Annotated in this window: 36 protein-coding genes and 3 pseudogenes (1 of these 39 running past the window's edge); 22 read left to right on the plus strand and 17 right to left on the minus strand. The window is 44.5% G+C overall.

Annotated elements, in window-relative coordinates:
• From AACQ38_RS13845 to AACQ38_RS13855, 3 genes and pseudogenes are all read left to right on the plus strand, one after another.
• Nucleotides 1-163 (plus strand): annotated as a pseudogene (locus tag AACQ38_RS13845) (ISKra4 family transposase); the annotation flags it as partial.
• A 651-nt stretch (nucleotides 164-814) separates the two neighbouring features.
• The gene (locus tag AACQ38_RS13850; RefSeq protein ID WP_011146570.1) at nucleotides 815-1,471 is read left to right on the plus strand and encodes an SGNH/GDSL hydrolase family protein; all 657 of its coding nucleotides are present in this window, start codon (nucleotides 815-817) and stop codon (nucleotides 1,469-1,471) included.
• A gap of 10 nt (nucleotides 1,472-1,481) precedes the next feature.
• Nucleotides 1,482-2,525 carry an acyltransferase gene (locus tag AACQ38_RS13855; protein ID WP_165578382.1) on the plus strand — a complete coding sequence of 348 codons (1,044 nt, stop codon included), beginning with the start codon at nucleotides 1,482-1,484 and terminating at the stop codon, nucleotides 2,523-2,525.
• Between the two features lie 316 nt (nucleotides 2,526-2,841).
• Here AACQ38_RS13855 and AACQ38_RS13860 read toward each other — a convergent pair whose 3' ends face one another.
• The 11 genes from AACQ38_RS13860 to AACQ38_RS13910 form a co-directional block, all read right to left on the minus strand.
• Entirely contained in the window at nucleotides 2,842-3,849 is a 1,008-nt protein-coding gene (locus AACQ38_RS13860) for a Txp40, insecticidal toxin (previously name A24tox) (protein WP_165578383.1), read from the minus strand.
• 535 nt (nucleotides 3,850-4,384) lie between these two features.
• Nucleotides 4,385-5,551: a cupin domain-containing protein gene (locus AACQ38_RS13865; RefSeq protein WP_165578384.1), complete on the minus strand. Its 1,167-nt coding sequence runs from the start codon at nucleotides 5,549-5,551 to the stop codon at nucleotides 4,385-4,387.
• A 192-nt stretch (nucleotides 5,552-5,743) separates the two neighbouring features.
• A complete protein-coding gene (locus AACQ38_RS13870; protein ID WP_445260627.1) occupies nucleotides 5,744-8,641 on the minus strand; it encodes a salicylate synthase in 2,898 nt (965 codons plus the stop codon).
• Nucleotides 8,642-8,676: 35 nt separating this feature from the next.
• Complete coding sequence (locus AACQ38_RS13875) at nucleotides 8,677-9,453, minus strand: thioesterase (protein ID WP_165578418.1); 777 nt, start codon at nucleotides 9,451-9,453, stop codon at nucleotides 8,677-8,679.
• Between the two features lie 26 nt (nucleotides 9,454-9,479).
• Nucleotides 9,480-10,577 (minus strand): Gfo/Idh/MocA family oxidoreductase, encoded by a 1,098-nt coding sequence (locus tag AACQ38_RS13880; RefSeq protein ID WP_011146564.1) that lies wholly within the window; start codon nucleotides 10,575-10,577, stop codon nucleotides 9,480-9,482.
• Nucleotides 10,574-22,300 carry a non-ribosomal peptide synthetase/type I polyketide synthase gene (locus AACQ38_RS13885; protein WP_165578386.1) on the minus strand — a complete coding sequence of 3,909 codons (11,727 nt, stop codon included), beginning with the start codon at nucleotides 22,298-22,300 and terminating at the stop codon, nucleotides 10,574-10,576. Before AACQ38_RS13885 ends, AACQ38_RS13880 begins: the two co-directional genes overlap by 4 nt.
• Entirely contained in the window at nucleotides 22,300-28,449 is a 6,150-nt protein-coding gene (locus AACQ38_RS13890; RefSeq protein ID WP_165578387.1) for a non-ribosomal peptide synthetase, read from the minus strand. Before AACQ38_RS13890 ends, AACQ38_RS13885 begins: the two co-directional genes overlap by 1 nt.
• A gap of 42 nt (nucleotides 28,450-28,491) precedes the next feature.
• Nucleotides 28,492-30,336, minus strand: a complete 1,845-nt coding sequence (locus AACQ38_RS13895; protein WP_242685593.1) for an ABC transporter ATP-binding protein — start codon at nucleotides 30,334-30,336, stop codon at nucleotides 28,492-28,494.
• On the minus strand, nucleotides 30,239-32,038 hold the full coding sequence (locus AACQ38_RS13900; protein WP_240002206.1) for an ABC transporter ATP-binding protein: 1,800 nt from the start codon (nucleotides 32,036-32,038) through the stop codon (nucleotides 30,239-30,241). The genes AACQ38_RS13895 and AACQ38_RS13900 overlap by 98 nt, the downstream gene beginning before the upstream one ends.
• A complete protein-coding gene (locus AACQ38_RS13905; protein ID WP_165578388.1) occupies nucleotides 32,031-33,275 on the minus strand; it encodes an MFS transporter in 1,245 nt (414 codons plus the stop codon). The genes AACQ38_RS13900 and AACQ38_RS13905 overlap by 8 nt, the downstream gene beginning before the upstream one ends.
• Nucleotides 33,272-35,278 carry a TonB-dependent receptor gene (locus AACQ38_RS13910; protein WP_011146558.1) on the minus strand — a complete coding sequence of 669 codons (2,007 nt, stop codon included), beginning with the start codon at nucleotides 35,276-35,278 and terminating at the stop codon, nucleotides 33,272-33,274. Before AACQ38_RS13910 ends, AACQ38_RS13905 begins: the two co-directional genes overlap by 4 nt.
• A gap of 296 nt (nucleotides 35,279-35,574) precedes the next feature.
• Here AACQ38_RS13910 and AACQ38_RS13915 point away from each other — a divergent pair, with 296 nt between their 5' ends.
• The gene (locus tag AACQ38_RS13915) at nucleotides 35,575-36,546 is read left to right on the plus strand and encodes a helix-turn-helix transcriptional regulator (RefSeq protein ID WP_011146557.1); all 972 of its coding nucleotides are present in this window, start codon (nucleotides 35,575-35,577) and stop codon (nucleotides 36,544-36,546) included.
• Nucleotides 36,547-36,777: 231 nt separating this feature from the next.
• Here AACQ38_RS13915 and AACQ38_RS13920 read toward each other — a convergent pair whose 3' ends face one another.
• Nucleotides 36,778-38,631 (minus strand): polyurethane esterase, encoded by a 1,854-nt coding sequence (locus AACQ38_RS13920; protein WP_011146556.1) that lies wholly within the window; start codon nucleotides 38,629-38,631, stop codon nucleotides 36,778-36,780.
• Nucleotides 38,632-39,325: 694 nt separating this feature from the next.
• Between AACQ38_RS13920 and AACQ38_RS13925 the strand changes: the two are divergent.
• Nucleotides 39,326-39,415: pseudogene (locus AACQ38_RS13925) on the plus strand (class A beta-lactamase); the annotation flags it as partial.
• 170 nt (nucleotides 39,416-39,585) lie between these two features.
• Here AACQ38_RS13925 and AACQ38_RS13935 read toward each other — a convergent pair.
• Nucleotides 39,586-39,726 carry a recombinase family protein gene (locus tag AACQ38_RS13935; protein ID WP_082302859.1) on the minus strand — a complete coding sequence of 47 codons (141 nt, stop codon included), beginning with the start codon at nucleotides 39,724-39,726 and terminating at the stop codon, nucleotides 39,586-39,588.
• A gap of 97 nt (nucleotides 39,727-39,823) precedes the next feature.
• Between AACQ38_RS13935 and AACQ38_RS13940 the strand changes: the two genes are divergently transcribed.
• Both AACQ38_RS13940 and AACQ38_RS13945 read left to right on the plus strand, forming a co-directional pair.
• Nucleotides 39,824-40,126, plus strand: coding sequence for a type II toxin-antitoxin system RelE/ParE family toxin (locus AACQ38_RS13940; protein ID WP_011146555.1), 303 nt, complete (start codon nucleotides 39,824-39,826; stop codon nucleotides 40,124-40,126).
• Complete coding sequence (locus AACQ38_RS13945) at nucleotides 40,123-40,401, plus strand: addiction module antidote protein (RefSeq protein ID WP_011146554.1); 279 nt, start codon at nucleotides 40,123-40,125, stop codon at nucleotides 40,399-40,401. Before AACQ38_RS13940 ends, AACQ38_RS13945 begins: the two co-directional genes overlap by 4 nt.
• 36 nt (nucleotides 40,402-40,437) lie before the next feature.
• On the opposite strand, the pseudogene AACQ38_RS13950 reads toward AACQ38_RS13945, so the two are convergent.
• The 3 genes and pseudogenes from AACQ38_RS13950 to AACQ38_RS13965 form a co-directional block, all read right to left on the minus strand.
• Nucleotides 40,438-40,614 (minus strand): annotated as a pseudogene (locus tag AACQ38_RS13950) (IS1595 family transposase); the annotation flags it as partial.
• Between the two features lie 224 nt (nucleotides 40,615-40,838).
• Nucleotides 40,839-41,129: a type II toxin-antitoxin system RelE/ParE family toxin gene (locus AACQ38_RS13960; RefSeq protein ID WP_011146553.1), complete on the minus strand. Its 291-nt coding sequence runs from the start codon at nucleotides 41,127-41,129 to the stop codon at nucleotides 40,839-40,841.
• Entirely contained in the window at nucleotides 41,117-41,389 is a 273-nt protein-coding gene (locus AACQ38_RS13965) for a CopG family ribbon-helix-helix protein (RefSeq protein WP_011146552.1), read from the minus strand. Before AACQ38_RS13965 ends, AACQ38_RS13960 begins: the two co-directional genes overlap by 13 nt.
• 646 nt (nucleotides 41,390-42,035) lie before the next feature.
• On the opposite strand from AACQ38_RS13965, the gene AACQ38_RS13970 reads away from it, so the two are divergent.
• The gene (locus AACQ38_RS13970) at nucleotides 42,036-42,857 is read left to right on the plus strand and encodes a phage tail protein (protein ID WP_165578389.1); all 822 of its coding nucleotides are present in this window, start codon (nucleotides 42,036-42,038) and stop codon (nucleotides 42,855-42,857) included.
• Between the two features lie 213 nt (nucleotides 42,858-43,070).
• The gene (locus AACQ38_RS13975; protein ID WP_165578390.1) at nucleotides 43,071-43,946 is read left to right on the plus strand and encodes a phage tail protein; all 876 of its coding nucleotides are present in this window, start codon (nucleotides 43,071-43,073) and stop codon (nucleotides 43,944-43,946) included.
• A 244-nt stretch (nucleotides 43,947-44,190) separates the two neighbouring features.
• Here AACQ38_RS13975 and AACQ38_RS13980 read toward each other — a convergent pair whose 3' ends face one another.
• Nucleotides 44,191-44,445: a toxin-antitoxin system HicB family antitoxin gene (locus AACQ38_RS13980; RefSeq protein ID WP_165578391.1), complete on the minus strand. Its 255-nt coding sequence runs from the start codon at nucleotides 44,443-44,445 to the stop codon at nucleotides 44,191-44,193.
• A 724-nt stretch (nucleotides 44,446-45,169) separates the two neighbouring features.
• Here AACQ38_RS13980 and tssB point away from each other — a divergent pair.
• The 13 genes in view from tssB to AACQ38_RS14045 are tightly spaced (at most 56 nt apart) and all read left to right on the plus strand, a layout consistent with a single transcriptional unit that may run on beyond the window.
• On the plus strand, nucleotides 45,170-45,712 hold the full coding sequence (tssB, locus tag AACQ38_RS13985) for a type VI secretion system contractile sheath small subunit (RefSeq protein ID WP_165578392.1): 543 nt from the start codon (nucleotides 45,170-45,172) through the stop codon (nucleotides 45,710-45,712).
• A gap of 7 nt (nucleotides 45,713-45,719) precedes the next feature.
• Nucleotides 45,720-47,201 (plus strand): type VI secretion system contractile sheath large subunit, encoded by a 1,482-nt coding sequence (gene tssC / locus AACQ38_RS13990; RefSeq protein WP_011146548.1) that lies wholly within the window; start codon nucleotides 45,720-45,722, stop codon nucleotides 47,199-47,201.
• A gap of 56 nt (nucleotides 47,202-47,257) precedes the next feature.
• Nucleotides 47,258-47,752, plus strand: a complete 495-nt coding sequence (locus AACQ38_RS13995; protein ID WP_011146547.1) for an Hcp family type VI secretion system effector — start codon at nucleotides 47,258-47,260, stop codon at nucleotides 47,750-47,752.
• Between the two features lie 54 nt (nucleotides 47,753-47,806).
• Complete coding sequence (tssE, locus tag AACQ38_RS14000; protein ID WP_228985122.1) at nucleotides 47,807-48,247, plus strand: type VI secretion system baseplate subunit TssE; 441 nt, start codon at nucleotides 47,807-47,809, stop codon at nucleotides 48,245-48,247.
• A gap of 4 nt (nucleotides 48,248-48,251) precedes the next feature.
• Entirely contained in the window at nucleotides 48,252-50,063 is a 1,812-nt protein-coding gene (gene tssF / locus AACQ38_RS14005; protein ID WP_109791567.1) for a type VI secretion system baseplate subunit TssF, read from the plus strand.
• Nucleotides 50,054-51,064: a type VI secretion system baseplate subunit TssG gene (tssG, locus tag AACQ38_RS14010; protein WP_165578393.1), complete on the plus strand. Its 1,011-nt coding sequence runs from the start codon at nucleotides 50,054-50,056 to the stop codon at nucleotides 51,062-51,064. The genes tssF and tssG overlap by 10 nt, the downstream gene beginning before the upstream one ends.
• A gap of 24 nt (nucleotides 51,065-51,088) precedes the next feature.
• The gene (locus AACQ38_RS14015) at nucleotides 51,089-53,095 is read left to right on the plus strand and encodes a type VI secretion system Vgr family protein (RefSeq protein WP_165578394.1); all 2,007 of its coding nucleotides are present in this window, start codon (nucleotides 51,089-51,091) and stop codon (nucleotides 53,093-53,095) included.
• A gap of 34 nt (nucleotides 53,096-53,129) precedes the next feature.
• A complete protein-coding gene (locus AACQ38_RS14020) occupies nucleotides 53,130-53,726 on the plus strand; it encodes a DUF6931 family protein (RefSeq protein WP_207631865.1) in 597 nt (198 codons plus the stop codon).
• Complete coding sequence (locus AACQ38_RS14025) at nucleotides 53,726-54,025, plus strand: PAAR domain-containing protein (protein WP_173362525.1); 300 nt, start codon at nucleotides 53,726-53,728, stop codon at nucleotides 54,023-54,025. The genes AACQ38_RS14020 and AACQ38_RS14025 overlap by 1 nt, the downstream gene beginning before the upstream one ends.
• A 13-nt stretch (nucleotides 54,026-54,038) precedes the next feature.
• On the plus strand, nucleotides 54,039-55,142 hold the full coding sequence (tssA, locus tag AACQ38_RS14030) for a type VI secretion system protein TssA (protein WP_165578395.1): 1,104 nt from the start codon (nucleotides 54,039-54,041) through the stop codon (nucleotides 55,140-55,142).
• Nucleotides 55,135-55,812 carry a type VI secretion lipoprotein TssJ gene (locus AACQ38_RS14035; protein WP_165578396.1) on the plus strand — a complete coding sequence of 226 codons (678 nt, stop codon included), beginning with the start codon at nucleotides 55,135-55,137 and terminating at the stop codon, nucleotides 55,810-55,812. The genes tssA and AACQ38_RS14035 overlap by 8 nt, the downstream gene beginning before the upstream one ends.
• Nucleotides 55,813-55,815: 3 nt before the next feature.
• Nucleotides 55,816-57,213, plus strand: coding sequence for a type VI secretion system baseplate subunit TssK (gene tssK / locus AACQ38_RS14040; RefSeq protein WP_011146538.1), 1,398 nt, complete (start codon nucleotides 55,816-55,818; stop codon nucleotides 57,211-57,213).
• A protein-coding gene (locus AACQ38_RS14045) for a DotU family type IV/VI secretion system protein (RefSeq protein WP_109791564.1) crosses the window boundary here: on the plus strand, nucleotides 57,210-57,671 show its 5' portion. Its footprint extends 162 nt past the window's final position; 462 of the gene's 624 nt are visible here — the first part of the coding sequence; its start codon is at nucleotides 57,210-57,212; its stop codon lies beyond the right edge, outside the window. The genes tssK and AACQ38_RS14045 overlap by 4 nt, the downstream gene beginning before the upstream one ends.

Here is a 57,671-nt window from a genome sequence, read left to right on the forward strand (position 1 = left end):
AAAACAGCAGATGCAGTGGAGCCAGCAAGGTGCGCATTACTTACTCCAGACCCGTACAGCCGTACTGAATGATGATTTGAAAACCCAATTTGAGTATTGGTATCCGGGCATAAAATTAGGTGACGAAGCGGAGCATTCTTGGGCAGAAAAGATGGCGGCATAAGTGCCCCACGGTTTTTTATGCTCTCCTAATATACTGCCGTTAGAGTGAGGGGAACCATCTCATTACCTTGGGGCATTTATGTGGTAAAGCAGCTAAAGAAGCCACTTTAACGTATAAGTATTCATGGGCCGATAATGGGTAATAGTCAGTAACTCAATATTATGTTTCAGATCCATTTTTCTCTTCAGCTAATTTATCAGCCACTTCTTTAGCAAACTAATTATCACTATCAGCATTTTTTAGTACTTGATAGATAACTTGATTATGATAACCAATCCATATTTCTGTCATGAATGTTGTACGATTAAAGGGTCGTAAAAGGGGTTGATATCGTACTATTTATATGAGACAACTTTATCCGAGATCCAACCGCAGTGACGAAATTCATTTTCACTGTCCGGTCAGCGATCTTCATACGGACATAATTTGCATGGGATCAGGATGATGACTCATCATACAGACCAAAAGTTGGAATTTCTGTCGCTGTCAGCAAGCGAATTGGAGCCTAATACAACCCGGCCGAGTTTATATTCCCAAATTTACTGTGTCCTGCAAATCGGTTATTTCAAAGTTAAACACGCTTTCCTCCGTTTCGCTTGTCTGATAGACAGCCAGTCGGTCTACATTTTATTTTTAGAAGGATAAAAGTAAATGTCTTATATTCAATCGCATTTGAAGGGAAGGTGTTGGTTTACCCTCGGTGACAGTATAACTGAAAGAGGGTGGTATCAACCAATAGTGACCGAAAATTTAGGTCTAAAAGAATGGAAAAACTACGGAATAGGAGGAACATGCCTAGCCCAAAAAGATGAAAATGACAATTCAGCCATTTGTTTAAGATATGAAAAAATGGAAAACAATCCAGATATTATTACAATATGGGGAGGGGTAAATGATTTTGGATTTAACTTTGGCTCCTATGGAGGGGTGGAAATAGGTGATTATAAAGACAACACCTCCTTGACATTTATTGGCGGTATGAAGTTATTGATGGCTGGAATTACAAAAAAATACCCATTAGCGAGAATAGGGTTTATTATAACAACACCAATATCAGTACAAAGAGGCATGAACAGTAAAAACGCCAAAGGGTACTACTTGTCTGACTATTGCAGCGTTTGTCGGGAAATTTGCGAAAAATATTCCATCCCATATCTGGATTTATTAAAACAATCTGGATTCAATGAAGGAAATATCGATATTATGACCAGCAATAGCTTGGGCACAGTGTCCGATGGTTTGCATCCATCAAAAATAGGTATGACCAGGATTGCCCCAAAAATTTCAAACTTCATTTTATCTATTTAAGAGACAAAAAATGAGAATATTAACCATAGATTTATTAAAGATCGTTTCTATATTTTTCGTTGTAATTTCTCACGTTACTTTATTTTTCTTGTTGCGCAATGATAATGACGTGGTTTTGTATTTTCTTAGGCAGGCCGGTCAGTTGGGGGTCTCGTTGTTTTTTATGTGCAGTGGCTATTTCTTACTAAACAACAAGCATGAAAATCAGGTGGATTACATCATTAATAAATCCAAAGGGATATTAACTGTATTGTTGTTTTGGCTTATTTTTTATTATCTGTATGACACATATTTCATCAGTAAATTTACAACAGTGCCTACTATTAACTTTTTAAATTATGTTAATGTTAGCGGAACTACATCAGATGCTACCCATTTATGGTTTATATTTGCAATTGTCTCTCTATATATATTAACACCACTAATGCGTAACACATTTAACGAAGCAAATGCAAAGGGGATTAAGAAAATACTCATCATAATGCTTATAATTTCTAATCTTACATTGCTGAATGCGCTAACAGATTACAAATTCTCTTTTTCCCTAATCCCATTCAATATTTTGCTTCCTTTCCAATCTGAGGGTTTGATTAGTTTCTTGATAGGCGGATATATAGGGTTAACGAAACCTAAAATAAAGGCTTTTTCCTGTAAGCATATAATACTTATGGTATTTTTTCTTATATCATTGATATCTTTATCAATCATTTCCTCCAAGATAGGGATAGCCTTCTTTTATGGGAAGTTTTATAATGTATTCCTCCAAGCTTCTTCGGTGTGCCTGTTTTTATTCTTGGTTAACTTGAATATCAGAGAAATACCATTCTTAATAGATGACATTAGCAAGAATATACTAGGTATATATCTTGTTCACAATATTTTTGTTATTGAAATACATAACGAATTCGTCCATAATTTCTTATTAACAAAATTTAATTACATAAATGTATATATTTACATAATAGCCTATTCTTTGCTGGCTTTTATCCTGTCATATATATTATGTGTTTTGCTGCGGAAATCAAAAATAACATCAAAAATTATAACCATCTAACGTTATTAATAGGGAGAGCCGGCTTCTTCCAGCTATACCCGTCATCTTTCAAGTTGCTTCTTTGTTGGCTGCACTCACTCACCCCGGTCACATAGTTATCTATGCTCCCGGGGATTCGCTCCCTTGCCGCCGCGATCCATCTTGAAATCCATAGGGTATATATTTTCTTGGTAGTAAAGTGTATTGGCTAAAGGAAGGCGTTTTACAATTATCACAGACCACAACAGTGGTTTGAAAGGTAAAACGCCTTATGAGACTCCCGTTGAGAAAATGAGAGCTTAAAAATGCTCTGTCAATCGAAGTCAGAGATCACTCATCATATATTTTTATAATGAGTTCCAACACTATGAACCGTCATTGTATTGTCAGTATCATTTTGAGTGAAGGTTACCCTGTCTTTTTGGCTTAGCCTCACACTATATAAATTATTCGGCAATTTTTCCAGGTTACTGCCGCTGGCTGTACCAATACTTTTTGCTGCTGTCTGTGGAGCGTTACCCTTTTGTACCTCTTTTATAAATGAACTATACTTTTGTTTTGCAGCCCCTTCCATATTAGAAAATCCATTCCTAGATTTGTTATTTTTAAGTTCTTTAAAACTCACTCTCCATTTAGGCGCTTCTGTTGGTCCAGCCAAATAACCTATTCTGCCATCAGGTAATCTCTGCGGTGGTCGAAAGAAAGGTTTAGGAAACTTTTTTCTCTCAATATAATTCTCTAATGATTTAGACTCTAATCCATTGTAAAAGTTTTTTGAAAAAATCCTCCTTCCCAGTGAAGTTACAGCAGATAAGGTAAGTAAGAAATCAATTAATTTAAAAAATCTTGCGGCATTTGATTGTTGATTTTCCTCCAGTGGAATTTCCTGTACAGAGAAAAAATATAGTGCTAATAATTTATCGTCATCTGAATAAGCACTCAATGGTTTATTTTCAAGCTCAGGAACATTCCAAATGTTTTGAGGATATTGACCTTCAAAATCCAGTTCATTCTTATAAAAACCATTTGCCATATCTTTAGAAATTTGATCACCATTTTCACCTAATAGTGCAGATGAAAGATTAGACATATATTCTTGATAAATTCTCTCAGCAGTCTCTTTATTCTTATAATAGTCATCAGGAAGTTTAGATACATTATGAATACCACTTACAGCCAAAGCGTAAGCTAATATTATTTTCTTAGCTCGATATTCAATTCCATATGATGCTGTATGACCCTCATCTGTTTGCTCAAAGTTTAGTATACGTACTATATCTCCTGCTATTTGCTTTTCAACGGGTGGATATCCACTTCTATCATCAGGTGTTAATTGTATAACCATTATATTTCTCCATTATGTTAATGTTTATTTGAGCTATGAAATTTCTGGCAGAAAACTCCGCAATTTGTCGCTACTAATATAAATTTCAACTTTAAATATAGAGTTTTCCCTGGCTTTTTAATCGTTAATTTCAATGTAAAATTAACTTACGCAATAATTATTAGCAAGCTTTTCTTTTGCCATTTCTCATTGATTTTTTTTCATTTAAATCATTAGGTTAATATTAGTTAAATAAATAATGAAATGAGTTAAATAAAAACAGAGGACACTAAAAACAAACTGAACCAATACGGACTTTAAGAATAGGATAATTTTATGTTAACAAAATATTTTTAATATAGTCATGGCAGGTTATGTAAATGTAAGATAATCATTGCGTATGGCAGGAAATAGGCAATTTTCGATCCTTGTTAATAAAAAACTCACCTAATAAATAATTTTCATTGAACGTTTTTTTACTAATAAAGCCCCGTGTAAACGAGGCTATTTTTGATATACAAGGTCATATAGATTCAATACACCACGGTGTAATATCTCAACTCCTACGGCGCGATATAACTAATTTATCCTTAGGACGGTCCACCCAATCGGAGGGATTATTGTTGAAGTTATCCGCAAGCAGATAAGACGGCGTTTTAGCTAACCAATCAGAAAGTGAAATATCTTGGTAGATACCGTTATCTAGCACAATCAGTACTTGAAGATCATCATTACCAATATTTTCGATATAGTGACCAAATCCCAGTGGCACATAACCAACGTCGGTCGGCCCATATTTTGCGGTTTGGGCGTGTCCGTGGGAACTAAACACGGTCATACGTCCTTTGCCTGAAATGTAGTATTGCCACTCGTTGGCATTAGGGTGCCAATGTAGTTCACGTATAGCGCCAGGTTTGATGGTCTCGATGAGGCCAGTGATCGTTGTAGAAATGGGGAATTCCTTCGATGATGCTCGATAAACACTCCCTGCGTCATTCTCGAAGAAGGGTTTGTTCTTCAAGAGTTCATAACGGTGGGTGAGTGGGGCATCGTTTAATCCGCCGTCATCGGCGGGTAGGGGAAGTTTTGGCGGGATAGCTCCACCGACGATGTAAGCTTCACCTTGTTTGATTTTAGAAAAAACAGATGCTGGCATGTTGACACTTTTCTCAAGCACCTCTTTCGGCATATGCGTTATCCAATCAGTGATGCTAAAAGTGCCAAATTCTGAGAAGTGTCCGTTATCAAAAGTCAGAATAAAATGCGCACCATCTTCAAGCGCCTGAATGGAATGACCATGACCTTTGGGAAAATACCATACATCACCGGGACCAAAATCAGCTACTTCACTTCTGCCCTCCGGATCAATAATGGTAATACGTGCATGCCCTTCAAGCATATATGCCCATTCAGCGGCAACAGCATGCCAATGGAGTTCACGCACGCCACCCGGTTCAAGCATCATGTCAACACCCGCAATCCCTTCAGATATCGGGAATTGTTCCACCGTAGCTTCCCGTGCCCATCCATTTTCTAATACCCGTTTTTTACTATCGGTGAATTTATATTTATACAAACTTTTAGCATTTGTGGACGGTTTACTATTACCCGCGGCAGCCGTATTGTGCTGTTCATCAGCAACAGCCGTTTTAATCATACCGCCCATGCTAGCGGCCGCCGCGCCAATTGCGGATGCCTTCAAGATATCACGACGAGAGAACATATTTATTGCCTCCAATTAAAATGGGTACCAGCAAGAATAGTTGCAAGCTGATATCTATTTGTTTGATTTTTTTAAGTTACTGGTTGTCACGGAAGGAAAAATTAGAGGTGACTGATTAAGCATAGTAGAAAATTAGTCGTCTAGGGAAAACCAGAGACAACTCTGGTTTTCCCGGAAAAGTTATTACTTCATTTACTCTTTTTTACCAGAGCAAGGGCGAACGTATTTCATAATGCAGTCAAGTTTTTCACAAGTTTCCTGCCACTCTCTTTCTGGTTTTGAATCTCTGACCAATCCTGCGCCAGCCTGGAGCCAACAGCGACCTTGATGCTGATAGAGAGAACGTAATACCAGCGCCGCATCCAGTTTACCTGAGCTATCTAATAACATGACACAACCACTATAAAGCCGGCGTGGTGCACCTTCATAACGTGAAATTGCCTGTAAAGAGGTTTTTTTCGGTATCCCCGAAGCGGTTACAGCCGGGAATAGGGCGATGAACGCATCCCAACGATTTTTGTCTGTTTGTAGTAATCCTTTTACCCGTGATGCCAAATGTTGTACTGAACCTCGTTCACGAATCGCCATAAACTCTGATACACAAAGTGTGTCAGCCTGACAAATCGGTGCCAGTTCCTCTAATGCCAATTTAGCCGAAACAGCATGTTCAGAGATCTCCTTCGGGTCAGAAAGCAAATCTGCTCTCAATCGTTGATCCTGATCTTTGTCATGTGTCAATGCTCTGGTTCCAGCCAATGGTTGCGTGCTAACCCAACCTGAACCATCCGCTTCAACTACGGTTTCCGGGCTAAAACCATAAACAGAGAAATCTTCATCACGTAAGAAGAAAGAGCGGGCAGGTGTGTTAGCTTGACGGCCTAACCAGTAGCTGTGTGGCATGTCAATATCCGAGCCCAGTTCAACTCGACGTGACAGGATCACTTTTTGATAGTGGCCCGAGGCAATGTCCTTAACCGCATTGGCGACGTTATCCTGATAACGTTTCGCCGCGTCTGATGTACTGATAATTTCCCTATCTTTTGTCCACGGGAAAACAGGTGTTCCTAATTGATCAACCTGGCTAATTTTTTCCCTCAATATGGTGAGTTGACTCTCTTCGAGTGTTCGTATCAGAACCTGTCCTGGAGTTATGCGTAATTCATGCTGTGGAATGGTGATTTTTATCAACGCTTCGTTCTGTTGTGCTAATGGCAACCCATATGTCATATGGGAGAATTCAAATAACGTTCTTCCATAGGCCCGCCAGTCCTGAATGGGGAGGGCATTAAGCGCCTGTTCAAGTTTTTGGCTCAATGTACTGATATCGTATGGATGGCGATTACCTTGTGAATCAATCAATTGTCCCGATGCATCCGCACTGATGGTCGCTGCACAGCCTATCCCCAGTGACCATTCACCTTTCACTTCATAGAGCATATAAGGTTGTGCTTCGTCTTCTGAAAGCAAATGTGTGATCAAATCTAACGGAGTGCTGGTAATAACAACTGTTTGTTCATGATATTGCTGCATTGGGCGGCCATGTTCTGCTTGTGCCATCTGTACCAAGCGGCGTTTATCAATTTTTCCCACGGTAGTAAGTGGCCAATATGGGACAAACAACCATTGGTCAGGAATTTTATGACGCTGAACCCCTTTCTGTTGTAGAAATGCCGCTATCTGCACCGGTTCTGGTTGATTGCCGTTGTTAGGTAAACAGGCGCAGGTTCGTTCACCCAGCAATTCATCAGGCACTGAAATGACAACGGCATCATCAATATCAGGGTGTTGCAGCAGCAAGGTCTCAACTTCTTGGGTTGAAATTTTCTCACCACTGCGGTTAATCTGCTCTTTAATTCTGCCCTCAACGATCAGGTTGCCATCTGAGGTCATACGAACCAGATCGCCAGTACGATAGAACCCATCGGTGGTGAAAGCTACGGTATTATGCTGCTCTGCACGGTAATATCCCGTAATAGTGTAAGGGCCACGTGTAATAAGCTCTCCTACCTCACCGGGTACTACAGGTTGTAAATTGGCATCAACAATTTTGATCTCATCTTCTTCTGATAACGGACGTCCTTGGGTATTAATGATGACCTCGTGGGGATCATCCAATCGGGTATAACAGAGTAATCCTTCCGCTGTACCAAACACCTGCTGCAAAGGCCCAAGGCGTGCTATTACTTGTCCCGCCAGTTCTGGTGTCAACCTGCCACCACCTACTTGCAAACAGCGCAGGGATGAAAGATCGCTTTGTTCCCAGTCGCGAGCCTGTTCCCAGAGCCGTGCCAGAGCCGGTACTAATGCTAAATGGGTCACTTTGTGTTGCTCGATTAGCGGCATGGCCTCATCAAAACTGGCGGTATCACTTAGAAGGACACTTCCACCCTGGGAAAGGATACCCAAAATACCGGGGCTGCCTAACGTGAAGTTATGTGCCACAGGCAGTACGGCCAAATAAACACTTTCCGTATTTACTGCGCACAAACGGGCGGAGAGCACAAAATCATAGGTATAAGCATCGTGAGTACGGGGAATGAGTTTCGGCGTACCGGTTGTTCCGCCCGAAAGCAGCAATACGGCAATATCACCATAACTTGGAGCGGGAATATTTACTGGTTTATCATCAATGGATGCCAATGCGGTAAATTCTTCCGCTTCTCCATCAACAATAATGTGTTTTAGATCGGGGCAAAATGCCGCAATTTCTCGTGCCATTTCGCGGTAGTCAAAATCATGGAAGCAATCAGGGATAATGTAAGCAACCGGACGTGCAATCTGGCAAAGAGCATGAACATCATGTGCCCGCTGTGTCGGCATTAATAACACCGGATGAGCACCGAGCCTAAACAGGGCAAAACAGGTAACGACAAAGGAGATACGGTTAGGCAGTTGTACCATAACGTTATCCCCACGACGGATCCCTCGACGAAATAATCCGCTGGCCAATCTCTCTGCGGATTGGTGCAATTCACGGTAAGTTAGTTGTTGTTCTTGATAGATCAGCGCTGTTTTATCGCCCCAAATACCAGACCATCCGGCAAGTTGTTGGTCCAGCGTTTTGCCATTCCAAAGGTAGTCTGGCGTCATAGTAAGTGTTTTCCCAGGAATAGAAAAAGGTGCCATTATGCGAACTCCTGTAAATAGACATATTGTATAAATTGTGTAATGTGACGAATAAAATTCTCAGGTTCTTGAGTAATATAAAAATGGTCGCCTACAATCTCCTTGTGGCGATATGAACGGTGTTGTTCTTCGTCTGCAAGCCATTGCTGCCACTGCTGAACTTCTATCGCAGAAGCCTCTTTATCTTCACTGCCATAAAGCAGCAATGTTGGTGTTTGCAGTTTTACCGCGTCAGCCTGAATAAACCGGTGATAATGTTCCGTAGCAAGAAAATCAGCCCGTAGCATCGGTAAGAACAGCGCAAGCAAGCCAGGATCTTCTCGCAAAATCGGGCTACAACCGCCGATATCAATCAATTGTTCAATAAATTCATGATCAGGTAATCCGCTAAGTTGGCGGCGGGATTGAAGATGAGGTGCATGGCACCCCGAAAGCACCAGCGCCTTGGGTGAACAATTTTGTTGCTCAAGGCGTTGGCAAGTTTCAAAAGCGACTTGGGCCCCCATACTGTGACCGACAAGTATCAGGTTCTCTCTCTGTGCGGGGGTGAATGACACCATCAGGTCAGAAAGTGATTGCGCCAATGGCACAATACTGGTGGCCGCCTTTTCTGTCATACGGCTGTCTCGTCCGGGGTAAATCACGAGTGAAACCGCTATATCTGAATTTTCTAGTGTGGACCAGTGGCGGAATGCACTGGTACTGCCCCCAGCAAAGGGGCAGATTAACAGCGTGTATTTGGGTTTGCCGTGAGTCGTCAAGCAAGGACGAATCATCGGGTGTGTAGGGAGTGCCCACGTCATCAACATTCTTCCTTAGTTAACATCAATTTTGCTGGCTCAATCCAAACAGGGGGCGATAAATCCTGAGTAACAGGCTCTCCCATAATGCGCAAAATTTGTTGCCATAAACCTGCTAGCCGCAGTTGGTAATCGTAAGCAAAAGCCGGTGGGCAAAGGGCACCGTTCAATACAGAACCTAAGGTATTGAGCAAAAATGCCACACCTTTAGCCCCATCACATTCAAATGCTGTCATCCAGTTTTTGGTTGCCGGACAAAGAATTTGTGATGTCGCTTGGTACAGATAGTTATCATCCGGCTGACTGGCATTCAGGTAGAGGCTTTGTTCGTTATTCAGATGATCAGGTGCATGAAGGACGGGTGTCCAGATAACCGGCCCGTAACTGGCTTCCTGCGTAAGATAACCGACAGGCCAGATCAGCGTCATTTTATGCATCACCAGATTGTGCATATCGGGATCTCTTGGGTCCAGATAGGATTGCACGTTTAATGTTACGGTTGTCCCTTCGAAGCTAAGTTCAAAGCAATGAAATGCACCGCTTCGCTGGCCGACATAAACTATCTCCATCTGTTCCGGACAATGACATGCCTGTAACAACAGATCGAGCGCAGAAAATAGCAATTGGCGACTGGTTGTCAAATAACCACTTACCGGACGTTGCTGTGATAAGTGAGTGATTTGCCGCGCCGCATGTAACCAACTTCTTCCAGCATGACATTGGCTATAAAAGCTATTTACCCAAAACATTGCATCATGTTTGTTGGCGGTTAATTGATGTTTTTTGATAGCTTCGGCATCAAGGGGATGTTCCTGAATGACAGAAATTCCACGCGCCAAAAGTGCCTGAGTGAGCTGATCGCCTTTGCCGCCAATAACCTCCGCCCGTATTACCACGCAGGCAATATCAATATCATCTGGTAGTTCATCCAGTGAGCGGAATAGGGGCACATTAAAATCACAGGCAAGTTGCTGCGAACGAGCGCTACCCTGTGCCAAAATACCGGCTAATTCCAGACCAGACTGAGGTTGTAAGAACGCATTAAGATATAATTCGCCAAATTTCGAACCGACAATCAGAACCCGCCGTGGCTTTATCATATGTTCTCCTTAACAAGATTAGTGGTTGATACTGAATTCAAGATATCTTTCATACAGGTAACCAGTGAGCCAACATGTTGATGTTGGAACAAGGTGTAATGATCACCCGCAAGTTGTGTCACATGGACTGGCCCAAAAGCCTGCCAGCCAAGATCGATTGAGGCGATGGTGGTTGGATCGAGATAATCCATAAAATCAGGTAGTGCCTGTGCTGCCCGAATAAGCCAGAAAGGCTGTGAAGTCTGCGGTGGACAGTAATCAAGCAACGCATTTAAGTTATGGTGCCACACGTCATAAAGTGCGGTCAGCGAGCTATCAATCTGTGCAGATTGTGGCAAAGCAGCGTGCAACGTATTAAGGAAGGTCTCCGTATCGGCAGCGATAACATGATCATCCAGAGTGAGACCGGGGAATTGCCCCTGCAAATCGAGCAGGAAATGACGATGACAAAATGTTTCATTCAGCGTCAAATCGGCCCGCACATTTGGCGCAAAGCTATCAATTAGGATGCATTGAGAAATGCGTTCACCCATCGCTCGTAATTGATGAGCCATTTCATAAGCCACCAATCCACCGAAAGACCATCCTGCCAAAGCATAAGGTCCTTGTGGCTGGAAGGCGCGGATTTGACTGATATAGTCAGCCGCCAACGCCGCCACGGAAGGGGTATCTGGAGTTAAATTATCTGGCGAAAATGCCAACCCAATCATGCGTTGGTCGCCGAAATTAGCTGCCAAATGGCGATATCCCAACAGATGCCCACCAATAGGATGGACGATAAACAAGGCCGGTTGCTCAACAGTTCCTTGGTTCAATATCACCCCTTGGTAAGGGTTTGCTGGCTGATGTTCAATAAATTCAGCCAAAGAGTGTACGGTATCGTAAGTTTGTAGCAGACTGAGCGGATATTGACGGTTAAACGTCTGATTGATTTTCACCATTAACCGTACCGCCGCCAGAGAATCTCCACCTAGCGTAAAGAAACTTTCATGCACACCGATAGCTTGTTGTTCCAATACTGATTGCCAAAGGTTCAACACAGCTTGTGCTGTCACACTGAGAGCAACCGACGATGCAAGATTGACTTCCTGTGCTGCCACCTCAACCAAGGTAGCTAATGCGCGTCTGTCAATTTTGCCGTTGTCGGATACAGGGATCGCATCAAGAATGATAAATCGCTGTGGGCACATCCAAACAGGCAAGGTCTGTTGCAACCAATGAGGCAGAACCGGTAAAAGTTCTGTAGATAGCGGGGTTTCATCAGACAAACGCAAACCCGCGACAAGTTGCAATGCACCGGTTGACGTAGTATGTGCAAACGCTAATGCTTGTTGTATATCCGGGTGCTCGCATAAGCGGTGTTCGATCTCACCTAGCTCAATCCGGTAGCCCCGAATTTTAATCTGGTGATCATTGCGCCCCAGAAACTCAATATTACCGTCTGGCCGCCAGCGACCTAAGTCACCGGTGCGGTATAACCGTTCACCGGTTTGAGGATGGGTAATAAAGGCTTGGGCAGTTTTTTCCAAATCAGCCCAGTAGCCTAAAGCTAACCCTTGTCCACCAATATAGAGTTCCCCCGTTACCCAAACCGGGCAGGGCGAAAGCGTTGCATTGAGCACATAGAAAGTCTGATTAGCCAGTGGTTTTCCGTATGGAATGCTGCGCCAGTTTGGATCAACCTGAGCAATAGGATAGGCAATAGACCAAATTGATGCTTCGGTTGCACCGCCCAAACTGAGAAGATTCAACGCAGGGTGAAGAGCAGATAATCTTTCCGGTAAACTGGTCGGTATCCAATCACCACTCATCAATACCCAACGCAGGCTATTCAGGGAATGTGGGTAATCTCTGGCGTATTCCTCAAGCAGTTGTACAAATGCTGGAACAGAGTTCCAAACTGTGACGGATTCTTGTTGTAACCACGTCAATAACTTGTCGGGGTGTCGGCTGTCACCGGGAGAAGGAATCACCAGTTTTGCTCCACAACTTAACGTACCAAACAGATCATAAACTGAAAGATCGAATGTCAATTCTGATATCGCCAGTACGCTATCGTGTTCATTGAGAGCAATGCGTTGGTTAATATCAAGAATGGTATTAACCGCACCTTGATGATCTATCATCACGCCTTTCGGTTTGCCGGTAGAACCTGATGTGAAAATCACATAAGCCAAATCCTCAGGATGGGCAGACAAGCGTTGTCCACCGGTATTTTTCGGCAAGCGGTTAAGTAATAGTTCATCCAGCGAGATAACCTGTACACTATCAGACCAACTCATTTGTTGAGCAAACTTAGGTTGAGTTAATACAGTATCAACTTCCCCTGATGCCAATAGCTGATGGATGCGCTGTTGCGGGTAGCTGGCATCAATAGGCAAATAAGCCCGTCCCGCCAATAAAATCGCCATAACCGCAACAATCTGTTCCCAACCTTTTTCCATCACCACGCCAATTAGTGACGAATGCTGATGTTCTTGTGTTTGTAGATGAGCAGCCAGCGCCAGACTTTGTGACCACAAAGTGCGGTAATCGATTTGACGATAAGCATCAACAACCGCGATACGTTGTGGGTAGCGATTTACTGCCTGTTCAATTAACGAACAAAGCGTATGGGAAGGAAAGACACGCGTTGTTGCATTACTGTTTTGGCACAAAATTCGATCATTTACCGGGAGCCACTCTGGCAGTGGTGCGCTCCATTGGTAATCGGGTTCAAGCAGGGCGGCGACGCTAGCCTGATAATGAGCAAACATATTTTCTGCAACTTGTGGCTGGAACAGTTGCGGCAAAATTGCCCATTGAATGATAACGCCACCCTCTGAGCCAGAAATCAGCATACAGTCGAGATAAACATGCGGTGTTTGCGCACCAAAGAGATTCAGCGTTCCCAGCCCTGATGGCCCCCGACCCGCAGTGCCGGTTGTATCGTTGAACACGATTGGCATACCGGCGTTTAGATTGTGACGGTGCTGATTTTTCTCTCTGAGTACCAGTTGTCCATCAAATAGAGCATGTTGCAGATCTGCTAACCACTGTTTCTGTATCTGACTTACCGCATCACTGAATCCAGTGATATGGCATAAATCCACTTCCAACAATGATGTAGTGGACAGATTTCCGACCAACGTATCGCAATGTTGCGGCATTAACAGTCGGTTGCCATGCAGAACATTGATGGTGAAATGCTCGCTGTTGCTCCATACCGCCAGAATATGGGTGAATAATGTCAGCATAACCTGTGATGGTGAAGCTCGGTATTCTGCTGCGCGTTGTTGCAAACGCTGCCATTGTTGCGGACTAATATATCCCGTCAGACATTGTTGATTAAGTTCTTGTGACTGATGATCTTTTAGTGGCAACTCTGGAGCATCAGGCAGATAGGGTAAACGATTAAGCCAGTATTGTCGGCTTTGCTGCCAAGCTTCCCCTGTTTTCTCATCTTCCAGTGCTTGAATATAGTCACTAATAGTTGCTGCCGGTGGTTCTGGCTGCCAGTTAGGTTCCTGATATCCGCGTTGCAAATCGCGTAGGATTAATGTCAAACTTTTACCATCAGCAACCAGTAGATCGATAGTCAAATGTAATAAGTGCGTCCGGTCATCAGTACGATATAGCGTCAAATCAAACAGCGGCCAGTTATCGCTAGGAACACCTTTAGTGCGCAGGATATCGCGGGCATCCGCGAGTTTTGTCTCGCGTTGAGCAGGCATCATGTTACGACAGTCAATTACCGTCGGGGTATAGCAAGGCACTTCCGGCAGAATATGATATTGCCCATCCTTCACATAACCACGTAATTGCGCATGATGACTCACCACACGGTTCCAGGCAGTAATGAAGCGAGGCAGATCAAGATCGTTGATAGCCAGTTCAGCGTAGAAATGCGCGATACCGTTACCAAACTGAAACAGTTGGCTTTCGCCTAACCAATAAGCATATTGCAACGCAGTCAGTGGCAGCGTTTGCTCCGATGCTGGCTTGGTCTCAATTGGAACAGCCTGTGTAGCGAGTGTTGTTTCAACTGTTTCAATTGTCCGCAAAGTACGGCAAAACTCACTCAACTTCGGATGTTCAAAAAGCTGTTGCAGATTTGCCTGTTCGTAACCTTGACGACGCAATTGCACCACCATCCGGGTAGCAATTAAGCTGTCACCGCCACTTTGGAAAAAGTCACTGTGGCGCTGTATTGGCTGAGGAAGCAGTGAACACCAGAGCGCGATTACCTGCTTTTCTATATCATGGAGCTGGTCATCTGCTGTTTCCGGTTGTACTGCTTCTGGAGTTGATCGTTGTGCCACGCTCTCTTTAGCAGCCACGATCAGCGGTAATTGTTCTTGCTGTTGAACATGCAATGAGTAAGGCAAAGTAGAAAATTGTGCCGCTATTTCACTGACATTGAGCCGTGCTTGCCGTTCAGCCCGCGCCAGAATCAGTTGTTGATGCAGTTCTGGCCCATCTTGCCCCGGCCATTCCAATGAAACCCGATAACCGGATTTCTCCAGGCACTGACGCCAGTCCGCAAGATCCATCAATGCACTATCGCCGCGATCATCACTCCAGGCATTAATACCTTCAATAAATCCGACACTAGCAAGTTGCATAGCGCTTTCGCGTTTCGTTGATTCAATAATCAGTAACCATCCACCGGTTTTCAGTAACCGTGACAGGCGCTGTAGGGTGTTTTGCAGATGAGTTGCATCATGCAACACATTAACCGCCATAATCAGGTCATAACCGGATGCAGGATGTTGGCTAAAATCAATACGCTGATTAATATCGAACAGCGCAAATTTTACGGTTTCGCCATAGTGATTAAGCAACTGGCGGGCATCATCCAGAAATAGCGGCGAAACATCGGTAAAGTGATAGCGTTCAATCGATTGTGCATTGTGTTCAAGCACCTTCGCTGAGGTTGCACCGGTTCCTGCACCGACTTCCAGAACAGTGAAATGCTCAGATACCTGACTCAATTGCCGGACAATTTCAGCGGCCGTTTGGTTCAGGCATCGTAACGCGGGATTCTCACTATAGAGGCTGGCAGTGATCTGTTTATCGGCAAACAGTAGTTCCAACGCATTACTTCGTCCGGCAAGCAGGGCATCATGTTGCTCGATACATGTCGCGATATAACGGCTAATCGTTTGACACCACACAGCATTGTCCAGTTTTGCCGTAGGAGCAGGAACACGATTAAGCGGTTGCAAACAACGGTATCCATCAGCGGTTTTTTCAATCAATCCTTGGTTGTTTAATAACGTCAGCCATTGGGTAAGAAGACGCTGATACTGTGGCGCAAGTTGTAAATGTTGTTCAATCTCTGTGCGAGAGTGGCATTGCTGAGGATAAGTGAACAGATTATGGCGCAGTAATGTCTGACTCAGGCCAAATAACGCTTGCTGCTCAATGTGTTGCCAAGAGCGCTCAAATGCCTGTTGTTCAGTTAACTCAGGCAGCGGTAACTTATCGGTGTTTATCGCTAATGGTTCTGGCAGCGATAATGACAAATTGTCCTCTGCCACCAGCCAGAAGTTATAACCTTGCGTGTCATCCTGACGTGGCTGAATTTCTGCCAACCGTATTTCAGGTTTGGCACGCAAATATTGTTCAGCTTGATGCAATTCAGGTTGTTGCGGCCAGAAGTCATAACGGGTATGACCGGAAGGGGGGATATGAAGATCATACTGTTCTATGCAGTCAGGCTGGCAGCAAATTTGCACTAACAGCGCATTATAAGCGGCAAACAGTGCCTCAATAACCCCCGGTGCTAATACATCATCCATGCAGTACCAGTTAAACAGTAGATCGCCATCTACTTCCATGACTTGATGATCCAGCCAGACTTGCGGGGTTTGACTCAGAACAAAAACCGGGTCTCCCAGTAACTGAGTGATCGATTGTTTGATGGCGACGCCTTCTTGCGCCATTCCTAACATGCTGGTGAAAACCACCGGCGTCAGCGGTTGTCTGCTTTGAGTTTCACCATTTTGTTGGCGGCCAAGTTCTCGCAATACCTCAACACCATTGACATAGTTATGGCTCAGCCGTTGCCATAGCAAAGCTTGTGTTTTCTCCATGCTGGCACGCAGGGAAGTTGCCTTACGTAAATCAAAATCCATCAACATGACTGAGGTAAAATCACCAATCAGATCTTGAACCTCTGGATGGAAAGGTTGCCGGTTAAAGAATGTCAGGTTGAGAGTAAACAGCGGATGACGGCTATACCATTCCAGAGTATGAGCAAACAGCGTCAGCAGACCGGCGGAAGGCGTCACACCCCATTGTTGCCAGCGTTGTTTAAGCATTTGCCAATCAGATTGTGCTAATCGACCTTCATAAGTGGTGAATTGTGGCTGACTACGCTGAGGCAATTGTGGATTCAGCGGCAATCTTGGTGCCGGAGGCAACGAAGGTAATTGGTGCTGCCAATATGCCCATGATGCCTGCCACTCTTTACTTGCCCGTTGAGCTTGTTCCGCCATCACATAGTCACGGAAAGTAAACACCTGCGGGATCAGTGGCTTCTGGTGGTAAGCGCGTTGCAAGTCGTCCATCATGATTCGGAAACTCTGTACGTCAAACTGCAACAGATCCAGATTCATATGTAAGCGACAACGTGCATTCGGTAACCGAGAAACAGAAACTTCAAACAGTGGCCACTGTTCTGCCGGCGGGACCTGGTAAGAAAGCGTATGACGACGCTGAACCAGTGCCTGTTGGCAAGCTGTTTCATCCAGCATACGCAAATCATCTTGTGATAAAGCATACCAAGGGGTTTCAGGCAGAATTCTTTGTTGCCCGTCTTCATCCACGACCATGCGCAACATGCCATGACGCTGAATTAAAGCATTCCATGCCTTCTCAAAACGCGGAATATCAAAACGATCTAGTGTCAGATCCCATTCAAATAGGACGTGACACGCAACACCGCCAAAATCAATGGCCTGAGTACGACCAATCCAGTAAGCGTGCTGAATGGGCGTCAACGGGAATGGAGCATAACGTTGGGCACTGTCAATAATGATCTCAGGCTGAGAGCCGGTTATTTGTTGTTCAGGTAACGCGTCGCCAATAAGCCGATTAAGCCCCTCTAAATTCATATTCTGATAAGCCAATTCGGCAGTGAGTCTGAAACCAAATTGCTGGTGGATCACTGCATTTAGCTCCAGAAACAGCAAGGAATCCAAACCAAATTGCAGTAAGTCCTGTTGCGATTCCAAACGCTCAGGCTGTTCTAACCGCAGCAATGCAGCGACACGTTGACGCAACCAATTAAGCCGTTCTTCACTGTCCTGATACAACGTGTTATCGACAGAGTGTGAAGGTGCCGGGGGTGCCACTGGGTGGTTATGGTCAGTATCAGCCTGTAAACGCCGCGAAATATCAGGGTGATGCTCATCCAACCGTATCGCCAGATAACAAGGAGATGCACTGCGCAGAGATTGATTAAAATGCCAGATACCTTCATTGACGCTGAACGGTAACATGCCATCTTGTGCCAATTTTTCCACTAATCGCCGCTCGCGGGCCATACCAACGCCACCCCAAACACCCCAAACCAATGCTTTTACTATCAACGGATTCGGGGCTGTCAGCGCCAAAGATTCCAGGTAAGCATTGGCAACGGCATAAGCACCTTGTCCTTGAGCGCCTAACATTGATGCGGCAGAAGAATGAAGCAACAGATAGTGTGCATTATGTTGCTTAAGAGCAGTTTGCAACGCCGATGCACTCAGGGCTTTTACCGATAACATCTGTGACAGACATTGAGGTTCAAGTTCTGCCAACCGGGTATGATCAGCGATACCCGCCGCATGAATTGCCCCGGCGATACCATCCTCTTGTGCCAGCGTCTGTACTGCATTTAACAAAGCTGGCGTATCAGTAACATCAACTTTAATCCAGCGTATCTCACATTCAGTATTCAGTGATGACTCTTGAACAAAAGTGCCCCAATCCGCATGTTGACGACGGGCAAATACTGCAATTCTACGTGCACCTTGAGCCAACAGCCAACGGACGGAAATCTGACCAATCCCTCCCATTCCCCCGGTCACGATATGCCAACCCTGATGGGGAATCGACATCGGCTGTTGGGAAAGCCGTAAGGATTGACGTTGTAAAACCGGCACCGAGACTTGATTGCCACGAACTCTCAGCCAACGGTTATGTTCACTCAAATAGCCAAGCGCTAATGACAAAGCGTCAGCATCGTTGATATCAGCAATATCAATCGCTTGAATACGACGATGGGGATATTCTTCAACTGCGACACGTAACAATGCCCAGACAGCATATTGAGCTGGATTGATATTCTCTGGTGATAAGGTGGTTTCCGGTTGAGCGCCACAGGTGACAACGGTTAATGGTATTTCTTCATCACGTTTTAGTTCGGTAATAACCTGATCGCATAATTCAAGTACATCACTGCCGGTAAGCAGTAATAAGATATTTCCGCTTTCTGGCTGTAAATCAATACCCGCCTGACGCCAATGATTAACTATCTCGTCATTCACCGTTGAAGAACGGAGAGTATATACCGTTGAAGATCTTGGGTTATCTGTGTTTATTGTACGCCAGTGTAGGGCATAGTGGGTGTTGGGACACGGTTGTGGTGCGGGAAGCCATGAGTTGGTCGCAACTTGGGTTGATACAAACTGACGCGGCAGATCACAACGATCGCTTAACAGGGCAAATAGACGCTCACCCGCATAAATCAAAGCCGGAAAAGCGGTGAATAAACGTGACTCTAATAATCTGCGTTTGGCATATGGCAGGGGACGATCAGGGCAATACATTTTACTTGCTGTTGGCCCAGAAACTTCCCGGTAATAACCTTGCTGGACGCAATAGGTTAGCAATTGTTCCAACAAAGGGCACCAACGAGGTTGCAGACGACCAGCCCGAATAGTGTCGATAGCACTGAAACCTTGTTCAGTATCACGCCCATGACATTGATATACCAATGCATCGGTATACAACTCACGTAGTGTTGCAGCATCGGGGTTTTGCTCAATGGCAGGATCGAGCAGAGCATTTACATCAAGTCCAGCATTGATATTGGTTGTGGGCTGCACAGATTTGGTTGCAGGGAAGCGATAATGCTGCTCATCAAATGGATAGAGAGGAGCATGACATTTTTCCCCAGTAAGCGAGAAAAGATGCGGCCAGTCAAGATGCACACCAGCACAGTAAAGTTGCATGAGAGCCGTTTGCTGAGCTGTCTCTGGAGAGTTTTGACGCTGTATGCCAGCAATCCAAGATTCCTGTGGCAGACTGACCCGTCGCCCAATGCCAGTTAATTGTGCATCAGCCCCCATCTCCATAAATAATGCCACCCCTTGCTGGCGGGCAAACTCAACAGCCGGGTAATAGCGTACGGTCTGACGCATATGATTACGCCAGTAGTCCGGTGAACCTAATTGTGCCGCCGTTGCAATATTGGCAGTCAGGGTAGAAATCAGCGGAATTTCCCCCAATGCAGGTTGCAACTGGCTACAACGCAGAGAAAATGCCTCCAGTACACCATCAAGCATGGCTGAATGTGCTGCACAGGCAACGTTTAGACGTTGGCAACGAATCTGCTGTTGTTCCAAGCGTTGTGCCAAGGTCGCAATTTCCGTCTCTGTACCGGCCCAAACCCAGTGTTGTGGGCCATTGCAAACCGCCAAATCTAATACCAGCGAATGAACGAACGGAAGTACTTCTTCCTCATTGGCAAAAACCGCCAGCATTGCGCCCCCTTGGGAGCAGTTTTGCATCAGTTTGCCTCGTACCGCCACGAGCGGCATCACCTGTTCAGGTGTGAAAATCCCGGCAACAACGGCAGCGGCAAATTCGCCAACCGAGTGCCCCAATACATAATCAGGCTTTAATCCAAGTGCCTGCCAATGTGCCGCCAGTGCAATTTGATGCGCCACAATTGCCGGTTGTGCGTATTCGGTGGTGGCTAATGCAGCATCATGCTCTCCGAACATGACTGCTTTTAATGGCAATGCCAACTCTGATGCACAGGCTGTACAGCAACGATCCAACATAGCGGAAAAAACAGGAGAGCTGGCATACATTGCTTTCCCCATGCCAGACCATTGACAACCCTGACCGCTAAATTGCCAAAGTTGTTTACTTTCGCTATTGATTTGCCCACTGAAAACATTTTGTGTTGGTTTCTTGTTGGCAAAAGCGGATAAATTTTCAGCACTCTGTGGCGTTAGCGCCAATGCTAAACGCCAGGGTAATGAAAAATCACGTCCCTGTAATGCGGTCCAAGCCAGATCTGCATGATGCTCTGGTGCACCATTGAGTGCAGCCGCATAACGTTGGGCCAATTGACGTAATGAAAATTCAGAAGCAGCAGAGAGCAATAAAGGCGAAGTCTGCGCATGATGGACACGGTGACGACGTAATTCTTCCGGCAATGATTGCACGACGACATGACAGTTAGTACCACCAATCCCAAACGAAGAGACGCCTGCGGTACGTAATGCTTGTGTCCAGCGTTGCCCTTGTGTTGCCAGCCTGAATGGACTTTGTTCCAACCGTAAAGCCGGGTTGGGTTGCTGAACATTGATCGTCGGTGGAATATAGCCATGCCAAACAGACAAAACCGCTTTAATCAAGCTAGCAATGCCGGCAGCCGTATCAAGATGGCCCATATTGCTTTTCACTGAGCCAAGATAGCAAGGCGGTAACGCCACACTACGATCAGAAAATATGCTGCGTAGCGCGTCAACTTCTATCGGATCGCCAAGAGGCGTTCCCGTACCATGTGCTTCAATCATGCCAACATCATCAATGCTGACATCAGCCAGTTGGAGTGCTTCGATAATAACGTTGCGTTGACCGTTGACCGAAGGGGCGGTAAAGCCAACTTTCTCATTGCCATCATTATTAATTGCACTGCCACGTAGCACAGCCATGATGGGATCGCCATCGCGCAGAGCATCACTCAGGCGTTTTAGCGTGACAACACCAACGCCATTGCCACCATAGGTGCCATTTGCCTGGCTATCAAAAGGGCGGCAATGCCCATCAGGGGAGAAGATCATTCCCGGCTGATACAAGTAACCACTTTCTTGCGGGAAAGAAACTGCCACACCACCAGCCAACGCCATGTCGCACTCACCGGCACGCAGGTTTTCACAAGCCATATGCACAGCAACCAGTGAACTTGAACACGCTGTTTGTACCGTCAGTGCCGGGCCTTTTAGGTTTAATTTATAAGCGGTACGTGTCGCAAGATAATCTTTATCGTTACTGATTAACGCTTGAAGCCCTTTAACTTTGCCAACATCGGTCATGGAAAATTGTGACCATGAAGGCCAAGTACTGACCCGGCTGCTACCAAAAACACCGGTTTTCAACGGGACATGACGTGGCGCATAACCGGCATGTTCAAGAGCATGCCAAGCGGTCTGGAGAAAAAGACGCTGTTGAGGATCGAGCATCTCCGCTTCCTGCCGTGAATAACCAAACAGCGAGGCGTCAAATTGTTCCGCTTTCTCTAATATCGCTGCCCGATTGACAAAATTTTCACTCTCAATGACTTCAAGAGGAATACCTGCATCTAATAATGTTTGACGGGAGAGTGGAACAGTACACTCAGCTCCGTGTTGCAGGTTATGCCAGAAAGTATCGCTATCTGGTGCCTGCGGAAAGCGGCAGGCAAGGCCAATCACTGCGACAGGATCGCAATTATCGTAATGAGACGTTAAATCAGTCATTATACAGCTCCTTTATGACGTTTTTCCCGTTGTTGCAGACGCTTCTGTTGTTGACGCTGACGAGGGGTAATCGACTGGCGATTTCCGTCGTGGGAATCCTTCCGGCAGCGCAAACTGAGCGTCTCTGGTGTTGGATAAGCAAATAAATCGGTCACGGCAAGATGATAAAAACCCGCATGTTGTAGTTTGCTGTGCAATTGAATTAGCTGTAGCGAGCTGGCTCCTGCCTCAAAAAAGTTTTGTTGTGCGTTAATAGGATGATTTGTTATGGACAAGAACAGACGTTGAATTTTACTGCATATTTGAGGGTCATATCCCTCTGAACGCAATGATGGCGCAATGGCAACAGCAGTATTTTCAACCATCACGGATTGCTGGCGTGGCATCAATTGTTCCAGTGCTGCATGCCAACTTTCTGGCTGAGCCGCAAGGGCACGCAATAGCGTCATGTAGCTATTGAACATGTTTTGCAACTGATGTGGTTCAAACAATTCTTCGACAGCATCCCAATTTAGACAAAGTTCATTATCAGATTCATAAACCTGGTGATCCAACCAGATTTGTGGCGTTTGGGAAATACCCCAAACGGGTTTCATCCACGATGAATGCGAAAGGAATTGCCCTTGGTGTGTTCCCAATGCACTGGTGAAAACGACCGGCATAATGGCCGCATCGGCGCTACGGCTCTGTGCCAATTCACGCATCACTCTAATTGCTGAAATGTGACGGTGATCTAGATCCTGCCATAACTGTTGTTGCAATCTACGGGCACTTGATAACCAATTTTTCTCCGGGTGCCAGGCCAGTAATGACAGAGAAGTGAAATCACCCAAAATGTGATTGATATCTTCATGCCAGTGTGGGCGATCGAACAGAGTAAGGTTGAGCGTTAACTCCGGTTTAGTACTGAACGCAGAAAGAACCGCTGCATAAGCCGCAATTAATAGCGCGGAAGGCGTTATTTGATAAGGAGCTGCATGTTGTTTCAACTGGCTCCATTCATATGCAGATAGCCGATCGCTATAGCGCACAAAACGTGGCGATTGAACCTTTTCCGGGGCAATACGCAGTGGCAATTGTGGTGCCAGTGGTAATGTTTTCACTTGCTCCTGCCAATATTGCAGCGAACGCTGATGTGCTGGTGCCTGTTGCTGGCGTAGTACACAATCCCGGAATGTGACTTTCAATGGTGGCAATTTATGCTGCTCGTCGAGATAAAGCTGTTCTAACTCGGCCAGCAATATCTGCATGCTCAACCCGTCTAATAGCAGATTATCCAAGCTGACAAATAGCCGGGAGACAATCCCATCATCTTGCGCAAGCTGAAAATCGAACACTGGCCAGCTACTGGCATCTAATACTTGATGCGAAAGCTGTTCGCGTAATGTATCTGCCTGCGTAATATTGGTGAATTGATGTTGTTTGACGGAGAACAGCGGGACATTTTCTAATGCCTGTTGCTGCCCATTGACAACCACGGTTCTGAGCATGGGATGACGCTGAATCAGACGATTTAACACCCGATTTAAACGTTGAACATCTAACTGCTCTATCTGGTATTCAATAAAGAAATGCGCGCCAACACCACTTAAAGCGAAACCCGGATGGCGTCCGACCAAATAAGCCTGCTGAACTTCCGTGAGTGGGAAAGGCCGGTACTCATTTTGCTCTTTCGGCAAAGCGCACTCTGTTGATGAAGTTTCAGCCAGAGGAACCAGTGTAGCCGCAAATGCTGCCAATTGTGGGTTACGGAAAAGATGGCCCAGCTCACCTTTAAAGCCTTGTTGTGTCAGTTCACCAACCAAACGCGTAGCCAGAAGACTATCACCGCCAAGTTGGAAAAAGTCACTGTCACAGCCCAGTTGTTCTGTATTGAGCAAGCGTTGCCAAATGCCGGCAACGGTTTGTTCCACCGCATTCAACAAGGCCATTTCATTCTGGCGCGGTGCTGTCTCTGTTTTTATCGCAGACTGTAGTTCTTGCGATAGCGCCTTACGATCAATTTTGCCGTTAGGTGTCAATGGCAGACGAGGAATAATATGCAAGCGCTGTGGGATCATATATCCCGGCAGATGTTGTGCCAGCACAGACTTAATTTTTTCCCGATCAGGAATGGTTACGCTGTCACTTGTTTGCATCAATAACACACTAAGGTTACCGATGGTAATTGGCGTTTCAGCCTGTAGTGGTAGTAGTGGTAATAGTTGTGGCAATAACAATAACCACTGTGACGCAGAACGTAATTGAATACCTTGAGGTGAAAGCAATTCAGTCGTAATCAGGGAAAGAGACGATGCCTGTTGCAACTCCATTGCCAATATCAACGCGCCGGGTTGAGCAAATGGTACCAATTCCTTGAGACAACGTGCAGGATCTTCTTCCCGGTGTAATACATTATTCAGCAGAATAATATCAGCCTGATGTTGCAGCGATTCAGGAACTTGTTTAGACCAACCTTGCACTTTAGACCAATATTGTACTGATGCATGAGCATAACCGCTTAACCGTGTTTGCGCCTGATTGACCAGTGCCTGAGAACGTTCAAAGCCGAGATAACAGAGGTGCTGATCAGTAATATGCTCTGCTAACCACTGCGCACAGCGACCGCTGCGAGCATCAAACTCCATCAAAGTCACGGGGCGTTGTAATCTCTGAGAGAGGATGGTGATGACTTGTTGCAACCCGGCCAGCCACTGCTGGGTTTCTGGCAACACAAACAATTGTTGTTCCGGTGCGAATTGCGGATCGTCAAGTAATGCAACCGCCGTCTGTTGCCCGGTAAGAACATCGCGTAACACAGTGTGCCAACGTTCCGGGATACCTATCGCCTGATCATTGGATGTAGCGGGTAACCATCCGGCCTGATATATATACGGTGTAGATTCAACCAGTACCTTACATTGGCAAAGATATGCCAACATACGGGCAAACCAGTCATGATACTCCGCTTGGGGCTGATAGTGTTTCAAGCAATCTGTCAGTGACTGCGGTGAAGTAAAGGTAATACCGTGACGAGATAGATGTTCCAGCAGGAACATGGCAACTTGAGGTTCACTGCTATCTGCGGTTATTGCATGCATTGCGGGGAACAGCTCACGATAGCCAGCGGGTAACTGCGGTGCACGATTGATCCGTTGGCATAAAGAATCACCTTCTAATTCAAGGAACGCCACTAGCGACTTCTCTTTTTCGCCACTGGCGAGTGCCACTCCTTTACTAATCCCAGTGACTTGATTAAGGGCCGCATCAATTTCCCCCAACTCAATTCGGTAACCACCAATTTTTACCTGACTATCACGACGTCCCAGAAATTCAAGCCAACCTTCAGGATGGTAACAACCCAGATCACCGGTGCGGTACCAGCGTTCCCCTTGATCGACAACAAATTGAGCGGAAGTACGTTCTTCATCATTAAAGTAGCCTAATGCGACACCGGAGCCACCAATCCAAAGCTCACCGACAACCCAATCAGGGCAATCACGACCATCTTCACCCACGACACGGTAGCGCTGGTTAGCTAAAGGATAGCCATACGGAATGGAGCGCCACTGTGCTTCAACTGCTTTGACGATATATTCGTTTGACCAAATAGCCGCTTCTGTAGCACCGCCCATTGCACTCAAAACACCATCAGGATTGAAGGCGCGGTAACGTTCAGGCAGTGACAAACCGATCCAGTCCCCGGACAACATTACAGTACGAAGTGCTTTCGGCGCATCGACCTCCATGCCTTCGCAATAGGTCAGTAACATATCGAACAGTGCGGGCACACTATTCCACAACGTCACATGATGACGCGCGATCAGCATTTCCCAAGTTGATGGGTCACGACGCTGTGCTTCATTAATTAATACCAGCGCACCTCCCGCGGTGAGAATACCGAAAATGTCATAAACGGAGAGGTCGAAATGTAGAGCAGAGAGTGCCAATAACCGGTCGCTACTTTGGACCTGATGACGGCGATTGATATCCAAACAGGTATTGAGTGCGCTCTGGTGGCTGATAACGACGCCTTTTGGTATACCGGTTGAACCAGAGGTATAGATGATATAAGCCGGATCAGTAACCGCACGCTTAACCATGTTTGCCAAAGGCGGCCATTGCTCATCCTGATGCCAAGAAACACAATGCACATCTTGTGACCAGTCATCACCTTGTTTTTCAAGATCAATGTGTTGTTCAGGATCAATGATAACGACGCGAATCCCAGCACTTTCGCAGATAGCACGACGTCGGTTTACTGGCTGATCAACAGGAACCGGTACATAAACGCCGCCGATATAAAGTATCGCCAATACCGCAACAATTTGTCCGACACTTTTTTCCATGCTAATGGCAACCCGATCTCCCGGTATAACCGACATTTTTTGCAACACGGTTGCTAACCGGCGAGCGGCCAAACTTAATTCACCATAACTGATTTCCTTATTATTAGTCACCAAAGCAACAATATTTGGTGTGCGTTCTGCCTGCAAAAACACCCCTTCATGCAGAAGAGCATCCAGCAAAGGTTCAGTTGTGTTATTGATCTGATACCGCAGTTGGTATTGCGATTTAGGCATCAGATCCGGTAATTCTTTACTCCACTGTGTAGCGTTTTCCGTTAAATTTCCAATGAACCCCTGATAGGCAGTAAATAAGGTATCCATTAACCCGTCAGGAAAGAGTTCATCGTTACTATCCCACTGAATATTCAGCGTGTTTTCATGTTCAAATGCAACGAAATCCAGCCATACCTGAGGGGTTTGTGATATTCCCCAACTTGGTTTTCCCAGAACATCACGGGTATTTTCACCATATAAAGGTCGACCTAAATTGCTGGTAAACACAATTGGCGCACCATGTGGATGACTACCGCGTTTTTTAAGTTCACGTAAAACTTCTACACCAGACCAATGGCGGTGTTCGTAAGCTTCAGCAAATGTTGCTTGCGCGTCTTGAGCCAGTTGGCAGAACGGCAAGTTATCAGCGGGAATATCTAACAGCAAAATATTAGTAAAGTCGGCCAACAGGTTGTCAACTTCCGCGTGCAATGGCGCTCTGTCAAACAACGTCAGGTTAAACAACAGACGGGGAGCATGATTCCAGCGACATAATAAACCGGCAAATGCGGTTGCCAATGCCATCGTTGGCGTAACACCATTTTGTTGAGCAAGTTGTTTAAAACGTTGCCAATGTTCAGGAGCCAAACGGAAGCATCTGCGCTGAATGCGGACGTTTTTTATTAGGGAAGGTTCCTTAGCCAGAGGGAGTTGCGGGGCAGGGGGAAGGGTATCTAACCGGTTACGCCAGAATATCTCTGCTTCTTGTCGAGCCTGCGCAAATTGCGCCTGATATTGCACCAAATAGCGGCAAAAATCGTAGTCAGAAGAAATAACCGGCAGGTTGCGTTTAACAATTAATGCCGCCAGTTCAGTAAAGAACAGGCTAAAACTGGCGGCATCCATGATCAGCAAATCAATATTAGCGTGCAACCGGTGCTGATTCTCTCCAAACAGACTTAGCTGAATATCGAACGTTTCCCCTTGTTCAACCTGTAATACCCGATGGCTTAGTTGTTCACGTATATTATTCAGCGCTTGTTGCTGTTCTTCTGCTGTAAAGCTGCGCAGGTCATGAACCGTTAATTTTTTCCAATAAGCATCGGCCATCCCTTGCTGGCGACCATCGGGCAAAAACCGCACTCGTAACATCGGATGTCGCTGAATCAACTTATGAATTGCCGCTTCCAGTTGTTCGGGCTCCAACCCGATACCGTCAAATTCTTGATATAAATGGCAACCGACTCCTCCCAATGTCTGTTCTGGCGAACGCCCAACAAAATACGCATGTTGTACCGCAGTCAACGGGAACGGACGAGCATCCGCAATCAATGGCTGCGCCACATCAGGCTTAAGTGCTGTATGAGTAACAGGCGCATGACGTTGCAGAAGCTGGCTCCAGGCATACAGTGTGGGTTTTTGATACAGTTCACGAAGGGTGACGCGATATCCCTGACGCCTCAACTGGTTTAACAATGCCATCATTTGCATTGAGTCCAGCCCTTTGCGAATTAAATCATCGTTATCATCCACCAGTGTATTTTTTTGAGTAAACAGGCCAGATATGATCTGACGCAGTGAATCTGGAGAGACAAAATCCTTGTGCATGAAGATATCCTATAAATAATAACGGTTACGAAGCGGTGGGGGTTACACCTTATTTGGCTTATTTGGATATAGATGCCAGTGCTCTTCTGAGCCGAGATGGTTTTCCCAAAGAGATTGATAAAGTGAACAACGCGCTAACAATTCGTCATGAGTGCCGCTATCACAAAGGGTTCCATGATCCATCACCAATATCTGGTCAGCGCGGGTTATCGTGCTCAGCCGATGAGCGATAACAAAAACTGTTTTATTCCGGGTAAGAGAATCAAACGCCTGTTGTATCAACTGTTCGTTTTCGGGATCGAGAGAAGCCGTCGCTTCGTCAAGGAATAAAACCGGAGATTGCTTTAAAATGGCCCGGGCAATGGCAAGGCGCTGACGCTCGCCACCAGACAGCGTACCGCCATCCACGCCTAGCGGAGTATCGTATCCTTGTGGTAATGCCAAAATCGTATCGTGAATATTGGCAAGACGAGCTGCTTGTTCCAGTTCTAATTGGGTTGCATTGGGATCACCCAACCGGAGATTGTTAGCGACGGTATCCTGAAATAGTGCGGTTTCCTGAAATACCATAGTCACGGTGTCATACAATGCTTGGGTTTGGTAATGATGGATATCATTTCCACCCAGACGGATTTCTCCCTTATCCAGTTGATAGAAAGAGAGTAATAGATAAGCCAGTGTGGATTTCCCACTGCCACTGGGTCCGACAATAGCGGTCATACTGCCTTGCGGCGCATAAAACGACACATTTCGGATAGCGGGTTGATTGGTACCTGGATAGCTAAACGAAATGTCATTAACTTCAACATCATATTTGTCTGGCGCAGCTAGTGGCCCGGAAGCTTGCGTTGCAACGGCTTCTATCTCTGCAATATGGGTTTCACCTACTTGCGTTAAGGCCGTAATATTGAGTAAGGGGATGATCCCACGTAGAGGGGTAATCGTGGCAAACAACAACAGAATAGTGATAAGTATTTCTGAAAGTGTTAATGCTTCTGGTGAATTAAAACGCAGAGCACCAGCCAGAATGCCAACGACCACGCTGGTATCAATGATGATGTAAAACAGGCTCAGTAGCGGAATACTTCTGAATACCCCGCGGCGGAATGCGACACGTAATTGGTCGATTTCGCGGTCAAAACGCTGTTCTACCGTCGTGGTTGCTGCCGCAGCACGAATAAAGGACATACCTTGGGCGTACTCAACGATAGCTTCGGATACCTCAGCCATCATAGTGGCACGCAAGCGCAATATTTCATTCAGTTTTTTACGGATAGCTCCCAAGATGAACATCCCAACCATCAACACTAATAATGCACTACCGGCAACCACCCAATCGAACCAGAATAAAGCTAAGTAGATGAGAGTCAGCATCATCACCTGACAAGCGATTTGCGGTGTGGTATAGGCTGACTGATTTTCCTGCCATTGCACATCTTCAGATAACGTCAACGCTATTTTTCCAGCGCTCAATCCCCGAATAGTGGCGACAGACATACTGACAAGGCGTTGTAGCAGAGAGCGACGAATTTCTATGCCTAAACCATAGGCGGCAATGGTGAGTTTACGTAATGCGCGAGCCATAAAAGTAAATCGCAGCAACAATAAAATAACCAGTAATCCCAAAGTGATAAGCGGCAACATAGGATTGTCACTTTCCCCTAGATGGGTAATAGCCCAGGCAGCAATAGCCAGTTGAGCCATAATCGCAACGGTATCAAACTGTTTATATAACAATCCCTTAAACCAAACTCTTTGTAGTTTTGGTGATAGATGTTGCTGGAGACGATTAAATAGCCCCATGATAATTTGCTCCTGTCCCGGTTTTTTCTCCCCGCCAAGCAGCCCACTGTCTGGCGTATGCACCTTGCTGTGCGACCAGTTCATCATGGGTTCCTTGTTCGATAATCTGTCCTTTATCTAAAACCATTATTCGATCAAGATGACGGATAGTCGGTAGACGATGGGCAATGACAATCACAGTCTTATTGCGGCATAAGGCATTGAGTGCCTGTTGCATCTCTTTTTCACATTCTGGATCGGCATAGGCTGTAGCTTCGTCCAATACAAGAATTGGGGCGTTTTTCAGAATAGCGGCGGCAACGGCAATACGCTGTTTTTCACCTACCGATAAACTCACGCCACCGTTCAGTACGGTGTCGTAGCCTTGTGGTAATTGCTGAATAAATTGATGAGCTTGCGCTGCGGTAGCCGCCGTTTCAACTTCGGCCAGTGAGGCATTAGGACGGGCTAATCGTATGTTATTAGCCACCGTATCGTTGAACAGAAACACCCGCTGGAAAACAAAAGAGACGTTATTGCGTAACGTCGGTTCATCCATATTACGGATATCAACACCGCCAATAGTCACCTGACCATGCTGAGGGTCCCAAAGACGTGCGATAAGACTCGCTACAGTAGATTTACCCGAACCACTGGCACCGACTAAAGCTAATGAACTGCCCGCCGGTATAGAAAATGAAATGTTATTTAATGCATTCCCCTGCTTATCTTGGTAGGAGAAACTGACATTGTGCAGGGCGACGCTGTGATCGGCGGGTGTTTGGCTTTGGGTGCAAGGCGCTAGTTCAGGTTGATTCATTAACCAACGATAACGTGTGATCAACGCCTCTTGCTGTTGCAAACGTGTCATCACAGCGAACATGGATGAGGCAATATTACCGAATGCCATTGCCGCCAAAATAAAGAAAGTCAATTCGAATAAAGTGATCTCTTGTCGGTTCAATAACCAGACCGCCAAAGGGAGGACAAACAACAGGTTAGCACTGGATAACACGAAAAACCGGCTGGATTTGACCTGCACTTTCTCAACCCAAACGTCAATAATCCGAGTCAGGGCAGTAAACGCTTTCTCAGCGCGTTGCAACGCAACCTTGCCGCCTGAATAGGTTTTGACCACAGGAATCGCATTAATAACTTCACCCATTGTTGAAGCAATACGGTTTTGGGCTGCATAAAAACGCTGAGTTGTCGTTTGAACTTTTATCTGAATATAGACAAATAACAAGCAGGCACCCAAAGTCGGCGCGAAGGCCGCCAAGGCTAACCGCCAATCAATGGCTAACATGACACTCAATGCGATCAATGGACCAAATAAGGTAGCAGACATCTCTGGAATGATATGAGCAATACCATCTTCAAGCTGTTCGACGTCATCTAGCATCATCTTTTTTATTTCAGTGCTGTCGGTCAGCATGAAAAAGCCCAAAGGTACAGACTTCAACTTACTGCTGATATTGCGGCGAACATCAGCTTGCACATCGGCAGCAACCAAATGAGCAAAAAACGTTGAACCACTAAAGGTCAACATAGCGGCAAACGTGAATCCCAATAACATAACGCCATAATTCAATAGCGTGTCATATTGCCCGTCATAGATAGATTGGGTGATGAGCCCGGCAACCGCCGCCGGCAATATTTGCAGGCCGGCGGAAAGAATGGCAAGTGCAATAGCAACGTAACTCAACGTGCGGTATGGGCGCATCATGTACCATAACTCTTTAATAACGCCGGCATCAGCCGCACGCTGCTCCGGCGAACTCTGAGCAGAAGTATCATGATTACGCATTCACGCTCTCCTTGTGGAAATTATGGAACTTACGCAATATCCAGAACAAGGCAATGAAAGTGAAGAGAAGTGCAAGAACGAAAAGGGCAGAATAGCCTGCTTTAGTAACAATCAATCCACCCAACACTGAACAGATAATTGCAATACCCATATCTGCGGATTGCATCAATGCAAAATCCACACCGGACTGAGCACCCGCGGCGAGCGACATCATCTGGGTATACAGCGCAACAAATTTGGCGGCAGTGATTAAGGTGATGAAAACATATGCGGCTGAAAGCAGGGATAACGGCGCTTCTGGTTGCCGGGCAAGCCAGAAAATACCGGCTAATACGATAGATTCAAGCAGTATGACAGACAGTAAAGTCTGGACAGCACCGAATTTACGTACAATGATGCCACCAAGCAGAACACCAGATAATCCAGCTAATGCACCACCACTGGCGACAATGATACCAAGTTGAGTTAAATCCACACCGCGATCGATCAAAAACGGCGAAAGCATACCAAGTGAAAGGCGCGTACCGATCATACACAGCAATATCAAAACCAATGCTTGTCTAACCGGTGCCCGACGGAGTGCATTTTTGAGAGAAGGGGCAACCGGGGCTTTTAAAACCGTTGGTGCTTTTTCTACCTGTGTTTCGCGTAAAAATAGGGCAGGCAGTGACATCAATAGAATCACGATGGCTAATACCCCGGCACCAATGTGCCAACCATACAGTGAAACCAGGTATAGAAACAGACCGCTGCCAATGATAGAACCCAAATAACCGCCGCCAACTTGCATAACATTGCACCAAGGGCGATGTTTTGGTGATAACCGGTCAATAGCGTGACCATCGGTGGTGGTATCCACCACCGTCAGGCAAATGGTGATTAGAAATAGACCGACGATAATCAGCGGCATATGTTCGGCAGGTTTTGCCAGTGACATTGCACAAAAAAGCAAGGTAATTAACAGATTACCGCAAATCATGATACGACGGGGATTTGTATCCCCCGAACCCGATTTACGATAGCGCTCTATAATAGGTGCCCAAAGGAATTTGAATGCCCAAGGCAGCATCAACAAGTAGAGCAAGCCGATTTTATCCGGGGTTACGCCGTGGCTACGCAAAAACGCTGGCATACTTTGTAACGTTAACATGCCGATCGTACTTTGGAGGGTATAAACCCCTGCCAAAGTCAATAATAGCAACGATATATGGCGGGGATGGGAGATATTATGCGTCATAGTGAGATACTCACATCCAGCCCAACATTCAAGCCTTTATTGATCATACTGAGCGTATTTGGCCCCACGGTGAAACTTGAGACACGATACTTTTTATCGCCCAGATTTTCGCCATAGAGTTTTACATTCACCCCATGTGCCATTTCTAAACTTAATGATGCGTCATAGAGGGTGTATCCCCCCTGTTCAAGAGTATTCGCTTCATTAAAGTAGCTTTTTGAATAGTAGCGGGCACCGGCATTTAAATAGAGGTTACCGGGTAACAATGTTTGATCAATCAAGTAGTCAAAACTTGCATTAAGCATGACATCTGGCGCATAAGGCAGACGTTTATTGTCATAATTTATGCCATTCTCTGCATCGGTTGCATCAGTGAAGTTTGATTTGCCTACGCTTCCTCCAAGAGAAAATTTCAGCCCTTTCATTGGCTTAATCTGGCTACTCAACTCAATGCCTTTGCTCTCTGCTTTACCCACATTGCGTATAAACTGTGCACCGATCGGACCAACATAAATTTGTTTATCTTTCGAACGAATGTAGTAAACAGCGCTGTCTAATGTCACTGCATTATCAAAGAACGAGGTATGCCAGCCGAGCTCATAATTATCTGAGGTTTCAGTATTGTAGGGTTTGCTATCATTGGCGGAGGAGACAATGTTATTAAATCCACCGGGTTTATACCCTTTAGTGGCAGAGAGATAGAAACGGGTATCTGGCGTCAATTGCCAACCCAATGCAGTCTTAGGTGTAAACTCCTTGCTGGAAACTTGGTTATCAAAAGCTTCGATTGCTGCCATGCCAGAACGGCCCGCATAGTCTATCTGCGATTTTTCATGGGACAAACGACCACCCAGAGTCAAATCCCACTGAGAAGCAAAGGGTAATTTCACCTCACCAAACAGTGCCAGCGATTTTCCTTTTATTGTGTTAGCCGCATCGCCATAGTAACCGGGATAACCACTGGTATGATGTTTATTCTTTTCATCTGAGAACCAGCCACCGAGAACAGTGGTAATCCCATTTGAGAAATTGGAGTTCAAACGCAGCTCTTGCGTAGTGGCATGATGTTTCTCTTTCCATTTACCACCAATGAAATCACGGTAAATATCGCGATCCTGATAAGAAGTCACACTGGTTAATACACTGTCGCCGAAATCATATTCAGCCTTGAATGCATAACTGTTAACCCGCCGGGTTAAATCAGGGATAGGGCCATCATATTCTTTCCGACGAAATTGTTCGTCGTTTAGATAGAGCTCTTCATGGGAATCGAGATCTTCATGAGCAAAGCTAAGTTCAGCACTGAACGAAGAATCTTCTGGCGCAAATGTCAGTTGTCCTCGACCAAGCCAGGTTTTGCTGGAATCAATATTTTTATCGCCACGATTTGGTGCATCAATTTGCCCAGGCTCTTTTACCCAACGCAGGCTGGTACTACCATAAAGGAGATCTTCAATAAGCGGTATTGATCCGCTGAAAGAACCACCTTGTTTCAACTTGGAGTAATTACCTGAAAGGTTAAGCCAAGGGCCTTCTTGCGGCGAACGGGTGACGATATTAATAACACCCGCTTGTGCATTTCCGCCATATAAAGTCCCTTGCGGGCCACGTAATAGTTCGACACGTTCCACGTTGATTAATTCTTGTGTTAGGAATTGGTGATCCTGAGGAACACCATCGACATAAATTCGAACAGAAGGCGAGTAGAAATCCGGTGAACTAATACCGCGAATGGTGGTTGCTGAATAGGTTCTATTACCTCGTGAGCGGATTTGTAAACCAGGGAAAGCGCGCTCAAGATCTTGTACTTGAGTGATACCGGCCTGTACAAGTTCCTCGCCTGTTTTAACCAGAACGCTACCATCCACTTTATTTAACGCTTCTTCTCGCTTATTGGCCGTCACAATCAAAGCATCTTCTGTCGCGCCAGACGAATGTTCTGCCCATACCACAGGCGAAATTAAACAACATAAGACAGACGCCCTAGCGTATTTTTTTCTCATATAAATAACTCGTTATGCACTGTTTAAATCATGTTTTACGAAAATTAGGTGTGGTAAAACAAAAAACATAACGGGAGATTATCGATAGTCTTCCATCAAGGCTAACGGAATAGGGACAAAAGTAGCGCATTACGTACTATTGATAATGATTCTCATTAATGATAAATTGTGTGATATTTACAATCAGAATATATATACACAGTAAAAATATAATGTCTTTAATATGTAAAAAATACTGTTTTAAGTACGGAAACAATTTTTAACTGGCATCTGATGCTAATTCTACAGGGGGTCTCATGAAGACAATCTATAGTGAAAAATTAGAAGTTTTCACTGCTGATTATTGTAATTATTCACATGAGGATAAAAATAGTAAAAGTACACCTGTACTGATTGAGGAATTATCTGACGGCATTCACATAAATCGGCTACGCTTTGAACTCAACAAAGATGTTACAGAATATTGTGAAGGACCGCCAACGGTGTCAATTGCGTTTATTTTAAACGGGAGAGGGAAAATGGCGATTGAAAACGGTGATGAATTAGATATTCATTCAGGAATGATGATATTTTTCTATTCACCTAAAATGACACGAGGCATGAACTTTTTTGGCTGCGGATCATGGCATATACTCGACATTCGTTTTTCATTGAACGAAATTGCAGCTCAGGAATTGCCACCTTTTACTCAATTAGCGGCAGGTTTTGAAAAGAACGCCAGTTACAGTGATGTATTGATGATGGCATCTCCCATCTACCCACCATTTATGCAAATAGTGAACCAAATAGAAGAGTGCCAATTAAGTGGCAATGTAAGAAAGGTTTATTTAAAGGCAAAAGCGTTAGAAATACTCGCTTGTGTGGCGTCTCAAGTTTATGATTGCCAATATAATATGGTCAACGGGTTACAACGCCGCGCCGTTTATAATGCAATAAAAATAATTAACAGTGATTATCATTACCCTTGGACAATAAAATCATTATCAAGAGCGGTTGGTTTAAATGAACGGAAATTAAAAGAGGGATTTCGTGCGGTTGTTTTTCGCACTTTCCATCAATATCTGGAAAACGTCCGCATGACGACCGCAGAAGATTTATTGAAAAAAGGCATGAGTGTTATTGATGTTTCTACCGCAGTAGGTTACGCCAGTCCAAGCCATTTTTCTAAACGCTTCCGGCAACATTATTTGATCAATCCTAAAGCATGGCAGGCGAAATATGCCGTTAGTCACACTTTATTAACAGAAAATATCATGGTCGGAAAATAAATGAAAATCTCTGTTTTACCATGTTGACTATTTAGCTGACTCTAAAAAAAGATGGCCATTTTGACATGGCCACCCCATATAATTGGGGTATCGCATGATTTATACCCGTCATCTTTCAAGTTGCCTCTTTGTTGGCTGCGCTCACTCACCCCGGTCACATCGTTATCTATGCTCCCGGGGATTCACTCCCTTGCCGTCGCGATCCATCTTAAAATCCATTGGGTATATATGTTATGCCAATATTATGTTATCCACCGATAAGCTATCCATGCTGACGCCAACCAGAGTGACTGAGTTTTGCCCGAAGGTAAACACCAGATCATTATCCACCATAGAAGCATGATCCAGATAATTACTTTTATCACTGCTGCCTTCGGTACCCAAGAACACCAGTTTATCCGTCTTGTTGTAACCATAGATGATGTCTTGTCCAAAATCACCACTGAACAGGAAGGTATTGTTATTACCCTGACTTTTCAGAACATCATTACCTTCACCACCGACGAAGACATTATTGTTGCCGAAGCCGATCAACGTATCATCGCCATCCAGACCGAACAGCCAGCTACCGGAGGTTTTAGAAGTCAGAGTATCATTCCCATCGTTGCCTGTGACTGAATTGGCATATTTCGTCTTCAATCCGCTGTTGGAATACAAACCATCGGCCCTGACTTGAGAATCCACCTGTTTAGTCAAAAACAGCCAGGTACTTTCTTTACTTCTTATAGTGGAAATATCCGTAGCAATGGTGATACCGCCTTGTGCATCACGCATATACAATGTACCTGCCTGGTCATAGGCTATTTCTGCATTTTTTAGTGACTTCTGTAAGTCAAAGGTATTATGGCCTTTCCCGCCGGCAACAATGTTAAATCCGCCATCATCACGGAAGATATCATTGCCGTCGCGCCCTTCCAGATAATCATTTCCTTTACCACCTTTAATTAGGTCGTTGCCGTCGGTACCGATAATAAAAGTACTCCCCGTGTGTTTCTCAGCATTCCGGTTCAAATCCTGCACCCAGGTATTTTCACGGGTGACGTTGGAAAGATTACTGACAACAATAGTAGAGTCTTTATGAGTCAGATCGTAGAACGTTGAATCCATAATACGTTGCATGCCGCTCTGATAAAATGGCGTCACATGCGAAACCCAAGTTGACGGATTAGCAATAGAGAAAGGCAAGACATTCCACCAATCTGACGCATAATGATCGTTAAAATTAACAATATTATTTGTCGCCGAATCCCTTGGTACATCGTGAACACCCGGAGAGAATGAATCAACGCTAGTGCCGTTTAATACGCGGAATACGGGATCATTCTCGTATCCCACGTTCAGCACTTTGTTACCTTTCTCATACTGTGATGGCGAAGCGAAAGAGATATAATTCGACTGGGAGTAGAATCCCCCCCATTTTGTATCGCTAGACTCCGCCATACTATTCACAGCTAACCCACCCAAACTATGGCCGCTGACCAAAACGTCACTGCCCGTCAAACCATGAGCTTTGGCATAATTAGCGACATGGTCCAGCAGCCGACCGAAAGCGTTTGGCGCGTAGTCATTCGAATAGTCTTTCTTACCTAAAGCGACCAACACATTATTCATAATGTCGCCGAATGTATCGGTAATAATTGACTCTCGGGGACCACTCGTACCGCGAAACGCAATGCCAATAGAAATCAAATTACCATCAGCATCATATTTTCCCATTACCTCTGCCTGAGCAGTGGAATGACTTGATTTTTCGCCGAAAAAAGTACCGCGGGCATCCGTTTTGCCCTGATAACCTAACTCATCAGCACTGATAGTAAACCATCCTGCGTCATTGAGTTTATCTTGTGCTTGCTTTTCTGCGTCCGGATTCCAAGGCAATTTAGGTGTGATGCCCTGCGATGTCGTGCTGCCGAGAATTGCGGTCAACAACGTTAATGGCATCCCCAAACCAAAACCATAATTGTAATACCCCTCGGCAAATCCGCTACCCAGATTATGGTAAGCATACCCGGAGATAGTTTTTGCGTCGGAAAATAACTCTTTGGAAGTAGTGTCATCAAAGTCTTTGTACTGAAAAACACCCATGATGCATATCCTTATTAAGTTAAAATAAAGTTAAAAAAGTGTTCTAAAAGTATTAACTGACTAGGTAAGTATAGATTGACGGAGATCATTTAAAGAGTAATTATCTAAAAATTTATAAATTAGTGAGCCATAATGAAAATTTAATATTTTTACAAAACTTTAATTGAATAAATCAAGTTTATATGCTAAATGGTCTCGCGAGTGAGAATAAACACGCTGACATATCTATTATCATCGTTGATAGTTTTCTAAAGTGACTAAATTAATGAAGAGCTATAGTCCATAACATTATAAAGAGAGATTGGTTAATTCCATTTAGTGCACATAAAATAAATATAAACATGTAAATTAAGAGAAAAAACTCTTATCGCTGATTAACTTAATTGGTTAGAAAAAGAAAATTAAAACCCGTTATTCTCTATAAATACCTTATTGATTAGAATAGATGTTTAATATAATTTCTTTAATAAGAAATTCACAAATACAATATATTGACTTTCTATTTAACAACGAACTTTATAATTACCATCGCATTAAATTAAAGATTATTTAACATTATATCGCAGATTAAACACAATACTTATAATGATAAAAATCGCCATAATAAAATTTTATTAAAAATAGTGCGACATTAATTTTTTCTCTCTATAATGCGTTTTTTTATTATCTATATTACGAGTTACGAGAACCAAATATGAAACATTCCCCGTTGCGGCGTTCGTTGTTATTAGCCGGTATCACCATTCCATTGGTCAACTTTGCTTTTCCGGCATGGGCTGGCAGCGGCCAGAGCAAGAGGACGTGAAGGCGGACGTTCTTTTAAACTCACAAAATCTCAGGTTCGCTTGGCACAAGCTTCCATGAAGAGTAGAGATTGTAGCGTATCTGAATTATGTGAAGAGCCTGGGATTAGCAGACAGACTCTTTATAAGTATGTAGGGCCAGATGGGGAACTCAGGGAACAATATTTTGATCTAGGACGACCAAATCGATATTCTCACTCTGAAAGCGACTGGCGATTTGCGATAAGTAATCCACTGAACGCGCGAGTCTGTCTAACTTTGTCACGATTAACGTATCTGATGTGGCACACAATAAAGGGGCATTTTCTGCCCCTTTATTGTGTCAGATATATTTGACGATAAGGAAATATGGCGTATACTTTAATTATCGAAGTATAAGGGGCAAAGGAATGATAACTGTATTAAGTACAGAAACATTTGATAACTGGATTGATGCCCTGAAAGACATCAGGGTAAAAACAAAGATTCAGGCACGAATTCGCAGACTGAAAAACGGTAATTCTGGCGATATAGAGCCAGTAGGGGAAGGGTTTTCAGAAATGCGGATTCATGAAGGTAAAGGCTACAGGGTTTATCTAAAAAATCACGGAAAAGTAATCGTTGTTTTGTTGTGTGGGGGAGATAAAAGTACACAGCAAAAAGATATAGCCAGAGCAAAAGCCATTTACAAAGAGATTGAGGGGGAGCTATGAAACTGAAAGAATATGATATTGCAGAACACTTAAACAGTGAAGAAGAAATGCAAATGTATCTTAATGAAATTATGGAAGATGGTGATCCGGCATTGGTACTGTCTGCGCTGGGTGATATTGCCAGAGCCAGAAACATGAGCCAGCTTTCAAGAGAGGTCGGTATGTCCAGAGAAGGGCTATATCATGCTCTTTCAGGAAAAGGTAATCCAACATTCAGCGCTATGATGAAAATAACAAAAGCGTTAGGGCTGAAACTTCATTTCACAGGGGCTTAATTGATCTGCACCCCAAAAGTTGGACGCTATACTTCAACTTTTGGGGCTCTTTAGCCAACGGGTAAGTTCCCCGGTCTTAAACCTAAACCCTTTCACAACGCTGAAACGCATGAACATAGGGTGGCCCTTTTCATTCATTGAAACTGCCGCAACGAAAGGGCATTTCCCTTTTGCCCCTCGCCCTCGGGGACCGTGCTGAGCCCCGCCCCAGTATGGCTGTGGCTCAGCGGTGTGCCCGGTTGCATATTCCAAATCCATGCTCAGAGCGTGATGCACTTATCGTCTCCACCGCGTTGGTTCATGGTATGACTGTCGTCACACGAAAAATACTAAATCCTTGGGTTTAAGGATGATGAAATATTTAAATATGCATGTTGGGTAGTAGGTATAAAACCGGTAGTGGTGATTATTTCTCATTAGCCGTCATCTGTCTGATTTTAATATCCGGCCTCTTTTTGATGCCGTACAGCAAAAATTGTTGCTGTTTCACCCTCAATCCGATACAAGGCGATATAGCCACTACTTCCAAAATCAATAAGCCATTCTCGGAATGCCGGATCCATATCGTCAGCAGGGCGTCCTGCTTCAGGCTGACGTGCCAGCATTTTCACGCCAGCACGTATTGTTTTAATAGCTCGACGAGCAGTGTCTTTGTCTTTTTTAGCAAGAAAACCATAGAGCCGCTGTATATCAGCGAGAGCAGGCGGAGACCAAATCAAACGTGGCATTCAGGTAACTCCGCATCTTCTCCTGCTTCGAGCTTAGCTAACCAGTCGTCCGCTTCTTCAAGCGTCAGGTGTAGTCCATTCTCTTGATACGCTTCCCAAGCACGCAATGCATCCTGTTTGAAAGATTCACGCTTTTCCTCGCGCTCTACATAGTCACGTATAGCTTCACGCATTATCCAATGAGCTGAACGATGTCGCACTTCTGCCAAATACTGGATCCGGCTTTTCAAGTTATCGTCAAGTTTTACTGAGGTTGCCATTTTCTTCCACCTAAATATTAGAAGGTAATACCTTTTAATACTATATCATGAAATCTCCGCTTTACTACTAGGTAAAAAAACCTCCGTTTTTCACTTGCGCTTGGCACGTTGGCTGAATTTGAACGTAATCTACGCCGCCCCCGCGTTGGTTCATGGTATGACTGTCGTCACACGAAATGTGATTGATTTTGAATTGACCGGCGTGCCAATACTAAATCCTTGGGTTTAAGGATGATGAAATATTTAAATATGCATGCTTATATTAAATAAGAAATAAACATGCATATTGAGATATTTATTGAAAATAAAATCAAAGCAGAACATTGAAATATTATTTTACAAATTTGAAAAAACATTTACCAAATCATTGTCATCTATTTTTTTATTTCCGTTATTATTCAAATAAAATCATTTTCATATTTTAATTTTATTGTCATATAGGTTTACTTTTCAGTGAAATAATAATTCACATGCATTAATTTTTTATTTAATTCTTATACAAAAATAATCAATCCTGTAAGTTATAAAAATAGTCCATTATTATTTTTTTGAACTAAACTATGATTATCTCCAATGGATAGAGTTATCTATACAATAATTCAATGTATTAATTACATAAGAAAATAATTTAATTTAAGAGGGATGTATGAGCCCAAAAAATGATTTTAAACCTTTTTCCATTAGAAATGATTCTAATATAGTGAGTCAAGAAAGATATGAAGCAGATAAGAGTTTGCAGGAAGGGTTTCCACCAGAAAATATCTCTACACATGTATTAAATAAGGCATTACGCCAATCATCAACAATAGCTTCTGTGGTAGCTAATTTTATCGCGACAGAATCTGGTAGTGATGTTTTGGATAATGGTGATATAGATAAACTCACCTCCCAACTAAACCAAGCGTTAAAAAAAATAGCCACTGATGGCAAAGTGCCTAATAGCCGGAAAATAAATGGTAAGGCGTTGACTGAGGATATTAATCTGAATGCGAGCGATGTGGGGGCATATACTCAAACAGAGGTAGATAGACTAATTAAAACAGCCAGTGGAATTCCTGTTGGTGCTCCTATTCCTTGGCCATTGCCCCATCCACCTATCGGTTATCTCACTTGTAATGGTTCTACTTTTGATAAATTACAGTACCCGAAGTTAGCAGAAGCTTATCCCAGTGGTAGATTACCCGATTTAAGAGGAGAATTTATCCGTGGTTGGGACGATGGGCGTGGTGCTGATAATGGGCGAAAATTATTATCCTGGCAGGAAAGCTCTACTATCGCTTCATATGCTGGCCTTTACACAGATAAAATAGGACATGCCTTAACGGACATGGACGGTACAGCCTACTATGTACAAGATTATTACCAATATCAAGCACCAGAAAAATCACAAAGCGTTTCTGTTGGAATGCCTTATTCACGGATCAGACCCCGAAATATCGCATTTAACTACATTGTAAAAGCGGAATAATAACACAAAAATATATCTTAAATACTGAAATATAATATCGTTAAAGTTTTACCGACTTTAAATGTTGATAAAAATATTTTTTAAATCAGCACATTGACTTAATAAAAGCTCGTATAAAACGAGCTTATCGCTATGTTATGAAAAATGAGTATAAATTATTTGTAATTATTTCTAATAATTTAATGTATTAATTATAAAATTTAAGGGAAGTATATGAACCAAAAAAATGATTTCAAAGCTTTTTCTATTAGTAATAATGCTAATGTGGTGAGTCAAGGAAAATATGAAGCAGATAAGAGTTTGCAGGAAGGGTTTCCACCAGACAATATCTCTACGCATGTATTAAATAAGACATTACGCCAATCATCAACAATAGCCTCTGTGGTAGCTAATTTTATTGCGACACAATCTGGCGATGATGTTCTGGATGATGGTGATATAGATAAACTCACCACCCAACTAAATCGAGCATTAAAACAAATAGCCACTGATGGCAAAGTGCCTAATAGCCGGAAAATAAATGGTAAGGCGTTGACTGAGGATATTAATCTGAATGCGAGTGATGTGGGAGCATATACTAGAACAGAGGTATACACTCGGTCAGAAGTATACACCCGAGCAGAGGTGGATAGATTGATTAAGACAACCAGTGAGATTCCTGTTGGTGCTCCTATTCCTTGGCCATTGCCCCATCCACCTATCGGCTATTTCACTTGTAATGGTTCCGCTTTTAATAAATTACAGTACCCAAAGTTAGCAGAAGCTTATCCTGATGGCAGATTACCCGATTTAAGAGGCGAATTTATTCGTGGTTGGGATGATGGGCGCGGTGTGGATGCTAAGCGTGTAATTTTAACATCTCAAGAGGATGCCATTCAAAAAATTACGGGAACATTTACAACTATCAGAGCTGTTGTTATTAACGCCGCTGGAGCATTTTCACTTGGGGATAGTACACATAGAGGCAATACACTTGATGGGGGAGACTACGGAAGAGTGGTCAATTTCGATTCATCACTTGTCGCACGCGCAGCCACAGAAACCCGCCCTCGAAATATCGCCTTTAATTACATCGTAAAAGCGGAATAATAACACAAGAATATATCTTAGATACTGGAATCGCCATAGCCATATTAGTTATGAATAATATCATCGTTTATCATGACACCTGGCGCTAGCAAAATCATTTTCACGGATAATAAAAGCTCATCAGGTAAGATGAGCTTTTATTGCTTTCTAGACACGCTCGAAGTTTGGATTGAGCATCGTCATCATATTTGGAAAACCAGATGACAAGAATACAGTTCCTATGCTCTGAAAAAGTTTCAGTATGTTATCGATGAACAAATTCATCATCAGAACGAGGCGCTTCTCCACCTATCCGGAATAGGGTATCCCGGAATGCTTTTATATCAGCAGCTTTGGCACGGTCTGAAAAAAATTGCTCAGTTTCCAGAGCAGAAATTTTTTCCGCAACTGCGATAGCAATAAACTGGTTAACGCTGGTACGATCACGCTTTGCCACTCTGGTGACTTCCTCTCTTAGAGATTTCAGTAATCGCAATGGATAGGTTGATGTTTCACTCATTTCTCACTCTCCTAATGGCAATGGCCGGTGTCATAACCTCAATATTAAACGTTCCAAACACAGTACCATAATAACCACCTCATGCAATCCCTGAAAATCAAAGAGTTCGCTTAAAGTTAATGGTTAATATAAATCAGGTTGATATTTCATTAGCGACAAACTTAATTAGCTTAAAAAACAAAATCAAATATTAATAAAGTGCTATTTCTTAATCAGCGCTTTGATGCAATAAAAACTCAAAAAGGATTTTATTTCCATAAAAAAGTTAACCACAGATTAAATCAAACTATAACTCCACCTATATTTCCATTTTTCTGACTCGTCAGATTTTGATTATTAAAAACAGGGGCATGAAAAATAAGACAAGTATGAAAATGCATTTTTACCACAATGTACCTTATCGATTTTTTACCATAAATACAATTAGTTACAGAATAATATAAAATCCAAAACATTATGTTTCACTCTACGGCTATTGCATTAAGTCAATATTCGTGAGAATTTATTCCCCGCCGAAATACGGTGGGTTTTGAATATCATTAAATGTGTCACAGCATATTAACTTACTATCAATAACGTTAATTGATCTCTTCATCTATTTCTCATCTTAATTCGGCTACTTACTGTCTATCTCATAATACTTACTGAAATAGACCATTAATCAGGTTTGGTGCGGTTTAACGTAAGTTTGCACTTCCTGTCATATATAAAGGTAAAAGGTGCCATGAATACTCAACGTAAGCTTGATAAAGTCAGACCGCCCCGAGTTCAGATTACTTATGATGTTGAATTAGGTGGCGCGGTCGAGAAAAAAGAATTGCCTTTGGTTATTGGCGTTATTGGGCAATTTGCTGAGCAATCTATTCCCATGCGTGAACGTCGTTTTATGCAGGTTGATAAAGATAATTTTAATGCAGTGATGGAAGGTTTATCACCTTCATTGGAATTACAGGTTGAAAGTGCGCTGCCGGGTCAGAGCGGATTTATGAATGTCGATTTGCAATTTAAATCAATGGCTGACTTTACCCCAGAGAATTTGGCGAAACAGATAGAACCGCTTCGTCATTTATTAGAGGTACGCGGCAAACTCAGTGATTTGAAAGGCCGTGCATTGAGCAATGAAAAATTGCGTGACCGTCTGGCGGAAATTCTAGCTGAACATGCGGATAAATTACCGCAGGTAAATGAAGAAGCAGATGACGTCACCCCGGAAAATAGCAATATCCCGGAAAATAACAATATTCCGGAAGATAACAATGCACAGTGAGGACAGCATGGAACAGAGCGTTGTTGAACAACAAGAATTGAAAACGACGGAAACAAGTGGTGATTTTCTTGATCAAATTATTGATAACACCCAAGCCATTCGTCGAGAAGCCGATCGTGATCGGGTAAAAAGCCAGCTCGACCAGTTTCTGGCCGAAGTCACCTCCGGTTCACTGGTGGTTTCTGGCGATTTGGTAAACAGCATTGACGAACGTATCGCCGCGATTGATGCGCTGATGTCCGCTCAACTGAGTCTGGTATTACATCACCCGGAATTTCAGCGTCTGGAATCTTCTTGGGTAGGGCTTAAAGGATTACTTGACCAAAGCGAAACGGATAATACTCAGATCCGCATGTTGAACGCGACGAAAACCGATTTGATTAAAGATTTTAAATCGGCATCGGATTTCGATCAGTCAATGCTGTTTAAAAATGTGTATGAATATGAATACGGTACCTTTGGTGGTGAACCTTATTCCGCATTTGTCGGTGATTTTGACTTTGATAACAGCCCGGAAGATCTCTACTTACTGGAGCAGATTTCTCATGTGGCCGCAGCCGCCCATGCGCCGTTTATCAGTTCAGTCAACGCGGGCATGTTGGGGCTGAATGATTTTGGTGAACTACCACGTCCACGTGATTTATCCAAACTGCTTGCAACATCCGATTATCTGCGTTGGAAACGCTTCCGGGAATCTGATGACTCTCGTTATGTCGGCTTGACGTTACCACGAGTCATTGGCCGTTTGCCTTATGGGGCAAAAACCATCCCGGTTGAACAATTCTGCTTCGAAGAGCAGGTAAAAGAAGGGGATAGCGGTAGTTATCTGTGGATTAACGCCGCCTATGCACTGGCAGGCCGTATGGTGGCTGCATTTGAACAGTATGGTTGGTGTGCTGCGATCCGTGGTGTAGAAGGCGGAGGATTGGTCGAAGCATTGCCAGCGTATCACTATACCTCTGTGTCCGGTGAAAATGTGCTGCAATGCCCGACTGAGGTGGCTATCTCTGATCGCCGCGAAAAAGAGTTAGCAGAATTAGGGTTCATTCCTCTGGTTTATTATAAAGGAACTGACTATGCCGCATTTTTTTCGGTACAGTCACCAAATAAGCCGAGAAAATATAATTCTGACCTGGCAAATGCCAACGCAAAATTATCAACCCAATTGCAATATATTATGACAACATCTCGTTTCGCCCATTATTTGAAAATGATTGTGCGTGACAAAGTGGGCAGTTTTATGTCCCGCGGAGAATGTCAATCTTATCTGCAAAACTGGATCAACCAATATATTGTTGGCTCTGATACCGTTGGTGCGGAAATAAAAGCGAGCCACCCATTACGGGAGGCAAGAGTTGATGTTGTTGAAGTTCCTGGATCACCGGGAACATATCGGGCTGTAGCCTATTTAAGGCCGCATTTCCAATTAGAAGGATTAAGTATGTCTTTACGGTTGGTTGCTGATTTACCGCCATCATCGGCTGCCTGATTTTTCTATTTATTAATATTTATCCTATTTATTACAACTAACTGGAGTAGTTAATTATGAGTTCTTCAATCTTTTTACAAATTGATGGTATTAAAGGTGAAAGTACCGACAGCAAACATAAAGAGTGGATTGAGCTGGAACATGTCAATTTTGGTCTATTTAACCATGCACGTATTGCAGACAGCGGTAAACGTAAAATTACCGTTGGTGCAGCGGATTTCCGTACCATTGACTGTGTGAAGGTGATGGATTCCAGTTCTATTGGCTTACTGTCTGCTGTGGCGCAAGGTACCGCGATTAAGAAAGTGAAACTGGAAATCTGCACGATTTTCAAAGGCGAAATGCATCCTTATGCGGAAGTGGAAATGGACGAATGTATTATCTCTGACGTTCATGAAACCTGTTCACGTGGCGGTGAATTCCCACAAGAACAGATTTCTATCGCCTATTCCAAAATTAAGTGGACATTTACGCCACTTAAAGAAGATGGAACTAAAGGAACTAAGGTGGGACCGGAAGGTTGGGATCTTATCGAGAACAAAAAACAATAACAATTACCGTTTACTGTCGGCCTTTGGCCGACAGTTTCTAGCCGGAAAAATATGATGATTCAGCCTTCATTTCTTCATCGCCTGAAAGATGATTATCCACAAGATGAAAAACAGGGTGTCGCACTTATCTGGTCACGTCAGGAAGTTGTCCAAAGCCTGATTTCTGATTTAAGTATGTTATTTTCATCAAGACCGATTTCTGAAATTTCCCCTTTATTTGGTGAGTTGCCGAAATCAGTTTTAAATTATGGCGTTCCCGATGTCATTAATGTGGATATTTCCGATGATGAACGTATTGATGCACTTAGCAATAATATTTACCAAGCTATTTCCTGGTTCGAACCCCGTTTGAAAAATGTCGTTATTACATTACAAAAAAATACGCCAGAAAATATCATTTTCTGGGTGAGTGGAATTTTCCTCGACGAACAAGTGGTGTTTTCTATCTCATGGAACAGTACCGCATATACCTATTCAATTTCATGGGATAAATAACAAGATGATGTTATTACCGCAAAAAATATTGACTTATTACAACCGGGAATTGAGTTATTTAAGACAATATGGCGCTGCTTTCTCGCAGCGTTTTCCTAAAATTGCTAAACGTCTTGGGTTCGCAGAAGGTGTTTCAGAAGATCCGCATGTAGAACGTCTGGTGGAATCTTTTGCATTTCTGACAGCAAAAATCCACCAGCGGATTGATGAAGATATGCCGGAACTGAGCAACGCCATGTTAGAGGTATTAGCGCCACAGTTTCTACGTCAGGTACCGTCGGTATCGTTGGTGCAGTTTCAACAGGACCCGTTAACATCCGGTGTAACCGGAATGATGACGGTAGCGCGGCATACTCCGTTGATTTCTCAACCGGTAGGTGATGTGACATGTCGTTTCCGCACGGTATATCCGCTGGAGATGTTGCCATTGGATTTAACGCATGCAGAACTAATACCAGACCCTTACGATCGGGATTTCATCTTAACGCTGAATTTTACCTTGTGGCCGGGTGCCAGCTTTCAGGCACAACATATCCGGTTGTACTTACATGGCGCGCCAATGCTGACCCATAGCTTGTATGAATTGTTGTCGGCCCAAGTTAAGCAACTGGAATGCCGGTTAGGCGAACGTACATTCAACCTGAATCGCCGAGGTGTTCAGGTGGTGGGCTTTGATCCGCAAGATAACTTATGTGCCGATGATCCATTGATAAATCCGGTTCACCACTTGTTTCGTGATTATTTCAGTTTCCCAGAAAAATTCTTATTCTTGGATATTCCACTACCGGATGCCGGTTTGATTACCCGTTCATTAGGTGAGCTGCAATACCGTTTTCGGCTTAAGGATTGTGTCGCATTGCGCCGCATTGAACGTATGAGTGATAAAGTCAGCAACGAAACCTTCCGGCTAAATTGCGTGCCGATAATTAATCTGTTTCCTCATCATGCGGAACCCATTATTCCACTGGAAACAGAGCATGAATATCTGGTTCAACCGGATGCGCGTCGCCCACAAAGTATGGAAGTCTATACCATTGATCAGGTCGAAATTGTCAGCCGTCAGCAGGAACAATTAAGTTCCAAACCGGTGCCGTCATTATTTGGTATTGGGCATACGCAATCTGACGAACAGTTCTCATTGTTTTGGCAGGCAACGCCACGTCCCTCACTCAGACATAACGATCTTGGGATGAATATGTTCATCGGTTTTTCTGATAGCAGTGGCGAACATCTGAAACCCGAAACCGATGTGGTGATCTTGAGTCTGACCTGTACTAATCGCGATATACCGCGGCAATTAAGCAACGGTCATCCTGATGGGGATTTCGAATCAGAAAGCGCGTTGCCAGGGGTAAAAATTCTGGGATTGATCCGTCCCCGATTGCCGGTACGTCCACAACCCAATAGTGCACTGAACTGGCGGTTGGTATCGCAACTCAATTTGAACCAAATGCTACTGAGTGGCCCGCAAGGGGTTCAATGTTTAAAAGAGACGCTAGAACTCTACAACCTGCTTGGCGATCCAGCCATATCGCGGTTGATTGCACAATTACAGCAGATTGCTATTGCACCAGTAAGTGCACGCCTGAATCCCGCCGATCCCTATTCTCTGGCGCGTGGGCTGGAGGTGACATTAACATTTCAGGCACAAGCCGGGGAATTTGTTGATTTTTACCTGTTTTGCAGCTTGTTAGAACGTTTTATCGCAATGTATACACCGATTAACAGCTTCACGCAGACCGTAACACAGTTAGAGACGATTAATAATAGTACCCGCCGTTGGCCACGTCGCAGTGGGAGGCTGACATGGCTATAGAAAATAAAATGCGTTTAGTTGGCGGCCGTTTTTATCAAAATGTACGTCGTCTGCTTAAACGTTGTCGCCAGCGTGAAGAAACGGCAATCATCCCTGATGATGTGGTGCAATTCAGTTCGGTACTGACATTAGATGCGCCGGAAAGGGAAGTCGAGTCGCTATTACCACCGCAAGAGGGGGATGAGCAGTATCGCATGGCGGTACATCACTTTGGTCTATTAGGCACCCTTGGCGCATTACCGTTGCGTTATACCGAATGGTTGATTGACAGGCGTTACCGCTATGGTGACGAATCAGCTCAGGCGTTTATTGATATTTTTACTCATCGTCTGCTTAGCCTGCGTTTTCAGGCATGGCAGAAATACCGGTTATATATTAATACCGAGTTACAAAACCATGCCGAGCTACAAACCTATGCGGAGCTACAAAACCATGCGGAATGGCAAAATTATCGGGCTTTACCGGCAGTCATTCCAGCAGTTGCCGGCCAGTTGATGGCGGACACCACACAGCGTTCTCATCCCGCCTGTGTCGGGTTGCTGGCAACACCGGTCCGCTCAATGGTGAATTTGCAGCAGCTATTGCAGCGGGAATTGAGTATGGCAGTCAACATCCAGCCCTTTAAAGGGCGCTGGCAATATGCTGAACAGGCACACTGTTGCTGTTTAGGTCGCAGTTTGTTAGGTGATAACCCGATGTTGGGTCGCGCTTATTGGGATATTCAATCAGGATTTCATATTCAGTTGGGGCCGTTTGCCGCTCGGCAACGAGCCGCCTTTATGCCGGGAAATGAACAATATCGCAAACTGACACAATGGGTGTGGCAATTTGCCGGACCGCTGCTCTCCTTTTCACTGGAATTGTTGGTACAGCATAGCGGGCAAGGCAATGTATTAAATGGCAGCCGCCAATTGGGGTGGGATGGTTGTTTGGGCGATACCGGCGAAAGCAATATTCAGCGTCTCTATTTGGCTGAATGTACAGGTCCCTACGCAAATTAAACCAAAAACGCAGGTAATAAAAAGATGCTATTAGGGCAAAAGAATCGTTTTTTACAAGTTATCGGTAGCCTGTCAGATATTGTGGCACTGAACAAAATAGAAGGTGAAGAGCACCTGTCGCGACCTTATTCATTTTCTGCTCAGCTCTATTCCAACGCAGACTGGGATAAGCTGGAGTCTCATATCGGTAAACCTTTGGCATTTCGTCTTGGCGAAGCGCCGAATCATCGCATTGTGCATGGCATATTGACTGAATTGCAGCAACAAGGTTTTAGCGACGGCCAGTTTTGTTATCAAGCACGTATTGAACCTTGGCTGAAAATGCTGACATTAACCCATAATTTGCGCGTCTATCAGCGCATCAGCGTGCCGGATATGGTATGTGATATCTTCCGTAAACGTGGGTTTAACGACGTTGAACTGGCGCTAAAAAGCCGTTATCCGAAGCTTGAATATTGTATGCAATACAAAGAATCAGATTTTGACTTTGTGACACGTCAACTGGAACACGCGGGGATTTTCTATTTCTTTCGCCATGAAGAAAGGCGTCATGTACTGGTATTGGCAGATCACCCTTCGGCGTTTATTAACGCACCGTTAGCGGTATTGCCATATCAATCGAAGATGGGTGATCAGCAAGGCTATGGGCTACGCGCCTGGCATATTCATCGCACAATGATTCCAGGTACGGCGGAAATGAATGGTTATAACGTTAAAAGTGCTGCGGCAATCAGTGCCAGCGCCAAAGCGAACAGCGGCTATTCTACCAATCCCAAGCTTTCTATCTATGACGACCGACGTCAGGAGGAACGTAACCAACTGGAAACACAGGCAACGCTGTGCATGGAACAATGGGAATCACAGTCCTATTACGCACGCGCCGTTAACAGTTATCCCAGTTTACAAGTGGGGCATCAGTTTACCCTGAAAGGGCACACCCGCGCCGATGGCCGTTATGCCGTCGGCCACCAGCGATTAAAAGCGGAGAACAACCTGGAGGAAGGTGAATTACTGTTTTCGTCTCAGGTGACCTTATTCCCGGCGAATAATGTATTCCGTCCGCGTCCTTCGGTTACGCGGCCCTACATTTCCGGCGTATTGTCCGCGTTGGTGGTAGGGCCGACGTCAGAGGAGATCCATACAGATGAACAGGGCCGCATCAAAATCCAGTTTCACTGGGATAAAGAGCATAAAAAAGATGATGACAGCTCCTGCTGGATACGGGTCAGTCAGTTCTGGAATGGCGCAAAGTTTGGTGCACAATTTGTGCCACGTGTGGGCAATGAAGTCTTGGTGAGTTTTATTGATGGCGACCCGGATAGCCCGCTGGTGACCGGAACGGTTTATAACGGGGTGAAGATGCCACCATTCGCGCTACCGGGGCAGAAGACCCAAAGCGGGATTACGACGCGCAGTAGTGCAAAAGGCACGGTGGAGCAAGGACATCAGTTCTGTTTCGAAGATAAGAAAGGTGAAGAGTTTATTTTGCTTCACTCACAAAAAGATATGCGCCTGAAAGTGAAAAATGATTTTTCGGCGCAGATCGATCGCAACGTGTTATGGGAAATCCAAGAAAAGCGCGATACCCAAATTAAAAAGGGCAATGACACATTAATTTTGAGCGAGGGCAACGCCTTAACTGAGGTGAAAAAAGGTGACAAAAAACAAACGCTGGATCGTGGCAATTTTACCACCACCGTCAGTGCAGGCAGTTATGAGCTGGAAGTATCCAGCGGTAACGCCAAAATCAATGTCGGTCAACAATGCACAATGACGGCAAATCAGGGCATTGAACTGAAAGTCGGTGCCAGCACATTATCGATTACCCCGGCCGGGATCACCATCAAAGCACCATCGGTTACCGTAGAAGGATCAGGAAAACTGGCGTTGAAGAGCAGTGGCATGGCGGAGCTAACTGGCACCACGGTAAAAGTAGAAGGCAGTGCAATGGCACAGCTAAAAGGCGGCATTGTTCAGGTGGATGCGACCGGCATTGCTATGGTGAAAGGCACTTTGACCAAGATTGGTTAATAGCAGGATCAACGAATAATAAGAGTTTGCCATCATGGTTAAATTACGACACTGCCAGCTTTCGCCACAGGCGGAATTGGTACTACAACAACACGCGGCACATGAACAGAATCTATCGGCGCTCAATAAAGAAATATTGTGGCAAGACGCAGTGTACTACACCATTTTTATGTTGCCTTACACTCAGGCTCTGGAACTGGCACTGACATTTATCTCCTGTGTTTACGAACGCGATCTGATGCAAGGACAACGGTCGTTATTGCAACAAGTGCGGCACTGGCGGGTTGATGGCGGTGATCCGTTGCGTCATGAACTGTTCGAACAGGCGCAAACAGTCGGGTTCGATAACCCGATCTCATGTCTGGCACTTTCCGTTTTTTGGAGTGAAGGCAGCATGACCCCCCCGGATTTGGAAGCGGTCTATCCACAACCGTGGCAGTCACTGGCGGCATTAGCCGATACGTTGTGCCTGATATTGCACCTTTATGGCGAACAACCAGAACGACAAATGCAGTACGTTGAGCAATTTTTTCAACTGGCACATGGTCAACTAAGGCAATTGCCGCCATCGCAGGATCAGGGACGCAAAAACTATCTACACCATGAAGCCACATTATCAGGAGAACAATGATGCCAATGCCAGCCGCCCGTGTGGGTGATATGCATATTTGTCCAATGGTCTCGCCTGCGGTACCTCCGGTGCCACATGTAGGTGGACCGATTATGCCACCAGGTGTACCAACGGTGCTGATTGGTGGATTGCCCGCGGCAACAATGGGCTCAATGCTAGTGTGCGTCGGGCCGCCGGATACCGTAGTCATGGGTAGCCCAACAGTATTGATCGGTGGACGGCCAGCGGCCAGACTCGGCGATCTGTGCGCACATGGCGGCACAATTACCACAGGCTATCCATTGGTGATTATTGCTTGAAATGGAAGTTACTGTGAACTTAGCCCAAACAGATATCGCACGTTTTTTACAACCGATTGCTGCTGACAAACCAGCAGGGTGCGATATCGAATACGAACCTATTTTTGAACAGATAAACGCCGCGCGTGAAACCGACGACGATTTTCTCCAAGACGACACATGGGGTTATGAAACCCGTCAGGCTGATTGGATGAAGGTTTCAGCGTTGTGTCAGGAAGTACTGGAAAAACAGAGTAAAGATTTGCAGATAGCCTGCTGGTTAACCCAAGCGCAAGGGGAACTGTATGGTCTGGCAGGGATTAGTGGCGGTATCACATTACTTGCCCATCTACTGGAAACTTTTTGGCCGGTGCTCTACCCGCCGCTGGATGATACAGAGGCAAACAGTGCGGATGCCCGTCTTGGTCGGTTAAGCTGGTTGGATAATCAATTGGTGAAACAATTGGACAATCTGACACTGACCGATGATGGCAAATTGAGCTTAAGCGTCTGGCAACGCGTGCAATATTTTGAACAACGCGTTGCCGTTAATAGCGAATTACGCAGTGCCTTGATCAGTGATGGTTATTTCGGTATGGCTGAGTGCGACGGCAGTATTCGCACTACACCCGCCGAACAATTTAACCAATTACTGACGCGGGCTGAACAAGTTAATAAGGCATTAGCAGAACTGCAAAAAATCATGGTGGAACTATTGCCTGATGCCGGTAACAGCATGAGTGCCAGTACGCAGCGATTGCAAGAGCTGGTGGCCTTAATCGAACGATTTCGTGACATGGTGGCACCGGGATCAAGCCAGGAATACGGCAATAACAATGAAGCAATAGCGGCAGGGGGAGATGCGCCAAACGGCATGAATACGACTTTTTTAACAGAAGATCGGGCGCACCATGAAATGCGCGCTATCGCCATAGGACAAATGATCAATATCGCCAATTACTTTCGTCAAAATGAACCTACCAGTCCGGTGCCCTATTTAATTGAACGTGCAGCACGTTGGGCAAATATGGGCATGGCCGAATGGCTGGAAGAAATGATGTCAGAAAATACCTCCGCGCTACAAGAAATTATGCGCGTGATGAAAGGACCAGAAATAAATAGAGAGCAAAATGAATAACATAAATTTTTATAGCATCATTAAACGCCGTTTTTTAATATTGACAGTAATTCTTTTAATAAGTGGTTGCAGTCATTCTATCTCCAACGATGAAAAACGCTTGCAGGCAATCGAACAAGCCAAACCGGTTTATGCCAGCAATGCCATTCGTTTAAAAATAACCGCGGTTCCGCAACTGAATGTTTTTAATAATATACCAAACAGTTGCACAATATTAATTGTTCAAGCGGAGAAACGTGAACAATTAGATAAATTACTGGCTAATCCGGCGTTATTACGCAATTTATTTTCCGGCACCGGTGCAACAGAACACATATTACAGTTGGATAATTACGTGATGATGCCGGGGCAATCAGTATCTTTACACATCGATAGAGCGGAACAGGCGCGTTATATCGCATTAATTGCCGGTTACTACCCGGCACCAGAGAGTACTCATACGCGAGTATTATCACTGCCGCTGCGCCTTGAGCAACACGGTTGGTGGAATAGCGCCTGGAGTGCTGAATTTGTTCCCATGCGTATTAATCTGACGCTAGGACGTTACGCCATTACCCGCAGTGATTTCTCAGCAGGTAACACTGGCGATGAGGTAGTTTTCCCCGAACAAATCGTTTTCCCCGGACAAACGGCGGAATCCGGCAATGACGAAAGTGTGTTGAGGAAGTAACCCATGTTTGAACATAAACCGATGTATTGGTATTCAGGATTATATTTACAACCGCAACACTTTCAGGCCCATGAATTGCAACATGAATACTGGCAAGGACGTTATCAGTTACTGACACAACCTTATGCTTTTGGTGTGGTGAAACTCGCATTCAATCTGGCCGCGCTAAGTGATGAAGTACTGAGTGTCCATCACGCCGCGTTTATTTTTCCCGATGGTGGTTACGTGGATTGTGATGTCAACGGCGTACTCAGTGCCCGATCATTGCGGGATTGCTGGCCGGTACGTGACAAACCGCAGCGCATCTATGTTGGCCTGCGCATGTTCAGCCACAATCAGAATAACGTCACCGGTATCACGGATGCCAATGGTGTCGGTAATATCACCAGTCGGTGGGTAACATGGCCGCAAGAACAGCGTATGCGGGATGCTTTTGGCGAGGGGCCGGAAGCGGAAGTGCAACAATTGACCTATAACTTACGTTTTTTCTTGCACGATGAGATTGCTCAGGCAACGGGTTATACACTATTACCGGTTGGCCAACTGCACTGCACCAGTGACGGTATTGCGCTGGATAACCGCTATCTACCGCCATGTTTGACGCTCTATGCTGTGCCACAACTGGGCCAGCGCATTGATCAACTGTGTCAGGAGTTAACCGGGCGTATCCATCAATTGGAAGAGTTGAAACGCCCGCAAACACTGGAAGGGGAAATTTATACTCAGGAAAAAAGCACATTATTGCTGACACTACGGACTCTGGCGCGTTATGTCGTACAGTTGCACCATTTTCAGGAAGCGAGAGATGTTCACCCCTTACAGATTTTTGGATTATTGCGCCAACTGATCAGCGAGCTTTCCTGTTTTACCGACCGTTGCTCCTTTTTAGGCCAGTGGAACGGGCAGGAAGAGGTACTGGAGAAATATCAGCATCTGGATCTGGCGCTAACTCTTGATAGTTGTGAACGGACAATTGCCGATTTGCTTAATGCGCTGGTGCTGGAACCCAATACCGTGATCTCTCTGCAACAGGAAAGCCGTGGTTATTATCATGCAACCTTCAATACGACGGGGAGCAATGAACAGCAACGGCTCTATTTGGTGCTGCGTTCTGACAGCTTTACCCATCGCGAGCGTGAAATTCCTGATGATCGCTTGATTAAACTGGCGGCGGCAGAACAGATCGACAACATTATTAACCGTGCTTTGCCCGGTGTACGTCTGTACTACCAGGAAATTGCGCCACATGGTTTACCTAACCGAGCAAATACCTGCTATTTCCGGCTAGAAAATCGCGGTGCATTATGGCAGCAGGTAGAAGAGAGCAAACGTGTGGCAGTGCACTGGGCAGATGCGCCAGACGATTTACAAACAGAAATCGTTATAGTGAGAGCGTCATGATGCAGTTGTTGGATTGTTATATTCCCGTATTCACTTGCGTATTGCGCATGATCCAGCAGCAGGTGAATCAAGCGGAAACACTGCGGCAAACCGTATTAGCTGAGTTGACACAAGCGCAGAATAGGGCGCGTTTGCAGGGTTATGGGGCACAAGATATCGAAGAGGCAAATTTCGCCGTAGTAGTTTGGGCAGACGAAGCCATTTTGTGTGCAGGTCAGAAAGCGTTGAGTATTTGGCGCCAATCATCATTGCAGGCTGAGCTTTATGATGCCGAACTGGGCGGAAATACGTTTTTTGATCGCCTTGCGGCATTAGTACCGGATAATTATCCGGTTCGATTGGTCTATGTTTTTTGTCTGCTTGCTGGATTTTATGGCCGTTATGGCAAACATGATAATTTGGAATTACACAATATTATCCAGCAAGAGTTAAATAATCTTCCTGATACTTTGCGTGGT

The organism is Photorhabdus sp. RW14-46 (assembly GCF_963887965.1).
Classification (GTDB): Bacteria; Pseudomonadota; Gammaproteobacteria; order Enterobacterales; family Enterobacteriaceae; genus Photorhabdus; species Photorhabdus laumondii.

Excerpts from the sequence above, each read along its gene's own strand:
- AACQ38_RS13850 (WP_011146570.1), top strand. The coding sequence starts at position 815 with ATGTCTTATATTCAATCGCATTTGAAGGGAAGGTGTTGGTTTACCCTC.
- AACQ38_RS13855 (WP_165578382.1), top strand. The coding sequence starts at position 1,482 with ATGAGAATATTAACCATAGATTTATTAAAGATCGTTTCTATATTTTTC.
- AACQ38_RS13860 (WP_165578383.1), bottom strand. The coding sequence starts at position 3,849 with ATGGTTATACAATTAACACCTGATGATAGAAGTGGATATCCACCCGTT.
- AACQ38_RS13865 (WP_165578384.1), bottom strand. The coding sequence starts at position 5,551 with ATGTTCTCTCGTCGTGATATCTTGAAGGCATCCGCAATTGGCGCGGCG.
- AACQ38_RS13870 (WP_445260627.1), bottom strand. The coding sequence starts at position 8,641 with ATGACGCCAGACTACCTTTGGAATGGCAAAACGCTGGACCAACAACTT.
- AACQ38_RS13875 (WP_165578418.1), bottom strand. The coding sequence starts at position 9,453 with ATGATTCGTCCTTGCTTGACGACTCACGGCAAACCCAAATACACGCTG.
- AACQ38_RS13880 (WP_011146564.1), bottom strand. The coding sequence starts at position 10,577 with ATGATAAAGCCACGGCGGGTTCTGATTGTCGGTTCGAAATTTGGCGAA.
- AACQ38_RS13885 (WP_165578386.1), bottom strand. The coding sequence starts at position 22,300 with ATGACTGATTTAACGTCTCATTACGATAATTGCGATCCTGTCGCAGTG.
- AACQ38_RS13890 (WP_165578387.1), bottom strand. The coding sequence starts at position 28,449 with ATGCACAAGGATTTTGTCTCTCCAGATTCACTGCGTCAGATCATATCT.
- AACQ38_RS13895 (WP_242685593.1), bottom strand. The coding sequence starts at position 30,336 with ATGAACTGGTCGCACAGCAAGGTGCATACGCCAGACAGTGGGCTGCTT.
- AACQ38_RS13900 (WP_240002206.1), bottom strand. The coding sequence starts at position 32,038 with ATGCGTAATCATGATACTTCTGCTCAGAGTTCGCCGGAGCAGCGTGCG.
- AACQ38_RS13905 (WP_165578388.1), bottom strand. The coding sequence starts at position 33,275 with ATGACGCATAATATCTCCCATCCCCGCCATATATCGTTGCTATTATTG.
- AACQ38_RS13910 (WP_011146558.1), bottom strand. The coding sequence starts at position 35,278 with ATGAGAAAAAAATACGCTAGGGCGTCTGTCTTATGTTGTTTAATTTCG.
- AACQ38_RS13915 (WP_011146557.1), top strand. The coding sequence starts at position 35,575 with ATGAAGACAATCTATAGTGAAAAATTAGAAGTTTTCACTGCTGATTAT.
- AACQ38_RS13920 (WP_011146556.1), bottom strand. The coding sequence starts at position 38,631 with ATGGGTGTTTTTCAGTACAAAGACTTTGATGACACTACTTCCAAAGAG.
- AACQ38_RS13940 (WP_011146555.1), top strand. The coding sequence starts at position 39,824 with ATGATAACTGTATTAAGTACAGAAACATTTGATAACTGGATTGATGCC.
- AACQ38_RS13945 (WP_011146554.1), top strand. The coding sequence starts at position 40,123 with ATGAAACTGAAAGAATATGATATTGCAGAACACTTAAACAGTGAAGAA.
- AACQ38_RS13960 (WP_011146553.1), bottom strand. The coding sequence starts at position 41,129 with ATGCCACGTTTGATTTGGTCTCCGCCTGCTCTCGCTGATATACAGCGG.
- AACQ38_RS13965 (WP_011146552.1), bottom strand. The coding sequence starts at position 41,389 with ATGGCAACCTCAGTAAAACTTGACGATAACTTGAAAAGCCGGATCCAG.
- AACQ38_RS13970 (WP_165578389.1), top strand. The coding sequence starts at position 42,036 with ATGAGCCCAAAAAATGATTTTAAACCTTTTTCCATTAGAAATGATTCT.
- AACQ38_RS13975 (WP_165578390.1), top strand. The coding sequence starts at position 43,071 with ATGAACCAAAAAAATGATTTCAAAGCTTTTTCTATTAGTAATAATGCT.
- AACQ38_RS13980 (WP_165578391.1), bottom strand. The coding sequence starts at position 44,445 with ATGAGTGAAACATCAACCTATCCATTGCGATTACTGAAATCTCTAAGA.
- tssB (WP_165578392.1), top strand. The coding sequence starts at position 45,170 with ATGAATACTCAACGTAAGCTTGATAAAGTCAGACCGCCCCGAGTTCAG.
- tssC (WP_011146548.1), top strand. The coding sequence starts at position 45,720 with ATGGAACAGAGCGTTGTTGAACAACAAGAATTGAAAACGACGGAAACA.
- AACQ38_RS13995 (WP_011146547.1), top strand. The coding sequence starts at position 47,258 with ATGAGTTCTTCAATCTTTTTACAAATTGATGGTATTAAAGGTGAAAGT.
- tssE (WP_228985122.1), top strand. The coding sequence starts at position 47,807 with ATGATTCAGCCTTCATTTCTTCATCGCCTGAAAGATGATTATCCACAA.
- tssF (WP_109791567.1), top strand. The coding sequence starts at position 48,252 with ATGATGTTATTACCGCAAAAAATATTGACTTATTACAACCGGGAATTG.
- tssG (WP_165578393.1), top strand. The coding sequence starts at position 50,054 with ATGGCTATAGAAAATAAAATGCGTTTAGTTGGCGGCCGTTTTTATCAA.
- AACQ38_RS14015 (WP_165578394.1), top strand. The coding sequence starts at position 51,089 with ATGCTATTAGGGCAAAAGAATCGTTTTTTACAAGTTATCGGTAGCCTG.
- AACQ38_RS14020 (WP_207631865.1), top strand. The coding sequence starts at position 53,130 with ATGGTTAAATTACGACACTGCCAGCTTTCGCCACAGGCGGAATTGGTA.
- AACQ38_RS14025 (WP_173362525.1), top strand. The coding sequence starts at position 53,726 with ATGCCAATGCCAGCCGCCCGTGTGGGTGATATGCATATTTGTCCAATG.
- AACQ38_RS14035 (WP_165578396.1), top strand. The coding sequence starts at position 55,135 with ATGAATAACATAAATTTTTATAGCATCATTAAACGCCGTTTTTTAATA.
- tssK (WP_011146538.1), top strand. The coding sequence starts at position 55,816 with ATGTTTGAACATAAACCGATGTATTGGTATTCAGGATTATATTTACAA.